This is a genomic window from Plantactinospora alkalitolerans (assembly GCF_015690345.1).
Classification (GTDB): domain Bacteria; phylum Actinomycetota; class Actinomycetes; order Mycobacteriales; family Micromonosporaceae; genus Plantactinospora; species Plantactinospora alkalitolerans.
Map to the genome: position 1 here is coordinate 1 of NZ_JADPUN010000311.1, position 45,695 is coordinate 45,695.

Below are 45,695 nucleotides of genomic sequence, written 5' to 3' on the forward strand. Positions count from 1 at the left end.
ATCATGTCGTCGATCTTCACGTACAGTGCGGTCAAGAGGGTGTCCAGGTCTTGCGTCACAACATGATCTTGGATGCCCTCTCCTCATGCCCGGACATCGACCCCAGACTTCGGAACTACTCGTCTAGCGGCGCAGGGGGTGCATGATGGCGCCCTGGACGACCCGGTTGACCTCTCCACCGGGGAAGGGGTTGTCGGGTGTGCGCCCGAGCGCCAGGGAGAAGTGCAGGCCGATCAGCTGCGCGCAGATCACGGCGGGCAGCGCCAGCGCGGCGTCGTCGACGTCCGCCATACCGGGCAGGGTCCAGGCATTCTCCCTGGCGGGTTGTCCGGCGTGGGCGCTGACGGTGACGAGGTTCCGCTCCGGGATGACCCGCAGCAGCTCGGCCACCATGTCGCGGTCGTACTGGCTGGTGTACGGGTCGTTGGACTCGTAGCTCACGACCAGGGTCTGGTCGTTGAGCACGGATTTCGGCCCGTGTCGGAAGCCCAGGGCGGACTCGGCCAGGGCCACCGCGCGGCCGGCGGTCAGCTCCAGGACCTTCAGTGCGGATTCCCGGGCCAGGCCGTGCAGGGTGCCGCTGCCGAGGTAGACGATCCGGGAGTAGCCGCGGGCGGCGAGGTCGGCCGCCGCGGCCGACCGGGTGGCCAGGATCTGCTCGGCCGAGGTGGCCAGCCGCTCCACCAGACCCTCTTCCGGCCCGCCGAGGGTCAGCAGGCCGGCCAGCACCATGCCGGTGAAGCTGGACGTCATCGCGAAGCCCCGGTCGTTGGCCGCCTCGGGCAGCAGCAACACCTGCAGGGTGGACCGGTCGGTGTCCTGGCGGGCGAGTCGGCCCTGCTCGTTGCAGGTCACCACCAGGTGCCGGCAGTCGGTCAGCACCTGGGTGGCCAACTGGGTCGCCGTGACGCTTTCCGGGCTGTTACCGGAGCGGGCGAACGACACCAGCAGCGTCGGGACGTCCTCGGCGAAGCAGGCCAGCGGGTCGGCGACGATATCGGTGGTGGCGACGGCGTCCACCCGGCGACCCAGCCGACGGCGCAGCGACGGCGCCAGCACCTCGCCGACGTACGCGGAGGTGCCCGCCCCGGTGAGGACGATGCGCAGGTCGGGCCGTTCGAGCAGCGGCTTCAGGAACGCGGCCGTGGTCGCACCCGACTTCGCCGTCATCCGGTCGATCTCGCGCCACACGGCCGGTTGCTGCGCGATCTCGCGGCTGGTGTCGACGGCGCGGCGACGGCGCAGGTAGTCGGGGTCGTGGCCGAGGAGGGTGTTCATGCTGCCCGCTGCCATTGCGATCGGGTGGCCGCGTGGCGGTAGCCGCGCAGGACGTCGCGGACGCGGTCGAGGACGAACTCGACGGGATGATCGCCGAGGATGCCGTCGCGGACCCGCTGGTACTGGTCGGGCAGGTACTGGCTGAGCAGCGGCAGCGGGATGTTCCGGTCGGAAAGGTTGGCCAGCAGGCGCCGCTCGGCGGCCTGGATCTCCGGGTCCGGCCAGTAGTAGCGCATCCGGTCGCTGTAGCTGTACCGCCGGGCCAGGCGCTGCTCGGCGGCGTCGCCGGTGTAGTACTTCGCCCACTGCCCGGGCTCGGCGCGCATCCGCCGCTCGACCACCTCTGGCAGGCTTGAGCGGTCGTGCTCCGCAACGAGTTCGGCCTCGATCGCGGCCAGCGCGAACAGCGCCTCCCGGAGCGCGAAGGTCAGGCCGGGCCCGACCTTGAGCACCGCCCAGTGATCCTCGACCAGGGCGGCGAGCCGCGCGACGGTCTGGTAGTCCGTGGAGTGCGCCTCGAAGACCATCGTCGGCTCGTCGTCGAGGACCCGTTGCAGGTCCTTGGTACGGCTCCGGTCGTAGTCCACGACCTGGAGGTGGTCGAACTCGACGCCCGGCTGCACGACCAGGGCGATCACCTGCGGCCACACGTGCTCGAGGCCCTGCTCGGCGAAGGCCGCCCGGTGCCGGGCCAGGGTGGCCCGGGCCGAGTCGGCGGTGGTGGGTTGGAGTTCCTCGATCGTCTCCTCCGCGCCGCCGGGAACCGGGACCTCGGTACCGATGACGTACCGGAGTTCCCCGGTGCGTCCCGTCGCGGCCGCGGTCTTCTCGGCGACCGCGAGCATCCGGGCGGCACGGGCGGCCATCACCTCGTCGGTCAGCGGTGTCCGGTCGTCCGCGCAGGGGTAGCTGCAGTCCAGGTGGATCTTGGTGAAGCCGGCCTCGACGTACGCCGCCACGAGCACGTCGGCATGTGCCATGGCCTGCTCCGCCGGCAACGAACGCCACCGGTTCGGACCCAGGTGGTCGCCGCCGAGCACGATCCGCTCCCGAGGCAGTCCGGCCCGGTCGGCGGCCCGGTACACCAGGTCGCGGAAGTCCGCCGGTCGCATACCGGTATAGCCACCGGTCTGGTCTACCTGGTTCGAGGTCGCCTCGATCAACACCAGGTCGCCGTCTTCCCGGGCCTGGGCCATCGCGGCCTGAAGGACCAGCGGATGAGCGGAGCAGATCGATGTCACACCGATCGGTTCTCCGCGTTTGTGCAGGGCGACGACGGTGTCGAGCGGGTTACTCACCGGGCGGGTCCTCCTCGTTTCGAAGTTGGTAATGGACCCTACTGGTATTCCTGTTGGCCGGCTACCGTCTGTCTGGTATGTAATCTGGTATACCTCAGGGCGGGCCGGATCCGGCCAGCGCAGACGGGAACCGCCGGCGCCCTCGGCGGGCACGCGGTGCGGTAGGCGATCAACGGAAACCGCCCGAGGCGGTGCCGGGACCAGCGTCGATCAGTTCGTCGGCGCGGTACGCGGGCAGCCGCCGATCAGGGTCGATTGGTGATGGAGGCCCGGAAGCGGTAGCGGTCGCCCCGGTAGACCTGGATGGTCAGCTCGATCGGGCGGTCTGCCTGGTTGAAGGTCAGCTGGGTCGCGACGAGCATCGGCATGGTGTCGCTGATCTGGAACAGTTCGATCTCTCGTGGCGTCGGATGGCGGGCTTCGCACGAGTAGTCGGCAACGCGCAGCAGCTGTGGCGGGTTCGCCGCGCGCAGGGTGGCGTACAGCGAGGCGGTGTTGAAGTCGGTCTCGGCCAGGGCCGGGCAGGCCGCCAACGGGAGCCTGTTGTGCTCGAGCACGACCAGCAGGTCGTCGAGGAAGCGCAACCGGTGGAGTTCGAACAGGTCGGCTCCGGGGGCTATCCGGAGGGCTTCGGCCTCGGACACCGTCGCCGGGCGAACCGCGGCGGAGAGAACCCGGGTGCTCGGCGTCAGACCGTTGACGCGGGCGAAGTCGGCGAGGCCCTGCACCTGGGGCGCCGCCGCCGTGGACGCCGTCGACGGGTCGGGAAGCTGGTCGAGGCTGGCGACGAACCAACCGCGCGACGACGACGGTCGCACGATGCCCCGGGACTCCAGTTCGGCGAGGGCGGCGCGCAGCGTCACGCGTGAGACGGCGTACCTGGTCGCCAGTGCTCGCTCGGAGGGCAGCCGGTCACCGGCGCGGGCACCGGTCGCCCGCAGGTCGTCGATCAGCTGCGCGGCGGTGCGCTCGTACAGCGGGAGCGCGTCGTCGGCGAACAGACCACGGGGCATCCGCGTCCTCGCAAGAGTCATACCAGTCGACCATACCAGTTCAATCGATTTCTCAGACCCGTCGCCCGTAGGCGTCCCGCCGCCTCGGCCTGGCCAACGGTGACCAAACCAGAAATTGCCAGGAACCGGCCGTTGACAAGCCAAGAGTATACCACTTACGTTCATCGAGCAGACCAGCCCGGAGTGAACGGGGGGTGCTCTATGGAAGAGCTTCTGCTCGACCTCGTCGTCGGCAGTGTGCCGGGTCGACAGTTGGTATCCCTCTGGTCTGCACCGTGCATCCACTGGTGATCGGAGCGGCGGCGTCGCGGTCCTTCGACGATGACGCCCCACGTTCGAGGTGGCTCGATCTTGATGATCTACAGCGACGAGCGAACGGCGTGGCCTGGTCGTCAGAGCTGCGCAACGAGCCCGAGAGGGGTTTGAGATGACCGACATGAAGCGGCGGACCGTACTGAGGTTGGCGCTGGGGGGTGCCGGCCTGGCCGCCATTCCCGCCGTGACCGCGGGTTCGGGTGCCACAGCCGCGGCCGCCGCACCGAGCCGTGATCCCGATGTGGTCGGAGTCGGCGACACCTCCATCACCGTGGAGTTCGACGACAAACTGCGCAGCCGGGTGGCCCTGAAGGACGTCAACGTCACGCGCTTCGACGCCAGCGAAACCCTGCTGTTGCGCGATACGACGATCGACGAGTTCGCCTACCGGGGACACGAGACCCGCAAGACCAAACATTCCCGGCACGGCGCAGGCGTCCAGGTGACGATCCGGGGCGACTCCGGGACCGGCGTGCGGAAGACGGTGGAGCTGACGTCCTTCCAGCGCCTGGCCGGGATGATCGTGATGAGGGTGACCTACACCAACATGTCCGGTGCCGAGCTGAAGGTCACCGGGTGGCGCAGCGGAGCCCACGAGCTTCTGAAGAGGCCCGGCGGCTTCTACACCTTCTCGGGTACCACCTATGAGGACCGTCGTGACTGGGTGCAGCCGGTGACGGACGGGTTCGACCAGAAGAACTCGCTGGGGATGGACGCCTCCGACTACGGCGGCGGCACGCCGATGGCGTCGGTCTGGCGTCCGGGCGCGGGCCTGTCCGTCGGGCACGTCGAACCCGTGGCGAAGATCCTGCGGCTACCGGTTCGCCAGACGGCCAACGGGGCGAGCATCGCCGTCGAGGGCGACACCCACCGCACCCTGAAGCCGGGCGAGCGGCTGACCACCGAAACCACGTTCCTGACAGCTCACCCGGGCGACCACTTCGTGCCGCTCCAGCGCTACCGCGACTACCTGGGTGACGAGGGCCTGCGCGCCCCGAGGACACCGAAATCGGCCTTCGAACCCATCTGGTGCGCCTGGGGATACGAGCGCGACTTCACCGTCGAACAGGTCATCGGGACGCTGCCCAAGGCGCGCGAGATCGGCCTCACCTGGGCTGGGCTCGACGACGGCTGGCAGACCAACGAGGGCGACTGGGACCTCAACCCTCAGAAGTTCCCGCGCGGCGAAGCGGACATGCGGGCGTTCACCAAGCAGATCCGGGACGCCGGCCTGCGGCCGCGTCTGTGGTGGGCCCCGCTGGCGGCGGATCCCGGGAGCAACCTGTTCAAGGCACGCCCCGACATGCTCCTGCTGGACCGCGACGGCAAGATGCAGGAAGTGACCTGGTGGGACGCCTACACACTGTGCCCGGCGTACCAGCCGACTGTGGACTACTTCGTCCGGCAGGTGAAGAGGTTCATCCGGGACTGGGGGTACGAGGGGCTCAAGATCGACGGTCAGCACCTCAACGGGGTCACCCCCTGCTACAACCCGGCGCACGGGCACGCCCGCCCCGAAGAATCGACCGAGGGACTGGCGCGGTTCTGGAAGGCGGTGTACGAGGCCGCGCACGAGGCGAACCGCAACGCGGTCGTCGAACTCTGCCCCTGCGGGACCGCCTTCGCCTTCCACAACCTGCCCTACATCGACCAGTACCCGAGCTCGGACCCCACCTCGTCGTACCAGGTCCGGACCAAGGGCAAGACGATGAAGGCGCTGATGGGTCAGGGCGGCAGTTACGCCGGCGACCATGTCGAACTGAGCGACGGCGGCGACGACTTCGCGTCCAGCTACGGCGTGGGAGCCGTCCTGTCGACCAAATTCACCTATCCGGCGGGCCCCGACAACGAGACCCTGCTCACTCCGGAAAAGGACGCTCTCTGGCGCAGGTGGGTGAACCTCTACAAGGAGAACATGCTGCCCACCGGCGAGTACCGGGGCGAGCTGTACGACGTCGGCTTCGACAAGCCCGAGGCGCACGTCGTGGCCAAGGGCGGAACCCTGCACTACGCCTTCTACGCCGACAAGTGGGACGGGGCCGTCGAGTTGCGCGGTCTGGGCCGGGCCAGGTACCGCCTGACCGACCCGTTCAACGGCGTCTCCCTGGGCACCGTGGACGCGAGGCACAACACCGTGCGGCTGACCTTCGAGAAGTTCCAGCTCATCGTGGCCGAGCCCATCGACTGACCTGATTGTGGCGTGATGTCCGGGCCGCGAGGTCTCCGGTGGAGGGTTTACCGACCAGGAGGAACCCGAATTCCGGAGGCCTCGCGGCCGTCGGCGGAGAAGATGGGTCCGACGGGTACGCCGTCGCGGCCTGGCGAGGTCGGTTCCCGTGCTGGCGGTGCCCCCGGTGGGATTCGAACCCACACTGTCGATCTTTTGAGAATCGCGCCTCTGCCGTTGGGCTACAGGGGCCTAGCGTCGATAAGACTACCCACTACGCTGAGGGCGGCGACACCCGGCTGGGCAGGTGTCGGAAAGTTCTTGGGGGTAGGGGCTCGTGGCCGACATTCAGGCTGGTGCCGAGCGTAGGCGGGTGTTGATTGCTGAGGACGAGGCGCTCATCCGGCTGGACCTGGCCGAAATGCTGGTCGAGGAGGGCTACGACGTCGTGGGGGAGGCGGGTGACGGCGAGACCGCCGTGCGCCTGGCCGAGGAGTTGAAGCCCGATCTCGTCATCCTCGACATCAAGATGCCCATCATGGATGGGTTGGCCGCGGCGGAGCGGATCGCCGGTGGTCGGATCGCGCCGGTCGTCATCCTCACCGCGTTCAGCCAGCGGGACCTGGTGGAGCGGGCGCGGGCGGCCGGGGCGATGGCGTACCTCGTGAAGCCGTTCCAGAAGAGCGACCTGGTGCCGGCGATCGAGATCGCGCTGTCGCGCTACTCCGAGATCGCGGCGCTGGAGGCCGAGGTGGCCGGGCTCACCGACCGGCTGGAGATCCGCAAGACGGTGGAGCGGGCCAAGGGCGCCCTGATGACCACGTACGGGATGACCGAGCCGCAGGCGTTCAAGTGGATCCAGCGCACCGCGATGGATCACCGGATGACGATGCGCGAGGTGGCCGAGCGGATTCTGGCCGAGGGGACCGGCACCGAGCCGGCCGAGGCGGGCTGACCCGGCGGAGCCATCCTGCGGTTGGTGTGCCGGAGGTCACCGTTGTGGGCTTCGTCTCCGTACGATCGGCTTCATGTTTCGCGGGCTACGGGTCGGGGCGCTGGTCGCCGTGCTGGCGGCACTGTCGCTGGCCGGTGGCTGTCGTGAGCCGGCGCGCGGCGGCGATCAGGCCGCGGGTGACCCGGTCGACCGGCGTGGCCCGGTCGACCGGCGCGACCCGGTCGATCCGAGCTGGGTCCCGCTGACCCTGCCCGCTCCGGGCGGCGGCGCCGAACGGCTGATGGTGCGGGACGTGGCGAGCTGCGTCGACCGGTGGTTCCTGGTCGGCGGGGCGGTGGCGGCCGACGGTACCGAGCGTCCGGCGGCCTGGTGGAGCGCCGACGGCCGATCCTGGCAGTCACTTGCCGTACGCGCCGACAGCTTCTACGGGCAACGCGCCGTCCTGTACTCGGCCGCCTGCCGGGACGGGCGGCTGGCCGCGCTCGGTGCCCGCGCCGGGGGAGTGCACGGCAATCCGAGGGTGACCGGATGGCGGCGTACCGGGAACGGGTCGCTGGCCGAGGTGCCCGCGCCCTTCGAGCTGTACGGCGGGCCGACGGCGGCGAGTGTCGCCCGGGTGGCCGTCGGCCCGTCCGGCTGGTTGACCGTGGGGAACCGGATCAGCGGCGCCGCCGTCTGGGTGGCGAGTGACCCGGCCGCCTTCGAGATCGTCGAGGCGGCTCCCGAGCTGGCCAGCGACGCCGCCGGGCGGACCTGGGCGTTCGACGCCACCGCCGGGCCGGATGGCTGGCTGGTCGTCGGCGCTGTCGGCCGGACCGGGCGGGTCGAGCGGGATCCGGTGGCCTGGGTCTCCCGCGACGGCCGGGGCTGGCAGCGGCAGGAGGTGCCGGGCAGCCCCGGGTACGACGAACTTCAGCGGGTCGCGGTGGTCGACGGTCACCGGATCGCGGTCGGGCCACGTGGTACGACGTTCGGGGCGTGGCGGGACGACGGTTCCGGTTGGGTGGTCGCCGGGCGGTTCGGCAGCACTGCCGGTGGTGGCGCAGCCACGGTCTCCGCCCTCGTGGCGATCGACGGACAGCTCGTCGCGGCGGTTTCCAACGGGACGACGCAGCACCTGTGGGTCTCCGAGGACGCGGGCGGATCGTGGCGTTCGCTGCGCGGTCCGGTCCCGGAGATGCCGGCCGGGGCGTTCCGCTCCGTGACGCTCGGTGTCCAGGATCACCGTCTGGTGCTCGCCCTGGACGACGGAAGCCGCAGCACCCTCTGGTCGACCGGAACGCCGGGGTCCACCCGCTGAGATCGGTGGCCAGGGTGTTGCGGACGGGGTTCGGTGGCCGGCTGCTCCTGATGGCCACCGCTGTCCGGTTCGGTCTTACAGTTGGCGCAGTGGATCAGCCACGCCTTGTAACGTTTAGGTCAACCCCCTGCTGCGGGTCTATCGGCGCTGGCGATCGGTGGGATAACGTCCGGCCCCAGACCGCGACAACGGTCCGGTTCAACATCCCCGCGATACCCGGCAAGAGCCAATTAGCGGCGGGTGGTTTGAACCCCTGGACGGAGGAGGGTTCGGGCCTTGAGGCAGAGAATCGCACGCACAATCGGCGGCGTTGCCCTGGTGGCGCTCGTCGCTAGCGGAGCGGCGTGCTCCGGCAGCGGCGGCGATGATGGTGCCGCCGGGGGCGAGGCTTGTGGTAGCAAGATCGCCTTTTTTGGCGCACTGACGGGCAGCTCGGCAGCGCTCGGTATTAATGAGAACAACGGGGTGAAGCTCGCGGTCGACAAGTACAACAAGGCCAACCCCGACTGCAAGGTCGAGCAGGTGGAGCTCGACTCGCAGGGCAGCCCGGACCAGGCGCCCCAGCTGGCGCAGCAGGCCATCGACGACGAGAAGATCCTGGGCCTCGTCGGCCCGGCCTACTCCGGCGAGTCCGAGGCGGCCAACCCGTTCTTCTCCGATGCCGGCCTGGTGCACATCACGCCGTCCGCGACCAACCCGACCCTGGCCCAGCAGAAGTGGAAGACGTTCTTCCGCGCGGTCGGCAACGACCTGACCCAGGGTCCGGCGGCCGGTAAGTACATCAAGGACGTGTTGAAGGCCGAGAAGGTCTACGTCATCGACGACCAGTCCGCCTACGGAGTGGGTCTGGCCGACGAGGTCAAGAAGCTCCTCGGTGCTGCGGTCGTCGGCAGCGACAAGGTGCAGGGCGAGGGGAAGCAGACGGACTTCTCGGCCAGCGTCACCAAGGTCAAGAGCTCCGGCGCGACGGTCCTCTTCTACGGTGGCTACTACCAGGAGGCCGGCCTGATCCGTAAGCAGCTCACCGGTGCTGGCGTCACCGCCACGCTGGTCGCTGGGGACGGCGTCAACGACCCCGCCTACATCGCCAGCGCGGGCCAGACGGCCGCCGAGGGCACCATTCTGACCTGCCCGTGCCAGCCGGCCGCCAAGGCCAAGGGCAACTTCGCTGCCGACTACCAGGCGCTCAACGGCGTCGCCCCGGGTACCTACAGCGACAGCGCCTACGACGCGGCGAACATCCTGCTCGCGGGCATCAAGGCCGGCAAGACGACCCGCGAGGGGCTGCTGGAGTTCGTGAAGGGCTACACCGGCGAGGGCGTCGCGGCGACCTACAAGTTCACCGAGACCGGTGAGCTGGACCCGGCGCAGGTCAAGATCTGGGCGTACAAGGTCACGGGTGGTCAGGTCGTGCCGGACCAGGAGATTCCGAAGTCCTGACCTGCTCGTCTGTAGCAGTTGATTGATCTCGGGTGCGACCGGGAGCAAGTCCCGGTCGCACCCGAAGTCGTCCTTCAGCCCAAACCGGGAGCACCCTTCCTTGGACTTCAACGGACTGTTCTCCAATTTCGGGGAACTCACTACAACGGGCCTGACCCAGGGCGCCATCTATGCCCTCGTCGCGCTCGGGTACACGCTGGTCTACGGCGTGTTGAAGCTGATCAACTTCGCCCACTCCGAGGTCTTCATCGCCGGCGCGTTCGCGGCGATCTGGACCTGGAGCGCCCTCGGTCTCAACCAGGACTCCGTGGTCAACGGCGTTGGTTCGATCATCATGTACCTGGGCGTCGCGATGGTGGTGGCGGCGCTCGCCTCGGCGGTGACCGCGAGCGTGATCGAGCGGGTGGCCTACCGGCCCCTGCGTAAGCGCAACGCGCCGCCGCTGGCCTTCCTGATCACGGCCATCGGCGCCTCCATCGCCATCTCCGAGCTGTTCGGCATCTGGACCGACCGGCGGCCGGAGGGCGTGCCGAACCTGATCAGCATCAAGCCGCTGTTCACCATCGCCGGAACGCCGATCAGGCCCATCGAGCTGCTGATCGTCGGCTCCGCGCTGGTCATGATGGTGGGGCTCGACATCTTCATCAACCGCACCCGGTTCGGTCGCGGCATCCGGGCGGTGGCCCAGGACCCGAACACGGCGGCCCTGATGGGCGTCAACAAGGACCGGATCATCCTGCTGGTCTTCATCGCCGGTGGCGCCATGGCCGGCGTCGCCGGCCTGCTGTACGACATCCGGATCGGCGCGCTGAGCTACAGCGTCGGCTTCCTGCTGGGCCTCAAGGCGTTCACCGCCGCGGTGCTCGGCGGCATCGGCAACCTGCGCGGCGCGCTGCTGGGCGGGCTGCTGCTCGGTCTGGTGGAGAACTACGCGTCGGGCCTGATCGGTTCGCAGTGGAAGGACTTCGCCGCGTTCGCGGTTCTCGTCGTCCTGCTGATGTTCCGGCCGACCGGACTGCTTGGCGAGTCACTGGGGAGGGCGCGGGCATGAGCGGTGCTGCAGAACGGATTCGTAGCGACTGGCGGTCGGTCGGCGAGCGGTGGCGCCGGGCCCCGAAGTGGATGCGGTGGGCCGTACTGGCGGCCGTGGTCCTCTTCTTCTACGCCCTGCCGAACAAGGAGTTCTACCAGTACCTGGGGCCGATCCCGACGACCGGGTCCAACTTCGGCCAGGTGCTCTTCACGGTCTCCATCTACGTGCTGTTGGCGGTCGGACTCAACATCGTGGTCGGCTTCGCCGGCCTGTTGGACCTCGGCTACTTCGGCTTCTTTGCGGTCGGCGCGTACACGGTGGCGGTGTTGACCTCACCGAGCAGCGACCTGAAGACCCACTGGCCGTGGCTGGCCGTGGTGCCGCTGGCCGTCGCACTGACGATGATCTCCGGCATCTCCCTCGGTACGCCGACACTGCGGCTCCGCGGTGACTACCTGGCGATCGTCACGCTCGGCTTCGCCGAGATGATCCGGATCGCGGCGACCAGCTCGACGTTCCTCAAGGGACAGCGGGGTTTCAACCAGATCCCGCATCCGCCCGGCGAGTACGCCGACGGCAAGCCGGTCTTCGGGGTGCTCGACGCACGCCCGTACTACTGGCTGGTGCTGACCCTGATCATCCTGGTGGTGTTCGGCGTGCGGAACCTGACCCGTAGCCGGGTCGGCCGGGCCTGGGTGTCGATCCGAGAGGACGAGGACGCGGCCCAGTTGATGGGTGTGCCCACGTTCAAGTTCAAGCTCTGGGCGTTCGCCGCCGGAGCCGCGATCGGCGGTCTGGCCGGGGCGTTGTACGCCGGCAAGGTGAACTTCGTCAACTCGCAGAACTTCGAGCTGCTCAACTCGATCATCATTCTGGCCGCGGTGATCCTCGGCGGCTCCGGCAACATCGTCGGGGCGATCGTCGGCGGTGGCCTGGTGGCGTACCTGATCGAGCGGTTCCGGGGCATCGAACTGTTCGGTTGGGAGTTGTACGAGTTCCGTTTCCTGTTCTTCGGAGTCGTCCTCGTGGTCATGATGATCTTCAGGCCGGAGGGCCTGATCCCGAACCGACGACGAGCGGCCGAGTTCAAGGACCGTCGCAAGGAGGTGAGCGTCGGTGGCTGAAACCGGACGCAAGCCGGCGGTACCGGCGCAGCCGGCCCCGGGCGGAACCGAGTCGCAGCCGACCGCTGCGGCCAGCCCGGAGACGGTACCGAGCCCGGCGGGGCAGCCGGTGGCGGGCACCCGTGAACCGCTGCTGGAGGTCGACAACGTCACCCTGCGCTTCGGTGGTGTGGTCGCGCTCGACCAGGTGAACTTCACTCTCTACAAGGGAGAGATCCTGGGGCTGATCGGCCCGAACGGGGCCGGCAAGACCACCTGCTTCAACGCGATGACCGGCATCTACCAGCCGACCGAGGGCGAGATCCGGTTCCGAGGATCGCAGCTCAGCGGCAAGAAGCGGCACCAGATCACGAAACTGGGCATGGCCCGGACGTTCCAGAACATCCGGCTCTTCCCGGAGATGACCGCGCTGGAGAACGTCCAGGTCGGCGCGGACACGCACCACAAGACGAGTGTGATCTCCGCGCTCTTCCGGCTTCCCCGGCACTGGCGGGAGGAGCGGGAGGGCCGGGAGAAGGCCGAGCAGCTCCTGGAGTTCGTCGGCATCCGGAACCGGATCGACGAGGTGGCCCGCAACCTGTCGTACGGCGAGCAACGCCGCCTGGAGATCGCCCGGGCGCTGGCCACCGATCCGGTGCTGCTCTGCCTGGACGAGCCGGCGGCCGGCTTCAACCCGGCGGAGAAGGAGGAGCTGCTCCAGCTCATCCGGCAGATCCGCGACCGGGGCGTGACCGTGCTGTTGATCGAGCACGACATGCGCCTGGTGATGGGTGTCACCGACCGGATCGTCGTGCTGGAGTTCGGTAAGAAGATCGCCGAAGGGCTCCCCGCCGACGTGCGCGAGGACCCACGGGTGATCGCCGCATACCTGGGGGTGCCGGAAGATGCTGCTTGAGATCGAGGACGTGAGCCTGCTCTACGGGCGGATCCAGGCACTGCACGGCATCAGCCTGACGGTCGACGAGGGCGAGATCGTCGCGCTGATCGGCGCGAACGGCGCCGGCAAGTCGACGACGATGCGGGCGATCTCCGGGATCCGTCCGGTCGCCACCGGTCGGATCAGGTTCGCCGGGCAGGACATCACGAAGATGCGGCCGGACCTGCGGGTCCGGCTCGGGCTCTGCCAGGCGCCGGAGGGCCGGGGGATCTTCCCGGGCATGTCGGTGCTGGAGAACCTGGACATGGGTGCCTACACCCGACGGGACCGGGCCGGCGTGGCCGCGGACCTGGCCCGGGTGCTGGAACTCTTTCCCCGGCTCGCCGAGCGGGCGAAGCAGCCGGGCGGCACGCTCTCCGGCGGCGAGCAGCAGATGCTGGCGGTCGGTCGGGCGCTGATGAGCCGGCCGAAGCTGCTGCTGCTCGACGAGCCGTCGATGGGGCTGGCGCCGATGTTGATCCAGCAGATCTTTTCGATCATCACCGAAATCAACCAACAAGGCACCACGATCCTGTTGGTCGAACAGAACGCCCAACAGGCGCTGGCCCGGGCACACCGGGCGTACGTGCTGGAAACCGGTCGGATCGTCAAGTCCGGAATCGGCGCCGAGCTGCTGCACGACCCCGCGGTGAAAGAGGCCTATCTGGGTGTGGCCTAACCTGTGGCTGGCTCAGTTATGAGGAGGAGTGCATGTTCAACGTCAATAGCGGTAGCCGGCGGGCCGTCTTCGGCATCGCCGGTGCGGCCCTGCTGAGCCTGACCCTCGCCGCCTGCGGCGAGCAGGACGACGGCAGGGACCAGCGGGGTGCCGGCCCGACGGTCTCGGCGGACGCGGACTCGGCGCTCGCGGCGAAGGTGCCGGACGCGATCAAGTCGGACGGCAAGATCGTCGTCGGCACCGACTCGTCGTACGCCCCGGCCGAGTTCCTCGACCCGGACGGCAAGACCGTGGTCGGCTTCGACGTCGAGCTGTTCACCGCGGTCGCGGCGAAGCTCGGCCTGAAGGCGGAGTTCGTCTCGGCGAACTTCGGCGACATCATCACCGGCGTCAACACCAGCAAGTACGAGGTCGGCGTCTCGTCGTTCACCATCAACGACGAGCGCAAGGGCCAGGCCAACATGGTGAGCTACTACCAGGTCGGCACGCAGTGGGTGACCAAGAAGGGCAACGCGGCGGGGGTCACGATCGACAACGCCTGCGGCAAGAAGATCGCCGTGCAGAAGGACACCGTCCAGGTCGACGACATCACGGCCCGGTCGAAGACGTGCACCGACGGCGGCAAGCCGGCGATCAAGATCGAGCAGTTCCCGGGCCAGGACGCGGCGACCGCTGCCGTGGTCTCCGGCAAGGACGACGCGATGCTCGCCGACTACCCGGTCGGGGTGTACGCCGTCACCCAGTCCAACGGCCAGCTCGAACTGCTGGACAAGATGTACGACGCGGCTCCGTACGGCTACGTGGTCGCCAAGGACCAGACGGCGTTCGCCGAGGCGGTGCGGGACGCGACGAAGGCGCTGATCGCCGACGGCTCGTACAAGTCGGTCCTGGACAAGTGGAAGGTCGGCGACGGTGCGATCACCGATCCGGCCGTCAACCCGTGAGATGAGATGAGCACCGAGGAAGCCACGACCGTACGGGCACGGCCGGAACCGATCAAGGCCGTGCCCGTACGGCATCCCGGCCGTTGGGTGACCATAGCGGTACTCGCCGTCCTGACGGCGATGTTCCTGCACGTCCTGCTGACGAACGACGCGTTCCAGTGGTCGTTCATGATCGACAACATGTTCCGGCCGCCGATCATCAACGGGCTGGTCCAGGGCACCGTGCTGATGACGGTCAGCGCGATGGTGATCGGCGTGGGGCTCGGGGTCGCGATCGCGGTGATGCGGCTGTCGACCAACCCGATCCTGCGGACGGTCTCCTGGCTCTACACCTGGTTCTTCCGGGCGGTGCCCCGGCTGGTGCTGCTGGCCGTGTTCGGCAACATCGGCATCCTGTGGAGCCGGCTCGAGTTCGGGGTGCCCTTCGACACCCAGATCGGGCAGCTCTTCGGCATCGACGGCATGGAGCTGCGGCTCTTCGGCTTCGACTCCCGGGACGTCCTGACCGGGTTCATGGCCGGTCTGCTCGGTCTGGCGCTCTCCGAGGCCGCCTACATGGCGGAGATCGTCCGTGCCGGTATCCAGTCGGTGGACCCGGGGCAGGGTGAGGCGGCCGGCGCGCTGGGGATGAGTCGGGGTCAGACGCTGCGCCGGGTGGTGCTGCCGCAGGCGATGCGGATGATCATCCCGCCGACCGGCAACGAGACCATCGCGATGCTCAAGGACACCTCGCTGCTGATGTACGTACCGGTCAGCATGGAGCTGTTCTTCCAGCTCGACGCGGTCGGCAAGCGGACCTTCCAGATCTTCCCGATGTATGTCGCCGCCTGCCTGTGGTATCTCCTGCTCAGCAGCATCCTGCTGATCGGCCAGTACTTCCTGGAACGGCACTTCGGCAAGGGGTACGGCCAGACCGAGCGGGCCCGGTTCCGGCTGCGTAACCTCGCCGCCGAGACCGGCGGCGGTGCCGCCGGGGCGGGTGGGACCGTGGGCGGAACTCCTGACGGAACGGGTAGCGGGACGGGAGGAACGCCGGGATGACCGGAGCGACTATTCCGGAGCAGGCCACGCCGCCGGAGGCCGAGGCCGACGCCACCGTGATGGTCCGGGCGGAGAACGTGCACAAGTCGTCCGGCCACCTGGAGGTGCTGCGCGGCGTCGACCTGGAGGTGCGGGCCGGCGAGGTGTGCTGCGTGCTGGGGCCGTCGGGCTCGGGCAAGTCGACCTTCCTGCGCTGCATCAACCACCTGGAGAAGATCGACGGTGGCCGGATCTGGGTCGACGACGAACTGGTCGGCTACCGGGAACGCGGCGGCAGGCTGCACGAGCTGCGTGAGAAGGAGGTCGCCGCGCAGCGCCGGTCGATCGGCATGGTGTTCCAGCGGTTCAACCTCTTTCCGCACATGACCGCGCTGGAGAACGTGATCGAGGCGCCGATCCGGGTGCGCCGGGAGTCGCGTGCCGAGGCCCGCAAGCGCGGCACCGACCTGCTGGAGCGGGTCGGCCTGGCAGACAAGGTCAACACGTATCCGGGCAAGCTCTCGGGAGGTCAGCAGCAGCGGGTGGCGATCGCCCGGGCGCTGGCCATGCGGCCGAAGGTGATGCTCTTCGACGAGCCGACCAGTGCCCTCGACCCGGAGCTCGTCGGCGAGGTGCTGGACGTGATGAAGGACCTTGCCCGGGACGGCATGACCATGATCGTGGTGACCCACGAGATCGGGTTCGCCCGTGAGGTGGGTGACTCGCTGGTCTTCATGGATGGCGGCGTGGTGGTCGAGTCCGGCCTCCCCCGCGAGGTGATCGCCAACCCCAAGCACGAGCGCACCCGCGCGTTCCTCGCCAAGGTGCTGTAAGGAAGGGCCCCTTCATAGCGCTTTTCGCATAGGAAGGGGCCCCTCTTAACTCCCGAGCCCGGAGCTGTCGGGGGTGCGGACTAGAGTCGCCTATCGTGACAGCCTCGACGCCGCGCCTGCTCCTGCTCGACGGTCATTCCCTGGCTTACCGGGCGTTCTTCGCCCTGCCGGTGGAAAACTTCTCCACCACGACCGGGCAGCCGACCAACGCGGTCTACGGCTTCACCTCGATGCTGATCAACATGCTGCGCGACGAGCAGCCGACGCACATCGTGGTGGCCTTCGACGTCTCCCGGCGGTCGTTCCGGACCGAGCGCTACGCGGAGTACAAGGCGGGACGCTCGGAGACCCCGACCGACTTCCACGGGCAGGTCAGCCTGGTCAAGGAGGTGCTGGCCGCGCTCCGGGTGCCGGTGGTGGAGAAGGAGGGCTACGAGGCCGACGATGTGCTGGCCACGCTCGCCTGCCGGGGCCGCGACGCCGGAATGGACGTGTTGATCTCCACAGGTGACCGCGACGCCTTCCAACTCGTCGACGACCGGATCACCGTTCTCTATCCGCGCAAGGGCGTCTCCGACCTGGCCCGGATGGATCCGGCCGCGATCAGCGAGCGCTACGGGGTCGCTCCGGACCGCTACCGCGACCTCGCCGCGCTGGTCGGCGAGACCAGCGACAACCTGCCGGGCGTGCCGGGTGTCGGGCCCAAGACCGCCGCAAAGTGGATCAATTTGTACGGCGGCGTCGAGGGCGTGGTGGCCCGGGCCGACGAGATCAAGGGCAAGGCGGGAGAGAGCCTGCGGGAACGGCTCTCGGACGTGATCCGCAACTACGAGATCAACTGCCTGGTCGCCGATCTGGAGTTGCCGCTGCGGGTCGAGGACGCCCGCTGGGCGGGCTGGGACCGCGAGGCGGTACACCAGGTCTTCGACACGCTCCAGTTCCGGATCCTGCGGGACCGGCTCTACCAGTACCTGGACGCGGTGCAGCCGGAGGCCGAGGCCGGCTTCGACCTGGCCGGCAGGGTCCTGCCCGGCGGCGAGGTGGCGGCCTGGCTGGGCGGCCACGCGCCCTCCGGCGTTCCGGCCGGCGTCGCCGTGGCCGGCACGTTCGGCCGGGGGACGGGTTCGTTGACCGGCGTCGCCCTGGCCACCGCGACCGGCGAGGCCGCCTGGTTCGATCCGGCCGCCCTGGACGAGACCGACGAGGCTGCGGTGGCCGCCTGGCTGGCCGATCCGGACCGGCCCAAGGTGCTGCACGACAGCAAACCGGCACTGCTGGCGTTCGCCGCGCACGGCTGGACGCTGCGTGGCGTGGTCCGGGACACCGCGCTGGCCGCCTACCTGGCCCGGCCCGACCAGCGGTCCTACGACCTGACCGACCTGGCGCTGCGCTACCTGCACCGGGAACTGCGGATCGACGTGCCCGAGACCGGCCAGCTCGCCTTCGACGGGTTGGGCAACGACGGTGAGATCGAAAAGAACCTGATGCTGCGGGCCCGGGCCACCCTGGACCTGGCCGACGCCATCGACGCCGAGCTGTCCCGGGACGGCGAGTTGTCGACCCGGTTGCTCGGCGGGGTGGAGCAGCCGCTGGTCGAGGTGCTCGGGGCGATGGAACGGATCGGCATCGCCGCCGACACCGACTACCTGTCCGAGCTGGAGGCGCACTTCGCCGGCGAGGTCAAGGCGGTGGCCCAGGCGGCGTACGGGGTGATCGGCCGGGAGTTCAACCTCGGCTCGCCCAAGCAGTTGCAGGAGATCCTCTTCACCGAGCTCGGCCTGCCCAAGACCAAGAAGATCAAGACTGGCTACACCACCGACGCCGACGCCCTGCAGTGGCTGTACGCGCAGCAACCGCATCCGCTGCTGGAGCACCTGCTCCGGCACCGTGACGTGGCCCGGCTCAAGTCCACCGTCGACGGCCTGCTCAAGTCGGTCTCCGACGACGCGCGGATCCACACCACCTTCCACCAGACCGTGGCCGCGACCGGCCGGCTCTCCTCGACCGACCCCAATCTGCAGAACATCCCGATCCGTACCGAGGAGGGACGGCGGATCCGCCGGGCCTTCGTGGTGGGGCGGGACTTCGACTGCCTGCTCACCGCCGACTACAGCCAGATCGAGATGCGGATCATGGCCCATCTCTCCGCCGACGAGGCGTTGATCGAGGCCTTCAACTCCGGAGCCGACTTCCACGCCGCCACCGCCTCGTCGGTCTTCGGGGTGCCGCTCACCGGGGTCACCCCGGACCACCGGCGCAAGATCAAGGCGATGAACTACGGCCTGGCGTACGGGCTTAGCGCGTTCGGTCTCGGCCAGCAGCTCGGCATCGGGGCAGACGAGGCACGGGCCCTGATGGAGGAGTACTTCACCCGGTTCGGCGGCGTCCGGGACTACCTCCAGACGGTGGTGAAGAAGGCGGTGCTGGACGGGTACACCGAGACCATCCTCGGCCGTCGCCGCTACCTGCCCGACCTGGTAAGCGACAACCGGCAGCGTCGGGAGATGGCCGAGCGGATGGCGCTCAACGCGCCGATCCAGGGCTCGGCCGCCGACATCATCAAGGTGGCGATGCTGCACGTCGACACCGCGCTACGCGATTCCGGGCTGCGGTCCCGGATGCTCCTCCAGGTGCACGACGAACTGGTCTTCGAGGTGGCGCCCGGCGAGCGGCCCGAGCTCGAGGCGTTGGTCCGCCGGGAGATGGGCGGTGCCTATCCGCTGGCGGTGCCGCTGGAGGTCTCGGTCGGCGTCGGCTCGGACTGGAACAGCGCCGATCACTGACCCCGGGCAGGGGCGCCGCCGGGGGCCTCCCCGTCAGCGCCGCCGGGCACCCCTCGTCAGCGCCGCCGGTTCCGCCCCGAGGACCGTTCGGCGTCCTGATGCCGTTGCAGGGCCTTGCGGGAGGGGCCGCCGGGCGGCGGAAGAGGTTCCTTCAGCGGATCATGGCCCCAGTTCATCAGGGAGTGGCGCCACCGGGTGTTGCGTACGTCGCCGGACGGCCGCTGGGCCATGTGCCGCCGTACGTACCCGACGACCTTGCGCATGTGCGCCATGTCGCGCTCGGTGAACTGGTTCATCCGCTTGCGCAACAGGTCGATGATCCGGCGGCCCGACTCGTGCCCGACCGACTCGCCACCGCCCTTGTGCTGCCCCGCCGACTTCGAGTCGTCGGTGGCCAGCCACCTGCCGAGTTCGCCGGGGTTCATGTTGACGGCGTCCTTGAACTCCCGGACCGGGTCGCGGTCTCCACCGCCGTCACTCCGGCTACTCACCGTGGAGCACTTCCGGCCTGTGTACCGCGTCCCGTCCCTCGTCGGTGCGGACCCGGTACCGCGGGTTCTCCTTCGATGTGGCGGCGGTGCGCTTTCCGGCGTACGTCCGTTCGGTGATCTCCTCCTGGACCGTGCCGCGTGCGGTGGAGCCGTGACTGCGCCAGCTCACCCGGTCGCCCCTGTGCAGCTTCCTCCGCTCGGCCATGTGCCGCGTCTACCCGACCGGGGCAGTGCGAAACCGCTGCGGCCGGCCGTGCGGCCAGCCGGCTAGGCGGACACGCTGTCCGGTTTGTCGCAGACGAAGATGGCGGTGCCGGGAAAGATCCGGCCGCGCAGCGGGCTCCACTGCCCCCAGATCTGCTCGTGCCCGGCCGGCCACTCCGGCTCGAGGACGTCCCGCAGGACGAAGCCGGCGCCGACGATCTCGCGTACCCGGTCGCCGAGGGTGCGGTGCTGCTCGACGTAGCTCGGTACGCCGGCGGCGTCCTGCTCGACGTACGGCCGGCGGTCGAAGTACGAGTGGGTGGCCGTCAGCCCGCCCTCGCCCGGATCGTCGAGGAAGATCCAGCGCATCGGGTGGGTGACCGAGAAGACCCACCGGCCGCCGGGACGCAGCACCCGGAACACCTCGCGCAGCGCCGCCGCGGAGTCCGCGACGAACGGGATCGCGCCGAACGCCGTACAGACGATGTCGAAGACGTTTTTTCCGAACGGCAGCGCCAGGGCGTCCGACTGGACCAGCGGCACGCGTACCCCGGAGGTGGTGGCGGCGAGCGCGGCGTGCCGCAACATCCCGGCGGACAGGTCCAGCCCGACCGGACGGGCGCCCTGGGTGGCCAGCCAGCGGGCCGCCGAGGCGGCGCCGCAGCCGAGTTCGAGCACCCGGCGGTCGCGCAGCTCGCCGAGCAGGTGGGCATCGGCCTCGCGTAGTCCCTCCGGGCACCACACGAAGTCCACCTCGCCGAGGAACCGGCCGTGCTCGGCCTGGTAGTTGTCGGCGTCGGCATCCCACCACCGGCGGTTGGCCCACCGGCTCTCCCGGTCGCTGACCCGGCGGCGGAGCACTCCGGGCGCGTCGTCGTCCGGCCGGGTGTCATCATTCACGGGGTCACGCTAGTGCCCGGGGCCCGGCCGCGTCGCCCGCAGGCCGACCGGCGCGCGGGCGACGAGCAGCGCTGTCGTCACGAGGGCTATCCGGGCGTCGGACGGAAGCTCTTCCCGAGCAGTGGACGGCGGATCTCATCACGTGCTGGGAGGGCTTGCATGCTGTGGTAATGCGCACGGTAAGCTGTTCGATGCGCTCGCGGATCGTGTGCCTCGGCAGGGAGCAGGTCCGCGGTCGTCGGATGCACCGAAGGATCGGGACCACCGATCGGCCGGTGTGACCGGCGGCGGATCCGGGGGCGTAAACGGGTCACCGCGACACAAACCTGCTGTGACATCCATCCGACCGGAGCAACCGCCCACATGACGAGCAGCATCGAGGCCCCCTCGAGCGCCAACAGGGTCACCATCGACGACCTCGGTTCCGAGGAAGCTTTCCTCGCCGCGATCGACGAGACCATCAAGTACTTCAACGACGGCGACATTGTCGAAGGCACCGTCGTCAAGGTCGATCGGGACGAGGTCCTGCTCGACATCGGCTACAAGACCGAGGGCGTCATCCCCTCGCGCGAGTTGTCGATCAAGCACGACGTGGACCCCGCCGAGGTGGTGTCGGTCGGTGATCACATCGAGGCGCTGGTCCTCCAGAAGGAGGACAAAGAGGGGCGCCTGATCCTCTCGAAGAAGCGGGCGCAGTACGAGCGCGCCTGGGGCACGATCGAGAAGATCAAGGACGAGGACGGCGTCGTCCGCGGTTCCGTCATCGAGGTGGTCAAGGGCGGCCTCATCCTGGACATCGGCCTGCGCGGCTTCCTGCCCGCCTCCCTGGTGGAGATGCGCCGGGTGCGGGACCTCCAGCCGTACGTCGGGCGCGAGCTCGAAGCCAAGATCATCGAGCTGGACAAGAACCGCAACAACGTGGTCCTGTCCCGCCGGGCCTGGCTCGAGCAGACCCAGTCCGAGGTGCGTACCGAGTTCCTCAACAAGCTGCAGAAGGGACAGGTCCGCAAGGGCGTCGTCTCCTCGATCGTCAACTTCGGCGCCTTCGTCGACCTTGGCGGCGTGGACGGCCTGGTGCACGTCTCCGAGCTCTCCTGGAAGCACATCGACCACCCGTCCGAGGTCGTCGAGGTCGGCCAGGAGGTCGAGGTCGAGGTGCTGGACGTCGATCTCGACCGCGAGCGGGTCTCGCTGTCGCTGAAGGCGACCCAGGAGGACCCGTGGCGGCAGTTCGCCCGTACCCACGCGATCCAGCAGATCGTGCCGGGTAAGGTCACCAAGCTGGTGCCGTTCGGGGCGTTCGTCCGGGTCGACGACGGCATCGAGGGCCTGGTGCACATCTCCGAGCTCGCCGAGCGGCACGTGGAGATCCCGGAGCAGGTTGTCCAGGTCGGTTCCGACGTCATGGTCAAGGTCATCGACATCGACCTGGAGCGTCGGCGGATCTCGCTGTCGCTCAAGCAGGCCAACGAGGGCTTCGTCGAGGGCGAGGAGCACTTCGACCCGACCCTCTACGGCATGACGGCGACCTACGACACCGAGGGCAACTACATCTACCCGGAGGGCTTCGACCCGGAGACCGGGGAGTGGCTGGAAGGCTTCGACAAGCAGCGGGAGACCTGGGAGACCCAGTACGCCGAGGCCCGTACCCGCTGGGAGGCACACACCAAGCAGGTGCAGAACTCCCGTGCTGCCGATGCCGAGGCCGCGGCCAACCCGACTCCGGTCGTCCCCGCCGCTGGCGGTGGCACCGGTGGCGGTGGCGGCACGTCGTCGTCCAGCACCGCTCCGGCCCGTCAGGCCGAGGAGCCGGCCGGCACGCTGGCCACCGACGAGGCGCTCGCGGCACTGCGCGAGAAGCTCGCCGGAGGCAAGTAGTCCCAAGACGGAGGCCCGTTCCCCATCCCGGTTCCGCCGGGGTCGGGAGCGGGCCTCCGCCGTTTCCGTCCGGGCCGTTCGGCCGGCGACACGCCCGCCCATGGAGATCTTGGCGGCTCGGCGCCGATCGGGTTGACTGGACCGGTGCTGAAGGTCGGACTCACCGGTGGGATCGGATCGGGCAAGAGCGTCGTCGCGGCCCGACTGGCCAGCCTCGGGGCGATCGTGGTCGACTCCGACCGGATCTCCCGCGAGGTGGTCGCTCCGGGCACCGACGGACTGCGGGAGGTGGTGGCCGCCTTCGGCGACCGGGTGTGCCGCGACGACGGCAGCCTGGACCGGGCGGCGCTCGGCGAGGTCGTCTTCGCCGATCCGGCGGCGCGAGCCCGCCTGGAGGAGATCATCCATCCCCGGGTACGCGCCCGCAGCGCACAACTCGTCGCGGAGGCACCGCCGGACGCGATCGTGGTCAACGACGTACCGCTGCTGGTCGAGGTGGGGCTCGCCCCGACGTACCACCTGGTGGTGGTGGTACGGACGGCGGAGGCGACCCGGATCGGTCGACTCGTCCGGGACCGGGGCATGACCCCTGAACAGGCGGGGCAGCGGATCCGGGCCCAGGCCGGCGACGACCGGCGGGAGGCCGCCGCCGACGTGCTGCTGGACAACGAGGGCGAACTTTCCGAGCTGTACGCCGCGGTCGACGCGCTCTGGCGGGACCGGCTGCTGCCGTACGAGCGGAACGTCCGGACCCGCCGGCCGGTACGCGCCGACGAGGTCCGGCTGGTGGAGCCGGATCCGAACTGGCCGGGCGAGTTCGCTCGGTTGGCCGCGCGGATCCGGCACGCGCTACGCCCCGCCGAGGCGCGGGTCGATCACATCGGCTCGACGGCGGTTCCCGGGCTGGCCGCCAAGAACGTTGTCGACATCCAGCTCAGTGTGGCCGCCCTGGCGGACGCCGACGCGCTCGCCGACCGACTGGCCGACGCGGGATTTCCCCGGTGTCCGGGGCAGTGGTGGGACCAGCCCCGCTATCCGGACGGCGGGGACCGGTGGGAGAAGCGGCTGCACGGAAGTGCCGACCCGGGCCGGCTGGTGAACCTGCACGTCCGGGTGACGGGGTCGCCCGGCTGGCGGTACGCCCTGCTGATGCGGGACCACCTGCGGGCCGACCCGGAGCAGCGGGCGGGCTACCTGGCCGTCAAGCGGGCCCTGGCGGAGATCGGTCCGGACCTCGACGCGTACTCCGGCGCCAAGGAGCCGTGGTTCGACAGGGAGCACCAGCGCGCGGAGGAGTGGGCGGCGGCGAACGACTGGCGGCCCTGATCGGCCCGTGGCGGCATCGGCCCGTGGCGGCGCCCTGCTCGACCTGTGGCAACGCCCTGATCGGCCCGTGGCGGCCCGTTTCCCGAACGCAGAAAGGGCGCTCGCGGCGACCGGTCTGCGCTTCCGCGCGACCGCATCAGGTGCGCACGCCAGCTTGCGCCGGGGCTGCAACCTCTGCGCCGGGTGCGACGATACCGGTGTGGCGGCTCCGTCGCTTACCCAGTCGGCCGCCGCGAGCGGCCTACCTTAGAACGGTATCGCGGTGATCTTTGACACACAATGACGATATCGAAGCCGATCGAGTACCCACCGTCGCCCCGGCGGCTTGTCACACCGTCGGCGTACGGTTGAGGTCATGGCGCTCGACATTCCACGACTTGACGGCCGCTTCGAGGTGGTCAGTGAGTTCGTACCTTCCGGTGACCAGCCGACTGCCATCAACGATCTTGAGCGCAGGGTGCGGCGCGGCGACCGGAACTCGGTGCTGCTCGGCGCCACCGGCACGGGCAAGAGCGCGACCACGGCCTGGTTGATCGAGCGGCTGCAGCGGCCGACCCTGGTGCTGGCGCCGAACAAGACCCTCTGTGCCCAGCTCGCCAAGGAGTTCAGCGAGCTGATGCCGCACAACGCGGTCGAATACTTCGTCTCCTACTACGACTACTACCAGCCCGAGGCGTACATCCCGCAGAGCGACACCTACATCGAGAAGGACTCCTCGATCAACGAGGAGGTCGAGCGGCTGCGGCACGCCACCACGATGTCCCTGCTGACCCGCCGGGACGTGATCGTGGTGGCCACGGTCTCCGCGATCTACGGCCTGGGCACCCCGCAGGAATACCTCGACCGGTCGGTCCGGATCAGGGCCGGCCAGGAGGTCGAGCGGGACAAGCTGCTCCGCCGGCTGGTCGACATCCAGTACACCCGGAACGACATGGCGTTCAACCGGGGCACCTTCCGGGTCCGCGGCGACACCCTGGAGATCATCCCGGCGTACGAGGAGCTGGCGCTGCGGATCGAGTTCTTCGGTGACGAGGTGGAGAAGCTCTACTACCTGCACCCGCTGACCGGTGAGGTGGTCCGCGAGGTGGACCATCTGCTGATCTTCCCCGCCACCCACTACACCGCCGGACCGGAGCGGATGGAGCGGGCGCTGGCCGGCATCGAGGCCGAGCTTGCCGAGCGGCTGGCCGAACTGGAGCGCCAGGGCAAGCTGCTGGAGGCGCAGCGGCTACGGATGCGGACCAGCTACGACATCGAGATGATGCGCCAGGTCGGCTTCTGCTCCGGCATCGAGAACTACTCGATGCACATCGACGGCCGCTCGCCGGGCAGTGCCCCGCACTGCCTGCTCGACTACTTCCCGGACGACTTCCTGACCGTGATCGACGAGTCGCACGTGACGATCCCGCAGATCGGCGCGATGTACGAGGGCGACGCCTCCCGCAAGCGGATGCTGATCGACCACGGCTTCCGGCTGCCCAGCGCGGCCGACAACCGGCCGCTGCGCTTCGACGAGGTCCTGGAACGGGTCGGCCAGATGGTCTTCCTCTCCGCCACCCCGGGGCCCTGGGAGCTGGAACAGGCCCAGGGCGAGGTGGTCGAGCAGGTGATCCGGCCCACCGGCCTGATCGACCCCGAGGTGATCGTCAAGCCCACCAAGGGGCAGATCGACGACCTGATGCACGAGATCAAGCTGCGTACCGAGCGGGACGAGCGGGTGCTGGTCACCACGCTGACCAAGAAGATGGCCGAGGACCTCTCCGACTATCTGCTGGAGCACGGCATCCGGGTGCGCTACCTGCACTCCGAGGTCGACACGCTGCGCCGGGTCGAGTTGCTGCGCGAGCTGCGCAAGGGCGACTACGACGTACTCGTCGGGATCAACCTGCTGCGGGAGGGGCTGGACCTGCCCGAGGTGTCGCTGGTCGCGATCCTCGACGCAGACAAGGAGGGCTTCCTGCGCAGCGGCCGGTCGTTGATCCAGACCATCGGCCGGGCCGCCCGTAACGTCTCGGGCCAGGTGCACATGTACGCCGACAAGATGACCCCCTCGATGGCTGCCGCGATCGACGAGACGAACCGGCGTCGGGCCAAGCAGGTGGCGCACAACGAGGCGAACGGGATCAGCCCCGAGCCGCTGCGCAAGAAGATCCACGACATCCTGGACGACATCTACCGGGAGGCCGAGGAGAACGAGGGCGCCGTCACCCGGGTCGGTGGCGGGGTGCGGCAGATGTCCCGGGGCAAGGCGCCGGAAACCCGGAACCGGGGTCGGGTCGGCACGGCACCGGCCCGGGAGGGGATGGCCCGCGCCGAGCTGGCCCAGCTCATCCAGGAGCTGAACGACCAGATGCTCGCCGCGGCCCGGGAGTTGCAGTTCGAGCTCGCCGCCCGGATCCGGGACGAGGCCGCCGAGCTGAAGAAGGAGCTGCGCGGAATGGACGCGGCCGGGATGAAGTGATCCCCGGCCGGGGCGCCGCCGATGGCGGTACCGGGGTGCCGGCCGGATCCGGTGCGGGCTTACCGGTTGAAGCCGCCCTCGGAGTCGATCACCTGACCGGTGACCCACCGCCCGTCGGATGAGCAGAGCCACTCGATCAGCCGGGCCGCGTCGTCCGGGCGGCCCCACTCGCCGCCCGGAAACATCGGCGCGATCGCGTCCAGGACCTCCGGCGACGCCCAGCCGGTGTCGGTCGGTCCGGGGTTGACGCAGTTCACCGTGATGCCCTTCGGCAGGAGCAGAGGGCTCAACTGCCGGGTGAGGTTCTCCACGCCGGCCTTGCTGGCCGCGTACGCCAACTCGCCCGGCATCGGGCCGAGGCGTTGACCGCTGGAGAACAGCACCAGCCGGCCACCGGAGCCGGCGTCGAACGTCGCCGCGAACGCCTCGGCCAGCAGCAGGGTGGCCCGGACGTTGACGATCAGGTGCCGGTCGATCTCGGCGGCGTCGAGCCCGTCCAACGGGGTGTGTGTCGAGTAGGCGTGTGCCGCCACCACCACGTCCAGCCGGCCGTGTGTGCGTACCGCCGTCTCGACCAGTTCGGCGGGCGCGCTCGGAGAGGTCAGGTCGGCGGCCCGGTAGCGGACCGCGTCGGGATCGCCGGTCACCCCGTGCAGTTCGGCCAGGAGTGCGGGTACGCCGTCGGGGTCGCCGCCGTAGGGCTGCGCGTCGTCGTATCCGGGCAGGCCGGTGAGCTGTAGGCGGTAGCCGGCGGCGGCGAACCGACGGGCCACCGCCGCGCCGATGCCGATTCGCCGGCTGACCCCGGTGACGAGGGCTACCCGTTCGTTCATGCGCCGAGTCAACCGGATCGGGACGCTCCTGGCCACCCGATTCAATCTCGGACGGCCGGTCGGGGTGCCGGCGCGGGCTATCCGGAGCCTGTCCACAGTGGCGCGACTCCGCGGCGACGGGCGGTTCCGGGCCGCCGTCGCCTTCCGTGCCGATTCGCCCGACGGGGCACGACGACCGCTGCGTGGCCGTCGACGAGTGACTGGCATGATCGACGGATGACTGGCAGGGCGCCGCTGGTGGTCGTCGGCAACCCGGACAACCGGCGGGTGACGTTGTTCCGGACCGTCGCTGCCGAGGGCGGCATGCCCACGGCGGTGCTGCCGTGGCGGCGGCCGGTGGCCGGCCCGGTACGGCTGCCACCGCGGGCCGTGGACCGGTGGCGGGCCGGGACGTCGGCCGGGAGTGCGGCATGAAGGACCTGATCGGCAGCCACGATCTGTTGTTCGTCACCCTCGACACGCTCCGCTACGACGTGGCGGCCGAACTGGCGGCCACCGGGCGTACGCCGAACCTGGCGCGGGCGCTGCCGGACGGCGGATGGGAGCGTCGGCACAGTCCGGCGAGCTTCACCTACGCGGCACACCAGGCGTTCTTCGCCGGCTTCCTGCCGACCCCGACCACGCCCGGTCCACATCCCCGGCTCTTCGCGGCGGCGGATCCGGGCAGCGAGACGACCGGCGAGCAGACCTGGACCTTCGACGCCCCGGACGTGGTGCACGCGCTGGCCGGCGCGGGTTACCACACCGTCTGCGTCGGCGGGGTCGGCTTCTTCAACAGCAGGTCACCGCTGGGCGGCGTACTGCCGGGGCTGTTCGCCGAGGCGCACTGGGAAGCCGAGTTCGGCGTCTCCGCGCCGCGCTGCTTCGAGGCGCAGCTCGATCGGATCGCCACCGTGCTGCCGACGGTGCCGCAGGAGAAGCCGCTGTTCCTGTTCGTGAACGTGGCCGCGATCCACCAGCCGAACCGGCACTACCTGCCCGGCGCCGACCGGGACAGCCGGGACAGCCACGCCGCCGCGCTGGAGTACGTCGACCGGCACATCGGCCGACTCTTCGCCCTCGTCACCTCCCGGGACCGGCCGTGCCTGGTGCTGCTCTGCGCCGACCACGGCACGGCGTACGGCGAGGAGGGGCACAGCGGGCACCGGCTCGGCCACGAGGTGGTGTGGACGGTGCCGTACGGGCAGTTCGTGCTCGAGCCCGGTGACTGGGGCAAGCCGGGAGACTGGCCCGAGTCGGCTGCCCCGGCCGGGCGGGAGAAGCCGGGGTGAGCCCGCTCGACGCTCCCCGTACCAGGGCTACTCGACGCTCCCCGTACCAGGGCTACTCGACCTCCCCGTAGCGGGGCTACCGGTACGCGTACCCGCACAGGCGGTCAGGCCGGCGGTGCGACGTCCGTGAAGTGTTCGACCACCGGCGGCGCCGCGAAGTACGGGCCGATGAGTGAGCGCCAGGTGGTGAACCGCTCGGTGTCCCGGAAGTTCTCCAGGTGGGCCGCGACGGAGTCCCACTCGACCAGCAGCACGAACCGCGACGGCGACTCGATGCCACGGGTCATCCGTACCGAGCGGCAACCGGGTGTGCCCGCCAACACCGGATGCCCCTCGGCGTACGCCTGCGCGAACGCGTCCTCCTGACCGGCGAGTACGTCGATCAGTGCAACCTCCAGTACCATGCCGTGATCTTGGCACGGCATGCTCCGGTGGGGCCGTTCGGGGGTCTACCCGTCCCGGCAGTCGGTCCCTACCGTAGGACCTCCAGGGGATCTTGCATGGGAGGTGCGGCATGCTCGACTGGCTTACCGGTACGGCGTTCACCGTGGCGGACACGCCGACCAGCCGAGCCGAGCTGCTCGGCTTCGCGACCGGCGTCCTCAACGTCTGGCTGCTGGCCCGGCAGCGGATGTGGAACTGGCCGATCGGCATCGCCAACGTACTGCTGCTGATGCTGCTGTTCTGGACGGCCGGCCTGTACGCGGATGCCGGGCTACAGGTCGTCTACGTCGCACTCGGGCTGTACGGCTGGTGGGCGTGGCTGTTCGGGGGTGCCGAGCGGAGCCGGCTGGTGGTCAGCCGGACCGGTGCCCGGGAGTGGATGGCGCTGGCCGGTTCCGGCGTCCTGCTGACGCTCGTGTTGTGGCTGCTCCTGGACCGGGCCACGGACTCGACCGTGCCGTTGCCGGACGCGGTGACCACCGCGCTGTCCCTGATGGCGACGTACGGCCAGTGCCGTAAGCGGGTGGAGAGCTGGTGGATCTGGATCGCCGCCGACCTGATCTACATCCCGCTCTACGTGTACAAGGGGCTGCATCTCACCGCGGGGCTGTACCTGGTCTTCCTCGGACTCTGCGTCTTCGGGTTGCGTAACTGGCAGGCCGACCTGCGTCGGCCCGCCGCCGCCCGGCCGGCGGCTCCTGGCCCGGCTCCCGCCACGACGTGAGTACCCGGTTCGGGCACGGGCTGGTGGTCGGCAAGTTCTATCCGCCGCATGCCGGGCACCACGCGCTGATCGCCGCCGCGGCCCGGCGCTGCACCGCCGTCACGGTGGTCGTCGCGCCGTCCCGGCGGGAGTCGATTCCGCTGGAGTCGCGGCTGGACTGGCTGCGCGAGGTGCACGCCGTCGATCCGCACGTACGGTTCGTCGGCCGGTACGACGACCATCCGGTGGACTATGCCGATCCGGCCGCGTGGGAGGCGCACTGCGCGGTGTTCCGGGAGGCCGTCGGCGGGGCCCGGGTGGACGCGGTCTTCTCCTCCGAGGCGTACGGTGCCGAACTGGCCCGCCGGTTCGACGCGGTCAACGTCCTGGTCGACCCGGACCGGGCGGCCGTGCCCGTCTCCGGCAGCGCGGTACGGGCCGATCCGGTGGCGCACTGGGAGTTGCTCAGTCCGCCGGTGCGGGCCTGGTTCGTCCGCCGGGTCGTCGTGGTCGGGGCGGAGTCGACCGGGACCACCACGATGGCCGGGGCGTTGGCCGGGCACTACCGGACGGCCTGGGTGCCGGAGTACGGCCGGGAACTCACCGCCGAAAAGTTGGCCCGGTTGCGGCGGAACGTTCCGGACGCGACGGTTTTCGACGTCGTCTGGGACCGGGCCGACTTTCTGTCGGTGGTCCGCGAGCAGCAGGCGACGGAGGACGCCGCGGCACGCCGGAGCGGGCCGCTGCTGTTCTGCGACACCGACGCCCGGGCCACCGCGGTCTGGGAGGAGCGCTATCTCGGCTCGTCGTCGCCACAGGTCCGGGCCGCGGCCCGGAGGCCCGACCTGTACCTGCTGACGGACCATGACGGCGTGCCGTTTTCCGACGACGGGCTCCGCGACGGCGAGCACCTGCGAAAATGGATGACCGGCCGGTTCCGGGAGGTACTGGCCCATTCCGGCGTGCCGGTGATCGAACTCACCGGGCCACATCCCGAGCGGCTCCGCGCCGCGGTCCGGGCCTGCGACGCACTGCTGGCGGCGGGTTGGTCCCTGTCCGCCCCGATGTCTCCGGGGGCTGGCACCTAGTGTCCTAGGATGGCCAGCAGGGGTGCCGACCAGCACACGAGGTCAGGGGAGATGCGCAACCGGCGGGGAATGGTGAACAATGGCCCTGTAGGAGGGGAGTATTCCTTCGCGACGGTGTCGTCAACACGGTCGTTGGTCGGTGAGTAGCCGGCACGACGCCCCGGCACCGTAGGTTGTCGCCGCGTGGTCCGCGCGGCGGGGGCGGAAGAGACCTCCGACAGTCACCACCGTTTTCACCGCCCGACGCACCTTCCCATGTGCCGACGGCGGTGCCGCGTGTCTGCCGGAGGAGTGTCTTGAACGTGTCCGCATGGGTATGGGCCATCTCGCTCGTCGTACTGATGGCGGTCCTGATACTCGATCTCATCGTCATCGGCCGCCGGCCCCACGAGCCGAGCCTGCGGGAGTCGGGTCTCTGGGTCGCCTTCTACGTCGGTCTCGCACTGGTCTTCGGGGTCGGTCTGGCCCTGACCAACAACTTCACCATCGCCGGGGAGTTCTATACCGGCTGGCTCACCGAGTACAGCCTCTCGGTGGACAACCTCTTCGTCTTCGTGATCATCATGGCCCGGTTCGGGGTACCCCGGCAGTACCAGCAGAAGGTGCTGATGATCGGCATCGTGCTGGCCCTGGTCCTGCGAGGTGGTTTCATCGCCGCCGGAGCGGCCCTGCTGGCCCAGTTCTCCTGGGTGTTCTACATCTTCGGCGCGTTCCTGATCTACACGGCGATCAACTTCTTCCGGCAGGGTGAGCCCACCGAGGAGGAGTTCAAGGAGAACGTGCTGATCCGCTGGACCCGGCGTGCCCTGCCGGTCTCCCGGGACTTCTCCGGCACCCGCCTCATGGTCCACGAGAACGGTCGGCGGCTCTTCACCCCGATGCTGATCGTGCTGATCGCGATCGGCACCACCGACCTCGTCTTCGCGCTGGACTCCATCCCGGCGATCTTCGGGATCACCCAGGAGCCGTACCTGGTCTTCACCGCCAACGTCTTCGCGCTGATGGGGCTGCGGCAGCTCTACTTCCTGCTCGGCGGCCTGCTGGACCGGCTGGTCTACCTCAACATCGGTCTCGCGGTGGTGCTCGGCTTCATCGGCGTCAAGCTGGTGCTGGAGGCGCTCGCGGGCAACAACCTCGGGTTCCTCAACGGCGGCGAGCCGATCAGTTGGGCGCCGCACATCCCGATCTGGCTCTCGCTCACCATCATCCTGGGCACCCTGGCGATCGCGACCGTGGCCAGCCTGATCAAGTCGAGCCGGGACCGTCGTACGGAGGAGCAGGTGCCGGTCGGCTGACCGCCGACGCGGGTCAGAGGGCGACCCGATGCGCGCCGACCAGGGTCGCGGTCCGGTCGGCGGGCATCGGTTCCTCCAGTACCCGCCGCTTGGTGTAGCAGGCGTGCAGCATGCGCCGGTCGCCCTGCGGGCCGGGCCGGGCGGTGACGATCCCGATGTGGTGGACCGGCCGGCCGGGCCGGGCGAAGAAGTAGAGGTCGCCGGGGCATTCGGCACCGAGCGGCACCGGAGTGGTCGCCTCGGCCTGGTCGTCGGCGTCCCGGGGCAGCCGGACCCCGAACCGACGCCAGGCCAGGTGCACCAGTCCGGAGCAGTCGATGCCGTACGCCGAGACGCCACCCCAGACGTAGACCACGTCGCGCAGCCGGCAGGCCACCGTGAGCACCTCCATGGCGCTCGGTAGGCGGGTCGGCGCGGGCGCCAGATGTCCCTCGGTCACCCACAGCGGCTGTTCGTGCCCAGGCGCCCGGACGGGGCGCCAGCCGTTCCGGGCGGGTCCCGCTGCGGTCAGCCGGGTGCCCAGGATGACGCCGGGCAGCACCACCGCGCCGGCCGGGGTGGCGTGCAGCCGGGTCACCGTGGCCGCCACCACCAGGGTCGGGCCGGGCGACGCCTCGTCCGGCCCGGCGGGCACGGCGAGCTGTTCGAGCGGCAACCAGCCGGGGTAGCCCCGGGGGTCGAGCTTGGCCGCCGGTTGCTCCATCGCGACGAGTCGGACCCAGCCGTCCGGCCTGATCTGGTCGATCAGCACCCGCTCGCCGAGCAGCAGTTGGCTGAGTACGCAGTCACCGACCCGTTGGTCGGAACTCATCGCGGAGATCCATCCCGCGATGTCGGTCCGGCTCGACAGGGCCGGCGCGTCCACCGGCCGGACGGCTTCGGGGCGGGCCCAGAGGGTGGCGACCGCGACCCGGACGACGGCCTCCTGACCGGAGCGCAGCACCATGTCGATCCCACCCGTCCTCGACCGCTACTCCGTTCGAACGATATGAAAGTTAGCGCCGTACTGCAACGGTCAGTTGAACATTGCCTTCATAGTTCCGGGTGGCCCTGCCCTCGGGCGTCACCGTTGTACTGACAGCGGGGCGTGCAGGCCGGCGATGCCCAGCCCCGGTGCGTCCGGCAGCAGCACGTTCGCGCCCTCGTAACGGATCCCGCCCTGCACCGGTGACCAGGCCAGCCACCAGGCGGCGTCCAGATCGGACACCGCGCTGGTGCCGTACGCCGCGACCAGGCTGGCCGCCGCGCCCAACCCGATCTGGCTCTCCATCATCGACCCGACCACGGTCCCGAGTCCATGCTCTGTCGCCAGTTCCAGCAGGGTCCGGGCCGGGCCGAGCCCACCGCACTTGGCCAGCTTGACGTTGACCATGTCCGCGGCACGACGCTGGATCACCTCGACCAGGTCCCGCACCCCGTACACCGCCTCGTCGGCCAGGATCGGCAGGTCGACCCGGTCACTGACCCAGGCCAGGCCGGCGATGTCCCGGCTCGGCACCGGCTGTTCGACGAGTTCGACGTCGAGCCCGGCGTCCTCGATGCCCCGGATCACCCGGACCGCCTCCCGGGGCGTCCACCCCTGGTTCGCGTCGAGCCGGATCCGGGCCTGCGGTCCGGCCGCCGCCCGTACCGCCCGGACCCGGGCCAGGTCCCCCGCCGCGTCGGTGCCGACCTTCACCTTGAGCACGTCGAAGCCCTCGGCGATCCGCTGTTTGGCCGCGCCGGCCAGCTCGACGGCGTCGCCGGCGGAGAGGGTGACGTCGGTGGGCACCCGGCGGGACACCCCGCCGAGCAGCCGGACCAGCGGTACACCGAGCCGGCGGGCCGCCAGGTCGTGCAGGGCGGTGTCCACCGCCGCCTTGGCCGCCTCGTTGCCGACCACCGCCCCGCGTACCTCGGCGCACCGGGCCACCAGGTCGTCGGCGTTGCGGCCGGTGAGCAGCGGCGCGAGCATCTCCTCGACGCAGGCCCGCGCGCCGCCGATCGAGGCGCCGGTGACCTGCCACACCTGGGGGGCCTCGCCGAAACCGGACCGCCCGTCGGTGTCGACCACCTCCACGACCAGGGTCTCTACTGTGGAAGTACGCCGCAGTGCGGTCACGAACGGGGTGTGCAGCGGAGCGGAGAGCCGGTGAGTGCGAACCGAGGCGATCGACATGAGGGCACCCTATCCAGCCCCGGTTCAGCCGAGGGGGCCCAACCGGTGCCGGGCCGCCCAGACCGCCGCCGAGATCCGGGCGATCAGCCGGCAGGCGTCGTCGTCCCGGCCCGGGGCGAGGCCAGCGTCCCCGGCCGGGGTGGCGGAGGCGGTGGTGCAGACCACCACGGCGTACGGGGACGCGTCGTCCGGGAACACCACACCGGCACCGTGCCGGACCCCGCGTACCCAACCGTTCTTGTGCGCGATCCGGGTGCCCGGCGGCAGTCCGGCGGCCAGGTCCTCGCCGCGCTCCTGACGGAACAGCACGTCGAGCATGGCGGTGCAGGTGTCCGGCCCGGCGAGTCGCGACCGGGCGATTCCACCGAGCAGCCCGGCGAGGTCGGCGGCGGTCACCTGGTTGTCCAGCCCGGCGTCCCGGGCGGCGAAATCCTCGATCCCCCGGCCGGTACGGCTGTGCCGGGCACCGGCGTCGGCCCAGACCGCACCGACCGCGGGCAGCCCGACCTGCCGGATCACCAGGTTGGTGGCCAGGTTGCTGGACCTGACGATCATCCGTTCGGCGAGCCAGTGCAGTGGTGCGGTGTCGCCGATCCGGGCCCAGACCGCGTCGTCGTTGTCGTAGTCCGGCGCGCAGGCGAACCGCCCGGCGCCGGGCTGTGCCGAGATGAACTCGTTGACCACCGGCACCGGTGCGGCCAGGTCAACGGTTCCGGCCTCGGCGGCCCGGTACAGGGCGGCCAGCACCGCGACCTTCATGGTGCTGGCCGCGTAGTGCCGGGCGTCGGGCAGCCGGACGTACGCCGGCGGCCGGCCGGGCCGGCCGGCGTAGACCGACACCGTGCCGGGAAACCCGGCCAGCTCGGCGTCGAGTTCGTCCCAGATCATCTGCGGCGGGTGCGGCCGGACTCAGCCGGCGTGCTTGCGCCGTGCGGTGGCCCGGGCCCGGGACGGCGCGTCCAGGATGACCTTGCGCAGCCGGATGGAGGTCGGGGTGACCTCCACGCACTCGTCCTCGCGGCAGAACTCGAGGGCCTGCTCCAGCGACAGCTTGCGCGGCGGGATCAGCTTCTCGGTCTCGTCGCTGGTGGAGGAGCGCATGTTGGTGAGCTTCTTCTCCTTGGTGATGTTGACGTCCATGTCGTCGGACCGGGAGTTCTCGCCGACCAGCATGCCCTCGTAGACCTCGGTCGTGGGCTCGATGAAGAGGGTGCCGCGCTCCTGGAGGTTCATCATCGCGAACGGGGTCGCCACGCCGGACCGGTCGGCCACCAGCGAGCCGGTGTTCCGGGTACGGAGCTGGCCGAACCAGGGCTCGTAGGACTCGAAGACGTGGTGCAGGATGCCGGTGCCCCGGGTGTCGGTGAGGAACTCGGTCCGGAAGCCGATCAGCCCCCGGGCCGGAACCAGCCACTCCATCCGGACCCAGCCGGTGCCGTGGTTGACCAGTTGCTCCATCCGGCCCTTCCGGGTGGCCAGCAGCTGGGTGATGGCGCCGAGGTACTCGTCGGGGGCGTCGATGGTCAGCCGCTCCACCGGCTCGCAGATCTTTCCGTCGATCTCCCGGGTCACCACCTGCGGCTTGCCGACGGTCAGCTCGTACGACTCGCGGCGCATCTGCTCGACCAGGATGGCCAGCGCCAGCTCGCCCCGACCCTGCACCTCCCAGGCGTCCGGCCGGTCGGTGGGGAGCACCCGCAGCGAGACGTTGCCGATCAGTTCCCGCTCCAGCCGGTCCTTGACCAGCCGGGCGGTGACCTTGGCGCCCTTGACCCGGCCGACCAGCGGCGAGGTGTTGGTGCCGATGGTCATCGAGATGGCCGGCTCGTCGACGGTGATCAGCGGCAGCGGCCGGGGGTCCTCCGGGTCGGCCAGGGTCTCGCCGATCATGATCTCGGGGATGCCGGCGACCGCGATGATGTCGCCGGGCCCGGCGGAGTCGGCCGAGGTGCGCTCCAGGCCCTTGGTGATCAGCAGTTCGGAGACCCGGACCCGGGAGATGTTGCCGTCGGTGCGGCACCAGGCCACCGTCTCGCCCTTGCGGATGGTGCCCTGGCGGACCCGGCACAGGGCCAGCCGGCCGAGGAACGGCGAGGCGTCGAGGTTGGTGACGTGCGCCTGGAGCGGGGAGCCCTCGTCGTAGGAGGGCGGCGGAATGGTGCCGAGCAGGGTCCGGAACAGCGGTTCCAGCGAGCTGCTGTCGTCGGGCACGGTGCCGCCGGGCGGCTGGATCAGCGAGGCGACGCCGTCGCGGGCGCAGGCGTAGATGATCGGGAAGTCGATCTGGTCGGCGTCCGCGTCCAGATCGAGGAAGAGCTCGTACGTGTCGTCGACCACCTCCTTGATCCGGGCGTCCGGCCGGTCCACCTTGTTGATCACCAGGATGATCGGCAGGCGGGCCTGGAGCGCCTTGCGCAGCACGAACCGGGTCTGCGGCAGCGGGCCCTCGCTGGCGTCGACCAGCAGCAGCACCCCGTCGACCATGGTCAGTCCGCGCTCGACCTCGCCGCCGAAGTCGGCGTGGCCCGGGGTGTCGATGATGTTGATGGTGACCGGGTCGGCGCCGTCCGCCGGCAGATAGCGCACCGCGGTGTTCTTGGCCAGGATGGTGATGCCTTTTTCCCGCTCCAGGTCCATGGAGTCCATCACCCGGTCGGTCGGCTCGAGCCGGGCGGCGAACGCGCCGGACTGCCGCAGCATGGCATCGACCAGCGTGGTCTTGCCGTGGTCTACGTGGGCGATGATGGCGACGTTACGAAGGTCGGCGCGGGTCTGCATGTTCTCCATCCTCCCGCCTCGGCGATCCCGGTCGGCGTCCGGGTTCCCCCTGAGGTAACCCCGTACTCCACCGGAATCACTGTGTGCTCCCGCTGCCAGCCTGGCATGCTGGCCGAGGTGTTCGGGGGGTCGCCTTGCAGGATGTGTTGACGGTGGTGCGGGAGTTGCCGCCGGTGCTCGTGTACCTGGCCGCAGCGCTGCTCGTCGCGGCGGAGACGGCGGTGATCGTCGGTCTGGTGATGCCGGCCGAGGCCACCCTGCTGCTGGTCGGCTTCCTGGCGTACACCGGAATGCTGCGGTTGGCACCGGCGCTGGTGGTGATGATTCTCGCAGCGGTGTTCGGCGACACACTGGCGTTCCGGAGCGGGCGGCGGCACGGTGCGCGGCTGCGGGCCGGCCGGTGGGGGGCCCGGGTCGGTGCGCAACGCTGGGCCCGCGCCGACGCGATGCTCGCCCGGCTGGGTGGGCGCGGAGTCTTCGTGGCCCGCTGGGTGGCCTTCGCCCGGACCCTGGTGCCCCGGCTGGCAGGCAGCGCCGGGATGCCGTACCGGCGGTTCGCGCCGTGGAACCTGGCCGGGGTGGTGACCTGGGTCGGCGGGTCGGTGCTGGCCGGATACCTGGCCGGAGAGTCGTACCGGACGGTCTCCCACTACCTGGGCAAGGCGACCGGCGCCGTACTGCTGCTGATCCTGTTCATCGTCGCGATCGTGCTGGTCGGCCGGTGGCTGGGGCGCAATCCGGACCCGGCGAAGTCGCTGTTGACCCGGGCCGTCGCCGCCCCACCGCTGCGCGGGCTGGCCCGGCGGTACGGCGTGCTGTTCTTCCTGCTGTCGATGCACATCGGGACCGGCTGGACCCTGCTGACCAACCTGGTCGCCGGGCTGGCGGTGCTGTTCGTGATCGGGCTCGTGCTGGCCTGGCTGCTCGACCTGCTGGTGGCGCAGAGCGGGCTGTCGGTGGTCGACCACGCGATCGCGGACTGGTTCACGTCGCGGCGTACCGAGGGGGTCGCCGAGCTGGCGCACGGCACGATCGTGGCACTACGCGGACCGGTGCTGATCCTGGTGGTGGCGCTGGTCGCCGCAGTGCTCGGCTGGCGTACCCGGCCGTGGCGGGCCGACCTGGTGAGCGTGCTGGGTACGGTCGGCGCGTTCGTGCCGCTGGTCGTGCTGACCCTGGTCACCGACGTGACCGGACCCACCCGGAGTACGCCGGTGGCGCTGTTTCCGGCGCAGAACGCGGTCGTCGCGGCCAGCCTGTGCACGCTGGCCTGGCTGCTGGCCCGGCAGAGCCGGTGGCCGGTCGCGGTGGCGGCCTGGACGGTGGCGGCGATCGGCGTGGTGACCATCGGTGCGGCCCGGCTCTACGTCGGCTGGAGTACGGCCAGCGAGACGGTCACCTCGATGCTGCTCGGCGTGCTCTGGACGGCGGTGTTCATGGTGGCCTGGGCGACCCGGGACCGGGCGGTACGCGCCGCCGTACCGGCGGAGCCCGCGCCGTCCGCCACGCCGGCCGCCTCCGCCACGCCCGCCGCCTCCGCTGCGCCGGCCGCCGACGCCCCCTGAGTCGCCGTACAGCCTGTTAGGGTGCGCCCGGGAACGGTGGGGGGAGCGGGGATGACTCGGCGGGCGCGACGATCCGGACGGGTGTTGGTGACGCTGCTGCTGGCGGTCACGGTGGCGGGCTGCGCGAACGGCGACCCGGAGCGGAACGGTGCGGCGCCGGGTTCCGACGTCGAGCAGGTGGCCGGGTCGGAGACGCTTCCCGAGGCCGGGGCGACCACGGACCCACCGCCGGCCGTGCAGGGGCTCGGCGCCCGTCCCAGGCCGAGTGCGACCCCGAGCCGGACGCCGAGTCGGAAGCCGGGGCCGAGGAAGGCGCCGAAGCCGCCCACCGAGTCGAAGCTGCCGCCGCCACCGCCGAAGGCGAAGCCCGGCTGCACCAAGCCGCGCTACGAGGGCACCGAGGCCAGCCGGGCCCAGGTGAAGCAGGCGTTGACCGAGGCGGCGGGTCGGGTGTACTGGCCCAGTTCGGCGCCGAGCATCCGGGTACCGGTCGACCTCGTCAAGGCGACCGCCTGGCAGGAGAGCGGCTGGCAGTCCAACATCATCGCCTGTGACGGCGGGGTCGGGTTGATGCAGGTCATGCCGGACACCGCCGACTTCGTCAACCAGCGCTTCGACCAGTCGTACGACATCGACGCCTATCGGGACAACGCCACGCTCGGCGCCAACTACCTGGCCTGGCTGATCAAGTACATCGGCGACGCCTTCTTCGACGGCGCCTACGGCGTCTCCGCCGCGGACTGCACGACCGAACTCAACTCCTGTCTGCTGAACGCGGTGATCTCGGCGTACAACTTCGGGCCCGGTGCGGTGGTGACCGACGACGGGCTGAAGATCCCGAACCCGCAGTACGTGCGCAACGTCCGAGCGCTGATGACGGAGTGTGAGTGTCTCGGCTTCTGAGTGGACCTCGGAGATCGCCGGCTGGATCTTGGTTGCACCTAGGTTGACCATTGTTTATTAGCCATATTGGCATGTTGTACAACTGGACTATGGTCGATGTCGCAGATACGGTCAGTAGTGAGATCCTGCCTCCTGGTTAGGAGGGCTGACCGATGAGACTGCTTTGGCTCCCCGACGTGCTCCGCTCCGCCGGACTCACCGTGCACGAGGTCGGTGGGTGGCGTAGCAGGGGGTCCACGTCGTTCGACCCGCACGGGATCATCTGCCACGAAACCCGTGGCTCGCTGCATTCCACCGATGCCGGTGAGATATATGTCCTGCTCCACGGCTCCGCGACCGCGCCACCGCCGATCGCCCAGCTCTACCTGTCCCGTACCGGGGACTGGCACGTCATCGCCTCCGGCCGGTGCAACCACGTCCGGGTCGGCTGGGCCGGGCCGTTCAAGGGGGTCGGCAACTCCGGCCTGATGGGCATCGAGGCGCAGCACGCCCTGGGCGAGCCGTGGACCGACCAGCAGTACGACTCGTACGTACGGGGGGTGGCGGCCATCAGGCGCCGCACCCGCTGGGGGATTGCCGGGCACAAGGAACACCAGCCCGGCGGCTACGGGCACCCCAGCGTCAAGACCGATCCCAGCTTCAACATGGACAGGTTCCGACGCGACGTCGCCGGGACCTCGTCCGGAGCGGAGAACATCATGCCGGCACTGTCCGATGCGGAGCAGGAGCAGCTGCTCAAGTACGCCAAGGACACCAACTACATCCTCTGGCTGGGCGCGAAGAAGCCGGACGGCCCCGGCCGTACCGACTTCCGGCAGTACTTCTACGAGATCGAGGACCTGCTGGTCGCGATCAAGGCCAACCAGATGACCATGCTCGGCAAGGACTGGGTGAACGAGCAGGAGATCATCGACGGTGTGCTCGCCGGGCTGGGCTCGAAGGACCTGGACGACGCCGTCACCGCGCTGAAGGCGGCCTTCGGGGACCGGGCCGCGGAGCTGGCCGCCAAGTTGGCTGCCAGCGCCTGATCCCCGTGCCGGGCCTCGTCCCGTTCGGTCTGCGCCGCCGGGCGGCCCCCGGGAGCTGGTCGACCGTCCCCGTCCGGCGCCGGGGGAGCGGGCCGGGCCCGGTAGACCGGGTCAGTGGCGCCGGCGCAACCAGGCGTCCTCGGCGACGTAGTCGAAGTAGTCGGTGCGGTAGTTCTGCGCCAGGTCGGTGAAGACGGTCCGCCAGTCCCGCCCGTGCGCCGCGTCCACCAGCCACCGGACGGTCTCGGGCAGCGAGGCGAGATAGCCGGTCACCGGGCGGTAGCCGAGCTGGCGTTCCGCCAGACTCATGTCCAGCACCACGGGGTTCGGCGTCGACCACGGCGTCTCGCCGACCGGCGGTGCCGGGGACGGTCCGTCGATCAGCACCTCCTCCGCGCCGTGCCCCAGCACGTCGTGGATGGCCGCGCCGATCTCCCGCACGGTGGGCGGCTCCGGATCGGCGGCGTTGAGCACCCGGGCGCCCGGCTCGGCGGCGGAGAGCCGGATCAACTCCGCCAGGTTCGCGGTCGAGACCGGATGGAACCGGCTCTCGCCGCCGTACGCCAGCACCCGGACCGGCCGGTTGTCCAGCGCACGCTTGACGAAGTGCCACTCACGGGGGTGCACCGTGTGCGGCCCGTGTACGGCGCCGGCCCGGAGCAGCGTGGTGGGCAGCACCGCTCCGGCGGCGAGCAGTTGGCGCTCCAGGGCCGCCTTCCCGGCCGCGTAGGTATCCCCGGCCGGCGCGTCGACGGCCGTCGAGTCGTCGGGGTCGAACGGCTCGACGGTCCGCTGGGTCTCGGCGATCGGTACGGGGAACCGGACGCCCTCCGCGCCGAAGCCCCGACCCGCGTCGTCGAGGTAGACCGCCGCGCTGGAGACGACGACGGCCGAACCGATCCGGTCGGCGAGCCCGAGCAGTTGTCGCGCGTGCCGGGCGTCGTACGCGACCGTGTCCACCAGTACGTCGCAGCCGTCGCCGAGCGCGACGGCCAGCCCGGCGTCGTCCTCGCGGTCCAGCGGCACCAACTCGACGTCCCAGTCCAGTGGCCAGGGCGCGCCGGCCCGCAGGCCACGGGCCGCGGCCCGGACCCGCCAGCCGTCGGCGATCAGGGCCCGGACGGCGGCCCGGCCGATCTGACCCGTGGCCCCGACCACAACGGCGAGCTTCTCCATGCCATCACGTTAAATTCACCCTCGGACGGGTTGCCAGCGCTTCCGCTGTCAGCCGAACCGAGGCCCGGCCATCCACCCTCTCGCGGCGCCGACCGAGCACCGACGGGCCGGCGGCGATCCAGGCACCGGGTCACCGGGCCACCAGGGTCATCTCGACGGAGTAGCGCGCCGCGAGGTAGCAGTGGGCGCCGTACTCGACGGCGCGACCCGCCGAGTCGTACGTGGTCCGGTGGATGGTGAGCACGGTGGTGTTGCGGGGCACCCCGAGCAGGCGGGCCTCCCGGGCAAGGGCGGGCCGGGCCGAGACCTGCTGGTTGGCCAGGTGCAGGCTCACGCCCTGCCGGCGCAGCAACTGGTAGAGCCCGTACTCGCCCAGACTCTCCCGGTCCACGCCGACCAGGGCGGGCGGCAGGTAGTTGCGCATCAGCGCCAGCGGCGCACCGTCGGAACGGCGCAGCCGCTCGACCACGATCACTTCGGTGCCCTCGGGTACGCCGAGCGCCGTCGCCGCGTCCTGGTCGGCCGGCCCGAGCCCGAACTCGAGAACCTCGGTCGTCGGTGCCCGGCCGGTGCTGGCCAGGTCGTCGAAGAGGCTGGTCAGGGCGAGCGGGCGGCGTACCGGCCGGGCCATCACCACGGTGCCGAGGCCGCGACGCCGTACGAGCAGACCCTGTCGGACCAGCGTCTCGATCGCCTTGCGCAGGGTCGGTCGGCTGACCGCGAGTTGGTCGGCGAGTTCGATCTCGTTGTCGAGTCGACAGCCGGCGGGCAGTGCACCGCTGGTGATCGCCTGCTCCAGTTGCTGGGCGATCTGAAAGTAGAGCGGCATTGGACTGTCGCGGTCGATGACGATGCCGTCCACCGGGACCTTCTCGGTGCGTTCGCCTGCGAGAACCACGACAGTGATGCTACGTCATGACGCGCAGGTGAGGTTGTCACTATGTACTCACAAAAATGGCGTTTCCGTGATCGTCGACCGCGGGCTCCCGTACATGTGCGGCAGCTTTTGTGCAATAACTCTTGCGCAATGCATGTTGCGGATGTCAGCTTTGAGGTCATGGAGAAGCAGGTTCGTCAGGTCACCGACGCGCGAGTGCTCGCCACGTTGTCCCATCCGCTTCGGCGCCGGCTCATGGACGTGCTCAAGGTGTACGGGCCGTCGACCGTGAGCGTGCTGGCCGAGCGCACCGACCAGGCGGTGGCCAACGTCAGCCACCACCTGAAGGTGCTCGCCGCCGCCGAACTCGTGCAGGAGGCGCCCGAGCTGGCCCGGGACCGCCGTGAGCGCTGGTGGCGCCTGGTCGCGCGCAGCGTGCGCTGGTCAACCGCCGACTTCGCCGGCGACCCGGCGGCCCAGGCCGTGCAGCAGGCCGCCGCCTCGCTCAACCTCGACCGGCACGCCGGCCTGGTCCGGGACTGGCAGGCGGCCGGCGACGACGTCCACGAGGCATGGGGGGACGGGCCCTTCTCCACCGACCGGTGGCTACGGCTCACCCCCGAGGAACTCGCCGCGCTGAGCGAGGAGCTGAACGGCGTACTGGCCCGCTGGGGCGACCGCGAGGTGCCGGACGACGGCCGTCGACGCGAGCCGGTGTTCCTGTTCGCCTACGGCATCCCGGCCCAGCCGTGAGCAGCCCCGCGTCGGCGGCGGAGCTGACCCGTACCGACCCGCCACGCCGGCCCGGCGGACTGCTCCGACGGCGGGACTTCCGGCTGTTCTGGACCGGCGAGACCGCGACCAACTTCGGCAGCAGCGTGACCAGCGTGGCGCTGCCACTGGTAGCGGTCACGGTGCTGCACGCCAGCACGTTCCAGGTCGCACTGCTGACCGCGGCGGCCTGGCTGCCGTGGCTGGTCATCGGGCTGCCCGCCGGAGCCTGGGTCGATCGGCTGCCGGCCCGTCCCGTGATGCTGGTCTGCGACCTGGTCGCGGCGCTGCTGTTCCTCAGCGTGCCGGCCGCCGCCTGGCTCGGCGCGCTGAGCATCGGCCACCTGCTGGCCGTGGCACTCGGCGGCGGCGTCGTCAGCGTCTTCTTCAGGACCGCGTACCAGGTCTGGCTGCCCGTCCTGCTGACCCGGTCCGAATTGCCGGAGGGCAACGCGAAACTGCAGGGCAGCGAGGCGGTCGCCCAGGTTGCCGGCCCCGGGGCCGCCGGGCTGCTGGCCTCGGCGGTCGGCCCGGTGCTCGCCCTGCTGGTGGATGTGGTGAGCTTTCTGGGCTCGGCCGCCTGCCTGCTGGCGATCCGGGTCCGGGAACCGCGCCGGGTACTCGACCGGGCCGCCGCCGGACTGCGTCAGGAGATCGCCGAAGGCATCCGGTTCGTGGCCCGCGATCCCTACCTGCGGGTACTGACCGTGTTCGGCGCGGTCAGCAACCTCGCCCTGACCGGATACCAGGCGATCCTGGTGGTCTTCCTGGTCCGTGAGGTCGGGGTCAGCCCGGGCACGGTCGGCGGTCTGGTCGCCGCGATGAGCGTCGGCGGAGTCCTCGGCGCCGTCCTCGCCACAGCGCTGAGCCGACGCCTCGGCAGCGCGCGGGCGATGCTCGTCAGCAACCTGGGCGCGGCGCCGTTCGGACTGCTGATCCCGCTGGCCGGACCCGGTGCACGGCTGGCGCTCGTGGTGGTCGCCGGAGTGGTGATCGGCGCCGGCACCGTGGTGGGCAACGTGCTCAAGGGCAGTTTCCGCCAGGCGTACGTGCCGCACGGGCTGCTCGGTCGAGTCATCGTGAGCATGCAGGTGGTCAACTACGGCACCATTCCGCTGGGTGCCCTGCTGGGCGGCATGCTCGGCACCATCCTGGGGCTCCGCCCGGCGATCTGGTGGATCACCGGTGCTCTGGCGCTGACCGGGCTGATCCTGCTGATCGGTCCGCTGCGCCGGCACCGGGAACTGCCCGACCGTCCGGCCCTGGACCGAACCTGACGGATGGGTCCAGGGCCGGAGGGTCGGGTCGGTCAGCGCGGCTGTACGTTCGCCGCCTGTGGACCCTTGTCGCCCTGCGTCACGTCAAACTCGACCTTCTGCCCCTCGTTGAGTTCTCGGTAGCCGGACGACGAGATCGCCGAGTAATGAACGAAAACGTCCGGCCCCCCACCATCCTGTTCGATGAAGCCGAAGCCCTTTTCCGAGTTGAACCACTTCACGGTCCCGGTTGCCATACGTGTCTCCTTAGCGGCGCGTCAGGGAAGCGGCGCGCCCCGCACGCACCGACAGTAGCCCCCCGGGCTGCCGAATGCGGCCGGAAGTCGCGAGTCGTACTGTTGCCGGGCGAGTCCGGCCTACCCCGACGGGGGTAGTTGAGGGCTACGCCGAGCGGTGGACATACCCCGAGAGCGGGTCAGGGTTGCCGGCCACTCTTCCGGGGGCTTGACCCGGATGTCCACGCCGCGATTCCTCCGTAGCGTTCTCCACGTGGCTGACTGGCTGATTCAGGTGGGGGAGCTTCCGTCGGTGGTCTTCCTGACGGTGCTCGGTGTGGTCATGATGCTCGACGCGATTCCGCTGCTGGGCGTACTGGTGCCCGGCGACGTCGCGGTGCTCGCCGCAGTGGGGGTCGGGCGGCCGGCGAGCGTGGGTGCGTTCCTCGCGGTGATCGGCGGCTGCCTCGGCGGATGGTCGCTCACCTTCTTCGCCGGGCGGCGGTTCGGTGCGCGGCTGCGCCGCAGCCGGACGGGGGCGTGGATCGGGGAGGCGCGCTGGGCGGCGGCGGAACGGATGCTCGGCAGCGGCGGGGGCCGGATGGTGATGGTGGCGCCGTTTCTGCCGGTGCTGCACGCGCTGCTGCCGCTCGCTGCGGGCGGACTGCGGATGTCGTACCGCCGGTTCGTCGGGTTCGCGGCGGTCGGCGCGGTGCTCTGGGCCGGGCTCTACATGGCACTCGGCACCGTGGCCCGGTCGGTCGGTGGGCTCCTGCCCGGCGAGTCGTTCGCCCTGCTGGGCACGGTGGCGTTCGGAATGATCTTCGGCGGGCTCGTCCTGCTGGGCGTCCGGCGTCGACTCGGGGCGACCGCCGAGGCCGGGCCGGTGCCGAGCTGAGCGGCGCGGGCCGACCAGGCCGGGGGTGATTCGGTCGGGGGACCGAGTCGGTCGGGG

General features: G+C 70.1%; 41 protein-coding genes and 1 tRNA gene. 26 read left to right on the top strand and 16 right to left on the bottom strand.

The window, feature by feature from the left end; translation table 11 throughout:
* Positions 1 to 123: 123 nt before the first annotated feature.
* The 3 genes from I0C86_RS34435 to I0C86_RS34445 all read right to left on the bottom strand — a co-directional run bounded on the left by I0C86_RS34435 (position 124) and on the right by I0C86_RS34445 (position 3,589).
* Positions 124 to 1,293 carry an SIS domain-containing protein gene (locus I0C86_RS34435; RefSeq protein WP_230395267.1) on the bottom strand — a complete coding sequence of 390 codons (1,170 nt, stop codon included), beginning with the start codon at positions 1,291 to 1,293 and terminating at the stop codon, positions 124 to 126.
* The gene (locus I0C86_RS34440) at positions 1,275 to 2,576 is read right to left on the bottom strand and encodes a D-tagatose-bisphosphate aldolase, class II, non-catalytic subunit (RefSeq protein ID WP_196205491.1); all 1,302 of its coding nucleotides are present in this window, start codon (positions 2,574 to 2,576) and stop codon (positions 1,275 to 1,277) included. The genes I0C86_RS34435 and I0C86_RS34440 overlap by 19 nt, the downstream gene beginning before the upstream one ends.
* Before the next feature lie 245 nt (positions 2,577 to 2,821).
* Positions 2,822 to 3,589: a GntR family transcriptional regulator gene (locus I0C86_RS34445; protein ID WP_196205492.1), complete on the bottom strand. Its 768-nt coding sequence runs from the start codon at positions 3,587 to 3,589 to the stop codon at positions 2,822 to 2,824.
* A 427-nt stretch (positions 3,590 to 4,016) separates the two neighbouring features.
* Between I0C86_RS34445 and I0C86_RS34450 the strand changes: the two genes are divergently transcribed.
* Entirely contained in the window at positions 4,017 to 6,092 is a 2,076-nt protein-coding gene (locus I0C86_RS34450) for a glycoside hydrolase family 36 protein (protein WP_196205493.1), read from the top strand.
* 158 nt (positions 6,093 to 6,250) lie between these two features.
* Here the strand turns inward: I0C86_RS34450 and I0C86_RS34455 are convergent.
* Positions 6,251 to 6,323: transfer RNA gene (locus tag I0C86_RS34455), tRNA-Leu, on the bottom strand.
* 85 nt (positions 6,324 to 6,408) lie between these two features.
* Between I0C86_RS34455 and I0C86_RS34460 the strand changes: the two genes are divergently transcribed.
* The 11 genes from I0C86_RS34460 (at position 6,409) to polA (ending at position 19,098) form a co-directional block, all read left to right on the top strand.
* Entirely contained in the window at positions 6,409 to 7,026 is a 618-nt protein-coding gene (locus I0C86_RS34460; RefSeq protein ID WP_196205494.1) for an ANTAR domain-containing response regulator, read from the top strand.
* A gap of 73 nt (positions 7,027 to 7,099) precedes the next feature.
* Positions 7,100 to 8,326, top strand: coding sequence for a beta propeller repeat protein (locus tag I0C86_RS34465; protein WP_196205495.1), 1,227 nt, complete (start codon positions 7,100 to 7,102; stop codon positions 8,324 to 8,326).
* A gap of 276 nt (positions 8,327 to 8,602) precedes the next feature.
* Positions 8,603 to 9,766 carry a branched-chain amino acid ABC transporter substrate-binding protein gene (locus I0C86_RS34470; protein ID WP_196205496.1) on the top strand — a complete coding sequence of 388 codons (1,164 nt, stop codon included), beginning with the start codon at positions 8,603 to 8,605 and terminating at the stop codon, positions 9,764 to 9,766.
* Between the two features lie 100 nt (positions 9,767 to 9,866).
* Positions 9,867 to 10,817, top strand: coding sequence for a branched-chain amino acid ABC transporter permease (locus I0C86_RS34475; RefSeq protein ID WP_196205497.1), 951 nt, complete (start codon positions 9,867 to 9,869; stop codon positions 10,815 to 10,817).
* A complete protein-coding gene (locus I0C86_RS34480) occupies positions 10,814 to 11,923 on the top strand; it encodes a branched-chain amino acid ABC transporter permease (RefSeq protein ID WP_196205498.1) in 1,110 nt (369 codons plus the stop codon). Before I0C86_RS34475 ends, I0C86_RS34480 begins: the two co-directional genes overlap by 4 nt.
* Before the next feature lie 109 nt (positions 11,924 to 12,032).
* Positions 12,033 to 12,818, top strand: coding sequence for an ABC transporter ATP-binding protein (locus tag I0C86_RS34485; RefSeq protein ID WP_196205524.1), 786 nt, complete (start codon positions 12,033 to 12,035; stop codon positions 12,816 to 12,818).
* Positions 12,808 to 13,518, top strand: coding sequence for an ABC transporter ATP-binding protein (locus tag I0C86_RS34490; protein ID WP_196205499.1), 711 nt, complete (start codon positions 12,808 to 12,810; stop codon positions 13,516 to 13,518). The genes I0C86_RS34485 and I0C86_RS34490 overlap by 11 nt, the downstream gene beginning before the upstream one ends.
* A gap of 32 nt (positions 13,519 to 13,550) precedes the next feature.
* A complete protein-coding gene (locus tag I0C86_RS34495; RefSeq protein ID WP_196205500.1) occupies positions 13,551 to 14,462 on the top strand; it encodes an ABC transporter substrate-binding protein in 912 nt (303 codons plus the stop codon).
* A 6-nt stretch (positions 14,463 to 14,468) separates the two neighbouring features.
* Complete coding sequence (locus I0C86_RS34500) at positions 14,469 to 15,503, top strand: amino acid ABC transporter permease (protein WP_196205501.1); 1,035 nt, start codon at positions 14,469 to 14,471, stop codon at positions 15,501 to 15,503.
* Complete coding sequence (locus I0C86_RS34505) at positions 15,500 to 16,315, top strand: amino acid ABC transporter ATP-binding protein (protein ID WP_323374019.1); 816 nt, start codon at positions 15,500 to 15,502, stop codon at positions 16,313 to 16,315. The genes I0C86_RS34500 and I0C86_RS34505 overlap by 4 nt, the downstream gene beginning before the upstream one ends.
* A gap of 95 nt (positions 16,316 to 16,410) precedes the next feature.
* On the top strand, positions 16,411 to 19,098 hold the full coding sequence (polA, locus tag I0C86_RS34510) for a DNA polymerase I (RefSeq protein ID WP_196205502.1): 2,688 nt from the start codon (positions 16,411 to 16,413) through the stop codon (positions 19,096 to 19,098).
* A 56-nt stretch (positions 19,099 to 19,154) separates the two neighbouring features.
* On the opposite strand, the gene I0C86_RS34515 is transcribed toward polA, so the two are convergent.
* From I0C86_RS34515 to I0C86_RS34525, 3 genes are all read right to left on the bottom strand, one after another.
* A complete protein-coding gene (locus tag I0C86_RS34515; RefSeq protein ID WP_196205503.1) occupies positions 19,155 to 19,589 on the bottom strand; it encodes a DUF3140 domain-containing protein in 435 nt (144 codons plus the stop codon).
* Positions 19,582 to 19,794 carry a hypervirulence associated TUDOR domain-containing protein gene (locus I0C86_RS34520; protein ID WP_196205504.1) on the bottom strand — a complete coding sequence of 71 codons (213 nt, stop codon included), beginning with the start codon at positions 19,792 to 19,794 and terminating at the stop codon, positions 19,582 to 19,584. Before I0C86_RS34520 ends, I0C86_RS34515 begins: the two co-directional genes overlap by 8 nt.
* Before the next feature lie 62 nt (positions 19,795 to 19,856).
* Positions 19,857 to 20,693: a class I SAM-dependent methyltransferase gene (locus I0C86_RS34525; protein ID WP_196205505.1), complete on the bottom strand. Its 837-nt coding sequence runs from the start codon at positions 20,691 to 20,693 to the stop codon at positions 19,857 to 19,859.
* 363 nt (positions 20,694 to 21,056) lie between these two features.
* Between I0C86_RS34525 and rpsA the strand changes: the two genes are divergently transcribed.
* The 3 genes from rpsA (at position 21,057) to uvrB (ending at position 26,358) form a co-directional block, all read left to right on the top strand.
* Entirely contained in the window at positions 21,057 to 22,571 is a 1,515-nt protein-coding gene (gene rpsA, locus I0C86_RS34530; protein ID WP_230395268.1) for a 30S ribosomal protein S1, read from the top strand.
* A gap of 144 nt (positions 22,572 to 22,715) precedes the next feature.
* Positions 22,716 to 23,897 (top strand): dephospho-CoA kinase, encoded by a 1,182-nt coding sequence (gene coaE / locus I0C86_RS34535; protein WP_196205506.1) that lies wholly within the window; start codon positions 22,716 to 22,718, stop codon positions 23,895 to 23,897.
* A gap of 355 nt (positions 23,898 to 24,252) precedes the next feature.
* On the top strand, positions 24,253 to 26,358 hold the full coding sequence (gene uvrB, locus I0C86_RS34540) for an excinuclease ABC subunit UvrB (protein ID WP_196205507.1): 2,106 nt from the start codon (positions 24,253 to 24,255) through the stop codon (positions 26,356 to 26,358).
* Positions 26,359 to 26,417: 59 nt separating this feature from the next.
* Here the strand turns inward: uvrB and I0C86_RS34545 are convergent, their stop codons facing one another.
* On the bottom strand, positions 26,418 to 27,191 hold the full coding sequence (locus I0C86_RS34545) for an SDR family oxidoreductase (protein ID WP_196205508.1): 774 nt from the start codon (positions 27,189 to 27,191) through the stop codon (positions 26,418 to 26,420).
* A gap of 216 nt (positions 27,192 to 27,407) precedes the next feature.
* Between I0C86_RS34545 and I0C86_RS34550 the strand changes: the two genes are divergently transcribed.
* Entirely contained in the window at positions 27,408 to 27,605 is a 198-nt protein-coding gene (locus I0C86_RS34550; protein WP_196205509.1) for a hypothetical protein, read from the top strand.
* On the top strand, positions 27,602 to 28,462 hold the full coding sequence (locus tag I0C86_RS34555) for an STM4013/SEN3800 family hydrolase (protein WP_196205510.1): 861 nt from the start codon (positions 27,602 to 27,604) through the stop codon (positions 28,460 to 28,462). The genes I0C86_RS34550 and I0C86_RS34555 overlap by 4 nt, the downstream gene beginning before the upstream one ends.
* Before the next feature lie 104 nt (positions 28,463 to 28,566).
* Here the strand turns inward: I0C86_RS34555 and I0C86_RS34560 are convergent, their stop codons facing one another.
* Positions 28,567 to 28,866, bottom strand: a complete 300-nt coding sequence (locus I0C86_RS34560; protein ID WP_196205511.1) for an antibiotic biosynthesis monooxygenase family protein — start codon at positions 28,864 to 28,866, stop codon at positions 28,567 to 28,569.
* A gap of 110 nt (positions 28,867 to 28,976) precedes the next feature.
* Between I0C86_RS34560 and pnuC the strand changes: the two genes are divergently transcribed.
* The 3 genes from pnuC to I0C86_RS34575 all read left to right on the top strand — a co-directional run bounded on the left by pnuC (position 28,977) and on the right by I0C86_RS34575 (position 31,992).
* Positions 28,977 to 29,630, top strand: coding sequence for a nicotinamide riboside transporter PnuC (gene pnuC, locus I0C86_RS34565; RefSeq protein WP_196205512.1), 654 nt, complete (start codon positions 28,977 to 28,979; stop codon positions 29,628 to 29,630).
* Entirely contained in the window at positions 29,627 to 30,697 is a 1,071-nt protein-coding gene (locus I0C86_RS34570) for an AAA family ATPase (RefSeq protein ID WP_323374020.1), read from the top strand. The genes pnuC and I0C86_RS34570 overlap by 4 nt, the downstream gene beginning before the upstream one ends.
* A gap of 296 nt (positions 30,698 to 30,993) precedes the next feature.
* A complete protein-coding gene (locus I0C86_RS34575; protein ID WP_196205513.1) occupies positions 30,994 to 31,992 on the top strand; it encodes a TerC family protein in 999 nt (332 codons plus the stop codon).
* Between the two features lie 13 nt (positions 31,993 to 32,005).
* Here I0C86_RS34575 and I0C86_RS34580 read toward each other — a convergent pair whose 3' ends face one another.
* The 4 genes from I0C86_RS34580 to typA all read right to left on the bottom strand — a co-directional run bounded on the left by I0C86_RS34580 (position 32,006) and on the right by typA (position 36,928).
* On the bottom strand, positions 32,006 to 32,938 hold the full coding sequence (locus I0C86_RS34580; RefSeq protein WP_196205514.1) for a C40 family peptidase: 933 nt from the start codon (positions 32,936 to 32,938) through the stop codon (positions 32,006 to 32,008).
* Between the two features lie 117 nt (positions 32,939 to 33,055).
* On the bottom strand, positions 33,056 to 34,150 hold the full coding sequence (locus tag I0C86_RS34585) for a mandelate racemase/muconate lactonizing enzyme family protein (protein WP_196205515.1): 1,095 nt from the start codon (positions 34,148 to 34,150) through the stop codon (positions 33,056 to 33,058).
* A gap of 24 nt (positions 34,151 to 34,174) precedes the next feature.
* A complete protein-coding gene (locus I0C86_RS34590; protein WP_196205516.1) occupies positions 34,175 to 35,038 on the bottom strand; it encodes a serine hydrolase in 864 nt (287 codons plus the stop codon).
* 21 nt (positions 35,039 to 35,059) lie between these two features.
* On the bottom strand, positions 35,060 to 36,928 hold the full coding sequence (gene typA, locus I0C86_RS34595) for a translational GTPase TypA (RefSeq protein WP_196205517.1): 1,869 nt from the start codon (positions 36,926 to 36,928) through the stop codon (positions 35,060 to 35,062).
* A gap of 134 nt (positions 36,929 to 37,062) precedes the next feature.
* Between typA and I0C86_RS34600 the strand changes: the two genes are divergently transcribed.
* The 3 genes from I0C86_RS34600 to I0C86_RS34610 all read left to right on the top strand — a co-directional run bounded on the left by I0C86_RS34600 (position 37,063) and on the right by I0C86_RS34610 (position 40,424).
* Positions 37,063 to 38,493: a VTT domain-containing protein gene (locus I0C86_RS34600; protein WP_196205518.1), complete on the top strand. Its 1,431-nt coding sequence runs from the start codon at positions 37,063 to 37,065 to the stop codon at positions 38,491 to 38,493.
* Positions 38,494 to 38,544: 51 nt separating this feature from the next.
* Positions 38,545 to 39,396: a lytic transglycosylase domain-containing protein gene (locus I0C86_RS34605; protein ID WP_196205519.1), complete on the top strand. Its 852-nt coding sequence runs from the start codon at positions 38,545 to 38,547 to the stop codon at positions 39,394 to 39,396.
* A 152-nt stretch (positions 39,397 to 39,548) separates the two neighbouring features.
* Positions 39,549 to 40,424 carry a peptidoglycan recognition protein family protein gene (locus I0C86_RS34610; RefSeq protein ID WP_196205520.1) on the top strand — a complete coding sequence of 292 codons (876 nt, stop codon included), beginning with the start codon at positions 39,549 to 39,551 and terminating at the stop codon, positions 40,422 to 40,424.
* Between the two features lie 111 nt (positions 40,425 to 40,535).
* Here I0C86_RS34610 and I0C86_RS34615 read toward each other — a convergent pair whose 3' ends face one another.
* Both I0C86_RS34615 and I0C86_RS34620 read right to left on the bottom strand, forming a co-directional pair.
* Positions 40,536 to 41,600 (bottom strand): NAD-dependent epimerase/dehydratase family protein, encoded by a 1,065-nt coding sequence (locus tag I0C86_RS34615; protein ID WP_230395269.1) that lies wholly within the window; start codon positions 41,598 to 41,600, stop codon positions 40,536 to 40,538.
* 130 nt (positions 41,601 to 41,730) lie between these two features.
* Positions 41,731 to 42,498 carry a GntR family transcriptional regulator gene (locus tag I0C86_RS34620; protein WP_323374021.1) on the bottom strand — a complete coding sequence of 256 codons (768 nt, stop codon included), beginning with the start codon at positions 42,496 to 42,498 and terminating at the stop codon, positions 41,731 to 41,733.
* A 159-nt stretch (positions 42,499 to 42,657) separates the two neighbouring features.
* On the opposite strand from I0C86_RS34620, the gene I0C86_RS34625 reads away from it, so the two are divergent.
* Both I0C86_RS34625 and I0C86_RS34630 read left to right on the top strand, forming a co-directional pair.
* Complete coding sequence (locus I0C86_RS34625) at positions 42,658 to 43,230, top strand: ArsR/SmtB family transcription factor (protein WP_230395270.1); 573 nt, start codon at positions 42,658 to 42,660, stop codon at positions 43,228 to 43,230.
* Positions 43,227 to 44,525 (top strand): MFS transporter, encoded by a 1,299-nt coding sequence (locus tag I0C86_RS34630; RefSeq protein WP_323374022.1) that lies wholly within the window; start codon positions 43,227 to 43,229, stop codon positions 44,523 to 44,525. Before I0C86_RS34625 ends, I0C86_RS34630 begins: the two co-directional genes overlap by 4 nt.
* A 32-nt stretch (positions 44,526 to 44,557) precedes the next feature.
* On the opposite strand, the gene I0C86_RS34635 is transcribed toward I0C86_RS34630, so the two are convergent.
* Entirely contained in the window at positions 44,558 to 44,761 is a 204-nt protein-coding gene (locus I0C86_RS34635; protein WP_192771124.1) for a cold-shock protein, read from the bottom strand.
* A gap of 253 nt (positions 44,762 to 45,014) precedes the next feature.
* On the opposite strand from I0C86_RS34635, the gene I0C86_RS34640 reads away from it, so the two are divergent.
* A complete protein-coding gene (locus I0C86_RS34640) occupies positions 45,015 to 45,638 on the top strand; it encodes a DedA family protein (RefSeq protein ID WP_196205522.1) in 624 nt (207 codons plus the stop codon).
* Positions 45,639 to 45,695 lie beyond the last annotated feature (57 nt).

Coding starts and splice junctions, on each gene's coding strand:
- I0C86_RS34625 (WP_230395270.1), top strand. CDS start 42,658: ATGGAGAAGCAGGTTCGTCAGGTCACCGACGCGCGAGTGCTCGCCACG.
- I0C86_RS34585 (WP_196205515.1), bottom strand. CDS start 34,150: ATGTCGATCGCCTCGGTTCGCACTCACCGGCTCTCCGCTCCGCTGCAC.
- I0C86_RS34605 (WP_196205519.1), top strand. CDS start 38,545: ATGACTCGGCGGGCGCGACGATCCGGACGGGTGTTGGTGACGCTGCTG.
- I0C86_RS34450 (WP_196205493.1), top strand. CDS start 4,017: ATGACCGACATGAAGCGGCGGACCGTACTGAGGTTGGCGCTGGGGGGT.
- I0C86_RS34550 (WP_196205509.1), top strand. CDS start 27,408: ATGACTGGCAGGGCGCCGCTGGTGGTCGTCGGCAACCCGGACAACCGG.
- I0C86_RS34490 (WP_196205499.1), top strand. CDS start 12,808: ATGCTGCTTGAGATCGAGGACGTGAGCCTGCTCTACGGGCGGATCCAG.
- I0C86_RS34610 (WP_196205520.1), top strand. CDS start 39,549: ATGAGACTGCTTTGGCTCCCCGACGTGCTCCGCTCCGCCGGACTCACC.
- I0C86_RS34435 (WP_230395267.1), bottom strand. CDS start 1,293: ATGGCAGCGGGCAGCATGAACACCCTCCTCGGCCACGACCCCGACTAC.
- I0C86_RS34560 (WP_196205511.1), bottom strand. CDS start 28,866: ATGGTACTGGAGGTTGCACTGATCGACGTACTCGCCGGTCAGGAGGAC.
- I0C86_RS34500 (WP_196205501.1), top strand. CDS start 14,469: ATGAGCACCGAGGAAGCCACGACCGTACGGGCACGGCCGGAACCGATC.
- uvrB (WP_196205507.1), top strand. CDS start 24,253: ATGGCGCTCGACATTCCACGACTTGACGGCCGCTTCGAGGTGGTCAGT.
- pnuC (WP_196205512.1), top strand. CDS start 28,977: ATGCTCGACTGGCTTACCGGTACGGCGTTCACCGTGGCGGACACGCCG.
- I0C86_RS34555 (WP_196205510.1), top strand. CDS start 27,602: ATGAAGGACCTGATCGGCAGCCACGATCTGTTGTTCGTCACCCTCGAC.
- rpsA (WP_230395268.1), top strand. CDS start 21,057: ATGACGAGCAGCATCGAGGCCCCCTCGAGCGCCAACAGGGTCACCATC.
- I0C86_RS34520 (WP_196205504.1), bottom strand. CDS start 19,794: ATGGCCGAGCGGAGGAAGCTGCACAGGGGCGACCGGGTGAGCTGGCGC.
- I0C86_RS34465 (WP_196205495.1), top strand. CDS start 7,100: ATGTTTCGCGGGCTACGGGTCGGGGCGCTGGTCGCCGTGCTGGCGGCA.
- I0C86_RS34505 (WP_323374019.1), top strand. CDS start 15,500: ATGACCGGAGCGACTATTCCGGAGCAGGCCACGCCGCCGGAGGCCGAG.
- I0C86_RS34615 (WP_230395269.1), bottom strand. CDS start 41,600: ATGGAGAAGCTCGCCGTTGTGGTCGGGGCCACGGGTCAGATCGGCCGG.
- I0C86_RS34545 (WP_196205508.1), bottom strand. CDS start 27,191: ATGAACGAACGGGTAGCCCTCGTCACCGGGGTCAGCCGGCGAATCGGC.
- I0C86_RS34580 (WP_196205514.1), bottom strand. CDS start 32,938: ATGGTGCTGCGCTCCGGTCAGGAGGCCGTCGTCCGGGTCGCGGTCGCC.
- I0C86_RS34590 (WP_196205516.1), bottom strand. CDS start 35,038: ATGATCTGGGACGAACTCGACGCCGAGCTGGCCGGGTTTCCCGGCACG.
- I0C86_RS34635 (WP_192771124.1), bottom strand. CDS start 44,761: ATGGCAACCGGGACCGTGAAGTGGTTCAACTCGGAAAAGGGCTTCGGC.
- I0C86_RS34495 (WP_196205500.1), top strand. CDS start 13,551: ATGTTCAACGTCAATAGCGGTAGCCGGCGGGCCGTCTTCGGCATCGCC.
- I0C86_RS34445 (WP_196205492.1), bottom strand. CDS start 3,589: ATGCCCCGTGGTCTGTTCGCCGACGACGCGCTCCCGCTGTACGAGCGC.
- I0C86_RS34480 (WP_196205498.1), top strand. CDS start 10,814: ATGAGCGGTGCTGCAGAACGGATTCGTAGCGACTGGCGGTCGGTCGGC.
- typA (WP_196205517.1), bottom strand. CDS start 36,928: ATGCAGACCCGCGCCGACCTTCGTAACGTCGCCATCATCGCCCACGTA.